A 57,671-nucleotide genomic window follows, 5' to 3' on the forward strand; every position below is an offset into this window, starting at 1 on the left:
AATCCCAAATTCATTTTTTTGAACATCACATAGCAGTTAACTTAATTACTCAATACCACCCGCATCGAACCGATAATCAAGGCGAAGTCGTAGGAGCCTATATTTTAGATTGCGAGCATAATCGCATCGATACTTTTTTAGCCAATTGCGTGGTTTTGGCCACTGGAGGCGCGGGTAAAACCTATCGCTATACCACCAATCCTATGGTTGCAACTGGTGATGGGGTTGCTATGGCATACAGGGCTGGAGCACGCGTTGGCAATATGGAGTTCTATCAATTTCACCCTACCCTATTGCATCATCACTCCCTGAATAATTTTTTGATTTCTGAAGCCGTCCGAGGTGAAGGGGCTCTCCTCAGAATCCCTGAAACAGGTGAGCGCTTCATGCAACACTATGCCCCTGAGCAATTGGAGCTCGCAACACGAGACATTGTGGCGAGGGCTATTTTTAGTGAAATAGAACGCAGTCAAACAGGCTATGTACACCTTGATATTACCCACCAATCCAAAAATTTCCTGAAAAAGCGTTTCCCTCAAATTTATAATACTCTGTTATCTATTGGCATCGATATGAGCCAGGATATGATACCCGTTGTCCCCGCCGCACATTATCAATGTGGTGGTGTACTCACTGACATTGATGGACGGACAGACTTAAAACGTTTATATGCCATAGGGGAAGTTGCTTTTACTGGTTTGCATGGCGCCAATCGACTGGCGAGTAACTCCTTGCTTGAAGCATTAGTTATGGGAGCCAACGCCGCTCGCTGTACCCTAAAAGACATTGCTACCCCGATAAAATCGAGCGATAAGATATCTAACTGGAGTTCACCTGGAGAAGTTAATGCCCGGCGTGCCAGCCAGATTAATGCTCAATGGCGAGGCTTAAGGGGAGAAATGACCTCTTATGCAGGAATCGTCCGGACTGAAGCAGGGCTTCAGGATCTACTACAATTAATAATGAAACGTAAAAAAATAATTGATGAGTATTACTGGAAACATTGTATTACTAGAGACTTTATTGAGCTAAGAAACATTATTCTTAATGCGGAGTTAATCGTCAGAGCCGCATTATCAAGAAGGGAATCACGCGGGGGACATTTTCGTGAGGACTTCCCCAAAAAAAATGCCAAGGCACAAGAGAGTATTGCTAAACTAGGACCAGTGGATAATTCATTAGGATAAAAGTTATTTAAACCAAGTTAACCACATACCCAATTGACACATAGAGGTACACGTGATGTTTGAAGATTCTACCGCTTACCAGCCAGAAACCACTTTAATGCATATTCACAATGATATGAGCATCTGTCAAAGTGATTATCCTATTGACTGGTATCAAGAAGATTTTATTCCTTACGCACAGGAATATCAGGCTTTGCCTGATCGTAAACTCACTACGGTGTTGGCATGGATGAAACCCTATCTTAAAAAAGCACAAGATCATTTTGGCGATCAATTATTATTACTGGCTCATTACTATATGGGTGGTGACATTGTAAGATTGGTTGAACAATTTGGGGGTAAAATTGGCGACTCCTATCAATTAGCTTTAATGGCAGCAAATCATCCGGAAAAATCAGTGATTATTGAATCAGCGGTGCATTTTATGGCTGAATCGATCAGTATATTGGCTAATTCCAATCAACAAGTTTATATCACTAATCCAAAGTCGGGATGCACCATGGAAATGCTTGCCAAAGATTTTATGGTTGAGCCTGCCTTTCTGGATTTAAACGAACGATATGGTGCTGAAAATATTTTACCTGTTTGCTACATGAATACCTCGGGACGAGTTAAAGCAATGACAGGAGCACAAGGAGGAGCGGTCTGCACCAGTTCTAACGTAAAGAAAATCTTCCAGTGGGCTCAAAAGCAAAATAAAAAAATTCTATTCATTCCCGATCAGCATATGGGTGAAAATGTAGCCTATTGGTTAGGTATAAAAAATCTCGCCTATTGGCCAGGTGGAACTGCTGGAGCTCACTACTCTCTTCCAGCCCAAGAACAGAAAACCCTAGACCAATTTGATAAAGCGGAGTTAATTCTATTTGCCAGTCAATGTGCCGTACATACAGTGTACCAGCCTGAAATGTGTGAATACTGGCATAGCCAAAATTACACTACCATAGTCCATCCAGAATGCCGCAATGAGGTCATCAAAGTGGCTCAACATTCAGGCTCTACTGCATTTATCTGGGATTATGTCGTTCATGATCGGGCGGGGACGAAACAATACGCCATTGGTACTGAAAATCATATGGTTGAAAATCTAAAACAATATTGTAAAAACTTAGGGATAAAGGTGGTTAATTTGGCCGAGGCTCCAAAAAGTAACGAGGAAAAAGGGGTAGGTTGTGGCTGTGCCACCATGTCACGTAATGATCCGCCTCATCTCGTCGCTCTGGTTGATTTATTGCGCCAAGGTAAAAGCATGCCTTATAACGAAGTAAAAGCTGGGGACGTGGTCAATGAATTCACTGGAACCAGAAACAGACTTCCTTTAAATGATCAGCAATGGGTTATTGAGAACGCTAAAAAATCTCTTGAAATGATGATTAACATTACCGAAGATAGAATATAAGACATGTTCACGGCTTAGGTCATTCTTTGATAACCAGAAAAAAACATCGTTATAGCGAATAAAGTGAAGCAATCCAGATCAGATTTTCAACGAAGCATCGTTCTGGATTGCTTCGCCAAGGCTCGCAACGACGTAATAGACATACTCCGTGAACGTTTATTTTAAAACTTAATTAATTTTTTGCCTCGCAATTAATTTCTAATTGGGGGAATTTTTAATCACTTTGCATTTCGGGCATATTTTTAACGTCGTTAATTGTTTTTGTTGCAAGAGGATATTCCCTTTCAAGTGAATTAACAAAGTCTAGAGGATTATCACCAGACTTGTATTCATCTTTAATTTTCAACATTAACGCATATAAAAAATTCGCTCTTTGAAGGTATTCATTGCGTTCGGGACGAACCTTATCATATAAAAGAGGCTGTATCCCCTCTCTCATCATCGATAACTTATTTATTATATTTTTCTTAAAGGCTTTAGCTTGTTGAGTATCATTATCCATTTCATCTGATGCTGAATGAAGGGGAGAATTATCTACTTGTTTCATAATGGATAATCCTTATGATGAGTCAATTAGCATGATGAGTCAATTAGCTTATAATGAGGGGCCAAAAACTTATAGACTATTTATAAATTATAGACTCTATGCTGAAAAATACAAAAGTAGAAAACCAATGATGCAGTGCACTTACTTCACCGTATAAAACTGACATTCCGTCAAACCCTGGGTACATACAAAGCCACCAAGCGTATCTATCCAATTATAATCTACGCGAGCCGGTATTTTGGTACGGACCTGCCACCAAATAGAGTAATCCCCTGCTGAGTTTCTATAAGTACACATAACTCCTTGCCCATATCCTGCAACCAAAATATTAGCTCGGATAAATTGGGTATTTTCATCGCCCTGAGGGCTATTAGGAGAAAAAGGATTTTCTACCCATGGCGATGGAGGTACCCCCCACCGTAAAGAAGTTGTCAGAGGATCTGGACAGTTAGTAGCAAGCGCTATGGAATTGAATTGTGCTAAAAACAATCCAATTAAGAGAGCTTTATTTTGTATCATAAATACCTCATTAACCTCAAAAACAATGACATTTTCTATCTCATTATTTGATAAGCAGGGACAAAATGTCAAATCAAAAGAACGACATGCCCCCTAACCGAATCTTTTTTAAATAATAATTCGCTTAGACCATTGTTAGATTTCATATCTTTGTTATAATGTCCGCGCGTGCCGGGGTGGCGGAATTGGTAGACGCGCCGGATTCAAAATCCGGTGATGGTGACATCGTGTCGGTTCGAGTCCGACCCTCGGTACCAATGAGAATTTTTTCATGGTCACATCACTCGAGTAAATTAAGTATTTTGGTTCATCCCCAAATCCAGGGGAACATCAATCCTCTGCGTAGATTTCATTTTGCGATACCGTAGGTTGGCGCTGAGCACAGCGAAGCCCAACTCCATAACCTGTAACACTCACATACTACGAAAATGCCATAATTCTAACTCCCTTATAGTCCTAAAGAAGGGAAATTTAATCTTTTTGACTCAGTTAGCATGCATTAAAGCAGATACTATAATTAGTATAATAATTTTTCTTATCGCACAATTAAATAATGATTAAGGATTATCATATGGTTACTATCACTACATTCATTTTAGGCATTATTTCAGGATATATTTTAAATATTACCGCTATGAAAATTAGTTTCAAACAAAGAACCATAGATTATAAAATTAAGGTTTATGATTCTCTTATTATTAATTGGATTCAAATACGCAATCACTTAATCCACTTTGAACAAAACGGACAAAGTAGCGGTGTTAATAAATGGTCAGAATTAGATAGAATGTATGGTCAATCACAGACATATATTGGAGAAGCATTTTTAGTTAGTGATAACCAACAACTCCTTATGGATATAAATGATTTCAATGAGAGATTTATTAGAAATAACTTGTCTAATTTATCTGAGAGTGAAATTAATACTCATCTCGACAAACATAAGGAAGAGGGTTTAAGACTTATATCTCGCATGAAAGATGATGTTCATCAAAGCACAAGGTTTATACCTTTTAGAGTGTCGGTCACCTGGTAATATAGATTTCACTTACCCAGCCGTCTACACCATCAGCTATAATGGAAAAAACACTAGAAAATAATTGATATACAATGAGTTTATCTACTTTGTATTGACTTACTTACAAATCTATCCATTTATCCTCTTTTATATTTACATACATTATAGGAAAAAATTGATTACCCTCATCTGTCTCTCTAAAAATAAGCCAAGAGTTAACATGAGTTGGATGTTTTGTAACTGCATTTTTTATATCCTCTACGGTTTCCTTTTGTAAAATCCGACCATTACCTGAAATGCCATAAGGACGGCAATCAACTTGTTGAGCAAAAAATTTAGCCATGATATTCCTCACTATTCTAAATGACATCATTGAAGTATAGTTGAAAAATTGTCGTCAAATCTTTAACCATAATACTAAACAATTATTTCTTTTCTGCTCGCATCTTTTCGCAATCATTCACATCAGCTATCATACTCAACGTTGGGTACGATCTTGGGTAAGTTATTATTCTAAACCAATAAAATCAAAGGGTTATAACGAAGTTCGAGTCCGCCCCCCCGTACCAATGAGATTTTTTTCATGGTCACATCACTCGAGTAAATTAAGTATTTTGGTTCATCCCCAAATCCAGGGGAACATCAATCCTCTGCGTAGATTTCATTTTGCGATACCGTAGGTTGGCGCTGAGCACAGCGAAGCCCAACTCCATAGCCTGTAACACTCACATACTACGAAAATGCCATAATTCTAACTCTCTTGTTGGGCTTCGCTGCGCTCAGCACCAACCTACAATGTATTCGCTTTATGCGCTGATTCTCATTTGCTATATTCATGCATTAATGATATCAAAGCGGTATAATAATTGGTTGGTTAATGGAGGAAACTATGGCAGATGGAAAAAGTGTACTGGTGATTGGTTTGGATCCAATATTGATTGATTTTTCACGTCCCGATTTTGCGGCTACTGGCATGGATGCAACAAAGGTGCTAGCAGGTCTCAGGTCCTCAGAAGAGGAATTAACCCGTCTTGGCTACCACGTGCAAATGTGTCTTACTGACTTTGGTGAAACTGCATTGGAAGTGGTCCGAAATCACCTGGAGAAAAAGCGATTTGATTGTGTCCTCATAGCAGCCGGTATAAGAGCCGTTCCAAGTAGCTTTATTTTGTTTGAAAAGTTAATCAACGTAGTTCATCAATATGCTCCTCAAGCAAAACTGTGCTTCAACACAAAACCCAGCGATACAGCTGAGGCAGTACAACGTTGGATCTGATGGACTCCAGCGTATTTTAAATTATCACCAACAGAGGTAACCCTTACCTATAAAATACAATTGGGGGAAGTCATGATACGTGTCAACAGGATTTTTCCTATTTTTCTACAGGCTATAGCCCTTTCTGCTTATAGGCCAGGAGTATTTTTAATGAGTCCTGCTAAAAAAATGCTTTCCTTTAAGACACCAATGAGACCACTTAGATATTAAGCTTTGCATGTCCGATTGAAGGGCTTTCACAAAATAGAGCAGTCGATAATTTCCTGTGTAGTATTTTTTTTCAAATTTGAAGAGAGATTTAGTGATAATAATGGAGAGGACTCCACAAACAATCCCAGCAGGAAGATCAACGGCATAGTGTTGGAAAGTATAAAGTGTAGAAAGTATATTAAGTACTAACCAAGGGATGAAAATGAATCCTAGTGGCCACCAAAGCCTGATTGCAAAGTAAACAATAATAGTACCCCAAGTGACATGCATACTTGGATTAGTGGTTACAAGCGGATGTTTACGAGTGGAGTTTTCCACAGACTTTTCAAGCCCGTGCAAATAAGCTATTAAAGTGGTGCTTTTATTTGTCTTTTCATATTCTTGTTGAGTTGCCAAGACTGACGGCAAAGAATACAAGTTGTTGCGGTACATTTCATTTGGGGTTACGGCGGGAAATGCAAACCAAAAAGGCATTGCAATAAATGGTGCAATAAAAATCGCAACCAGAAATTGTCTAAAATAATCTATTTTGAATAAAATCAATCCAATAAATACAGTAATGAAAAATAAATACAGTCTGACGTAAGATTGAATAAATAAATAATCTAAAATAGAACTATTGGAAAATCGCTGTATCCAAAGCTGAGGATCAAAACCAAATATGTATCTATCCATTGACATGAATAATTGGCTCGCAGCAATCACGCTTTCTCGTGAAGCGGCTTGAGACAAATGTTGTATGGAAATAACCATAAAAAAATTCCCAAAACCGATCGCAAACATAATATAGGAAAAGCTCAAAAAAAATGGTTTTAAGCGAATATTAGGAGGCTGTTGTCCATTAAACATATTCACGCTTACCCATTGCGACAGCCAAAGAGCAATTTTGAAATAGATATAAATATAGAAAAAAAGAAATCCTATTTTGATGAGTTGACCACCATAAAAGAAACTCCAAGCAAAAGTTTCTTTGCTGATCCCCGATAGGATAGAAAAAGGTGGATTTTCAAAAAGACTGATAAACAAAAGACCGGTGATTGGCAGGATGTATAACAGATAAGTTTCAAGTTGAAAGCTTGTTAAGATTTTTTTTATGCCGTCAAACATATAAACCTTAGATGATATTCCCTTAATAGTATAGTATATGAAAAATAAACGCGCTATTTTCTCATTTCCAATTTTAAAGCTTCCTTAAACTATAAGTTCCATTCAATGATAAAATGACATTAATACAAACTAAAAGCCAAAGACCAGTTTTTTTCTGTCCTTATTGGGAAATTATTTGGTTCGTCTCGGAATTTAAACTCTCTTTTTCTAACTGTACTTCCTGTGGCGAGTTCCCTTTAGTTTGATCTTTAATCATTATTAGAAAAGGAATAAACGCCAAAGCAAACAGGATAGATAATTCATACAAACCAACCCAGCCTATACTCATCTGAATGGTGGCAGCTACAGGCCCAGAAAGAATCCGTGGTAATGTTGATAAGGCGACTAACATAGAAAATTGCGTTCCGGTAAACTGTTTATTAACCAAACGCATAAATAAAGCAACCAAAGCAGTAGAAGCCAAACCGGCAGCAAAATTATCCGAGAATACTGCGACGGCTAATAAGGTGACACTTTTTCCGTGTATTGCTAAGGCTACAAAAAATATATTAGTGAGTGCCTGTAACAATCCAAAGAGAAACAAAGCTCGGTATAAACTATAGCGCAGCAATAAAAACCCGGCAGTCAGTCCTCCCAATAAGATAGAGGCTATACCCAGCATTTTATTAATATAGCCAATAGTATCTAATGAAAAGCCCAGTCCCTGGATCAAAAAAGGCATCACAATACCACTGGTTGTAGTAGTAAAGGCCTCACCTAATTTATAACAAAAAACAAATAAAAGAAGTGGAATAATTGCAGGGCGAGTTAATAACTCTTTAATCGGGGCAATGAACGAAAAAGCAAAACTGTTTTTTTCTTTAATTTCTACCGAAGGCTCCTGACTAAACAAGACGGCAAACATGCCAATGATCATGACAAAGCCCATGAAGCGATAGGTAAAGGCCCATCCCAATTGCTCAGCCATTATTAAAGCCAATCCACCAGATAACAATAACGCCAATCTGTAGCCAAATACTGCTAAAGAGGCGCCTAAAGCATGTTCCGTTGTCGGAAGGTATTCCGCTCTGTGGGCATCAATTGCCACGTCTTGAGTGGCTGAAAAACAGGCCAGGATTAAAGCTAAGAAAGCTAAAAGCTTGGGATATTGCTCAGGGGTAAACCAAGCCATTAAATTAAACCCTACGAGCAAGAGTACTTGCATGGTTAGGATCCAACTGCGTCTTTTACCCATATCAAACAAAGAATAACGATCTAAAATAGGGCCCCAAAAAATACGGTAGGCGTAAGGCAAACTGACTAAACTTAACGCACCGGTGGCAAGAACGGACATGCCACTATAGGCAAACCATGCCTGTAAGGTGCTGCTGATTAATGCCATGGGCAAACCAGAAGAAAAACCTAAAATGAAAACGATAAATAAACGTTTATTCATTTTTTAAAACACTCAAAGTGAATTAGCCTATAAAAGACTTCACCCTGAAAAACAGGATCCAGGGTGAATAAAGGATACATTAAGCTGCGGATTTTTTTACAGAGATCAAATGAATTTTGAAAATTAAAGTTTCATTTGGACCTATTGGGCCACCTACACTGCGTGGACCATACGCAAGATTTGAAGGAACATAAATTTCCCAAGTAGAACCAGCTGGCATTAATTGTAATGCTTCAGTCCAACCAGGAATAACTTGTGATACTTGAAATGTTGCTGGTTTTCCAGTCTTTTCTGTACTATCAAATACAGTACCATCAATTAAATGACCTGTGTATTCAACAGTTACGGTGTCTGTTTTACCTGGTTTTGCGCCAGTACCGGCATCAATAATTTTATATTGCAAACCGCTTGGTAATACAACGACACCGGTTTTAGTTTTATTTTCTTTCAAAAACGCTTCGCCTTTTGATTTGTTTTCATCAGATTTTTTGTTGAATTCAGCAGAACGTTTTGCCATTAAATCTTTCTGAAATTTATTCAGAACATCTTTCATTTGTTGTTCAGTCAAAATCAATTGAGTACCACTCATACCATCTTGCATTCCTTTGGCTAATGCTTCTGGATTGATATCAATACCTTGAGTTTTGAAGTTTTTACCTAAATCAGCACCAATACTGTAAGACAATTTATCTTTGTCCGTAGTTAGCGATGCTGCATCGGTTGCAGCCATTGCTGTTGACATTGCCAGCCCCATGACGGCCGCAGTGACCAATTTCATCTTCATAAACAATCCCCTTTTAGTCTTTCTTTAATTACATATCTTCCTTATATACAAATCAGAAAGATATAGAACATTGTAAAAATGCCCGTTCATTCTGCCTAAATTCCTATAAAATTACCAGTCATAACCCACTATTTAATTACAAATAGACAAATACAGGTTATCCTTCTAAACTTGCCTTTAAATAGAACAAGAGACTTGAGCGTATGAACATTAGTGTATTTGACTTATTTTCTATTGGTATTGGCCCTTCGAGTTCACATACGGTGGGTCCCATGTTATCTGCTAATGCTTTTTTACAGTTACTCGAAGAAAGACATCTTTTTGATAAAACGCAGCGCGTAAAAGTAGAGCTCTATGGTTCACTAGCCCTAACCGGTAAAGGGCATGGTACTGATAAAGCAATTTTAAACGGGCTGGAAAATAAAGCGCCTGAAACCGTAGTACCTGAAACCATGGTGCCACGCATGCATGAAATACTCAGTACCCATACCCTTAACCTGGCAGGCAAAAAAAATATTACCTTTAATGAAGCAACAGACTTTTTATTTTTGCAAAAAGAGCTCTTGCCCAAGCATACCAACGGAATGCGTTTTTCCGCTTTTGACGCTCAAGGAACTCTATTAATTAACCAGGTTTATTATTCAATCGGCGGCGGCTTTATTACGACTGAAGAAGAATTTAATAAAACTGCTGAAGATTCTAATCCACCGCCCTACCCCTTCTCAACGGGAGATCAGCTATTAAAGCTATGTAGTGAAAATAACCTGAGTATTGCTGAATTAATGATGATTAATGAAAAAACCTGGCGTAGCACAGAAGAAATTCAGCGTGGAATTTTAGCGATAGCTAAAGTAATGGATGACTGTATTGCCAGTGGGTGCAAGCACGATGGAATCTTACCGGGAGGCCTCAATCTAAAAAGACGTGCCCCGGATCTCTATAAAAAATTAGTAGAGCACAAAGGGATTAAAAGTATATTCGAACAATCAGACATCATGAACCATTTAAATCTTTATGCCATGGCCGTAAATGAAGAAAATGCCGCTGGTGGCCGTATTGTAACTGCACCAACCAATGGCGCTGCCGGAATTATTCCAGCCGTACTAAAATATTGTCAAATGGCTCATGATAAAATGAATAATGAGGACATCTACACTTATTTTCTCACCGCAGCTGCTATTGGTATCCTCTATAAGAAAGGGGCTTCCATTTCAGGTGCCGAGGTAGGTTGTCAAGGTGAAGTAGGTGTTGCCTCTTCGATGGCAGCAGCAGGTCTCACCGCGGTACTTGGTGGTACTGTTGCGCAGGTTGAAAATGCAGCTGAAATTGCTATGGAGCATCATCTAGGAATGACCTGCGATCCGGTTTTAGGACTAGTACAAATACCTTGTATTGAACGTAATGCTATGGGTTCCGTAAAAGCAGTTAACGCTACAAGAATGGCACTTATAGGCGATGGCCAACATCATATTTCTTTGGATAAGGTCATTAAAACGATGAAACAGACTGGTATAGACATGCAAAGCATCTATAAAGAAACATCCATGGGAGGTCTGGCTGTTAATTTACCTGAATGTTAGAGCCTAATTAGTCACTATTCCCGGAGATGCCGTCATTGTGTGCCTTGGCGAAGCATAACAATGTTTCGTTAAGTTCTGTACAATTGCTTCACTTCATTCGCAATGACGGCTATTGGAGTATGTTATAAATTATAGTTTGGAAGGGTCGGTATCCTTGATTTGTGCCCAATTGGCATTTGCTTTTTTAATATTCCCTGGAATGTCTTTAACCCAAATTTTCGCAACCCGCTCATTAAGATTCAAATAGAGTTTTCCATCCACAATTTTCCAGGCTAAAGGATCACTGGCTATTTTTTTGCCCAGGGAAAGGCCCATAGCACACCATCCACCATACTGAGGTAAGTACTTCTCTGGATTTTCCTGAAACATTTTTTTATGTTCGCCACTGACAAATAAATAATTAATCCCATTTTGCATCACTACATGGTCACCATTACCCTTAACTGGTTTGTGATCCGTGAAATAACTCACGACATCATAACCTTGATTACCTACGGCAAAATAAGTGGTATCAGCAGCAAAAACTGAGGACTGGCAGAGGACTAAAACTAAAAGTGCCAGCATACAACGTTTAATTGTCTTCATAATCAATTCCTTTTGTAAAATACCAACAGAAAAGAAACAAGCATCTTTATCATTCTAGCATACCAATTAAATATCTTAAGTTGCTATATTTAGTAGGCTTAACTAGACTTTTATAAAGGAGTCGTTATTAATTAGGGGGGACCGGATGAGTAACAAATCACATATTCTTAGCGCACAATCCTCTGCAAAAGACGCGCGTACTGCTGTAAGAGAATTTCACGCAGCGGTATCTCAACCCCATATGTCCCTCGTTGTTTTTTTCTGCTCCAGTCATTATGCTCTTGATGAACTCGCTGAAGAAATGAATTCTCTTTTTCCTGACGTGCTGGTCGTAGGATGCACCACTGCCGGTGAAATCGGACCTGGTGGATACATTCAAAATAGTCTTACAGGGGCAAGCTTTCCTTCTGATGGCTTTACGGTTGTGGCCAAGAGTTATGACAACATACAGCAATTCGATGACGCCAAAGGGCAAGCTTTTGTTAATGATTTACTGCAGGAATTAGAAGCCCGCGCACCTGACACTGACTCCAGAAATACTTTTGCTTTATCACTGATCGATGGCTTATCCCTTCGCGAAGAACCCATAGCACGAGCCTTTCAGCATGCTTTAGGCAATATTTTATTACTTGGAGGTTCTGCAGGTGATGATTTACAGTTTAAATCAACCTGGATATTTTATGGAGGTTCCTTTCAGACCGACAGAGCGGTACTTACTTTGGTGAATACCATTTATCAATTTAAAGTATTTAAATCACAACATTTTATCTGCGGGCATGAAAGACTGGTAGTAACCAAAGCGGCCCCTTCCCAACGCCTTGTTAGTGAAATTAATGGGTATCCAGCAAATATCGAATACGCACGCGTTATAGGTGTCCCTGTTGATGAACTTGATTCAAATCATTTCTCGGCTTTTCCAATGGTGGTACGTATCAATCAGGTAGATTACGTGCGCTCCATTCAAAAGTGTAATCCGGATGGAAGCTTAACTTTTTATTGCGCCATCGACAGTGGTTTGGTATTTATGGCTGCCCATGGAGTTAATCTCGTCAATAACCTCGAGCAAACATTTCATAATATTCATGATGAAATTGGTAAACCACAATTGGTACTAGCTTGCGACTGCATACTTCGTAAGCTAGAGGTAGGGCGGGAAGGCCTGGAGAATCGAGTGGAAGACATTTTAAAGAATAATAACGTTATTGGTTTTAATTCCTATGGTGAACAATTCATGGGCGTCCATATCAATCAAACCATTACCGGCATTGCTATCGGTTTATCGCGAGAAAAAAATCATGGCTGATTTACCTCAACCCAATGATGAACAAGGATTACGAGCGGAAATCGAGCGTCTTAATAAAATTATCAAGGCATTGATTGATCGTGCCGAACAAGATATGAATGCACCCAATTCAGATTTTGGGGTATTTCAAACAACGGTTATGCTGGAAGACAAGGTAAGAATGCGAACCAGAGAGCTGGAAGAGGCACTCCACAAAAATGCCAAGATAACCCGCGCATTACAACAGGCAAATATATTAATTGAAGAAAGTGAACAACGATTACGTGACATCACTGCAGCACTGGGTGAAGGGCTACTTGTCATGGATAAAGACGGTCTAATTAAGTTTATGAATGTTGCAGCCTGTAGAATTCTCGGTATTAGTGAACACGAAGTTCTCGGTAAAAATTCCCATGAGTTATTTCACCATTCCTATCCCGATGGAAGTCCCTATCCTATTGACGACTGTATGATCTTGGGGGTATTAAAAACAGGTCAACCTTACTCTAGTGAGGACGAATATTTTTGGCGTCAGGATGGAGCTGGTTTCCCAGTATCAGTTACTGTAACGCCTATCAAATTTAAGGAAAATACCAACGGTATCGTCATCGCTTTCCATGATATTACCCAATCAATACTGGAAAGAAACCAATTGCGTGAAATGAAAGCCGCAATCGAACAAAGTCCAGCATCCGTACTGATTGTTGATAAAGACAAGAATATTATCTACGCTAATCCAGAGTTAATCAGTGCAACGGGATATACCGAAGCAGAATTGAAAAATAAAAAAGCCAGTATTTTTCATGGAGACCAAACTCCAGGAGATAACTATATTGAATTATGGAAGACCGTGTTGAGCGGCCGCCCATGGAGTGGCGAAATACTCTACAAACGCAAGGATGGGAGCATGTTCTGGCAATCGTGGAAAGTTGCTCCGGTGACTAATAATCATGGAGAAATCCAAAATTTTGTTGCGGTAGGTGAAGATATTACTGAAAAAAAGAAATTTCATGCTTTACTTGAGGAAATGTCCTATCAAGATGGATTGACCGGGATAGCCAATCGTCGCAAGTTCGACGAATATTTTGCTCAGGAATGGAATAGAGCCCTACGCAATAATGAACCAATAGCCATTATTATGGCGGATCTGGATTTCTTTAAGCATTACAATGATACTCTGGGACATCAAGCGGGAGACGAATGTTTAAAACAGATTGCTCTTGCATTAAAGAACAAGGCTCACCGTGCCACTGACTTGATCGCAAGATATGGTGGGGAAGAATTCGTATGTGTTTTGCCAGACACCGATATGGCCGGTGCAAAAGTATTTGCAGAAGAGCTGCGACAAGCGGTTTATGACCTAAAGCTCTCTCATCCCAATTCGACTGTTTCTCCCTACGTCACAATCAGCCTGGGAATAGCTTGCTGCACTCCCCGTCCGGGGATGCCAAATACTTTGCTAGAAACAGCGGATGCAACTCTTTATCAGGCTAAAACAAAGGGGCGTAATCGCTTTGAAGTTGCCCCCGAAGGTTAAGCCTTTTTTTCCTAATTCCATACCCAATTAAACGTCCATACATCGGTTATTATAAACAAATTCTAATCCTCTTTGGACACCCAATATAATAAAAATAAGTATCCAAAAACTCGCCAGTACTGCGATAAATGCAAACAAAGGCAAGCTACTTATATAACCCATAGAAATCACCGCAAGGGTCGCACTGGTCATATTGATAAAACTCATCATGGCGGCACCGCTGGCTTTATCATTAACTGCATTGGAAGCAATATAAGAACCTCCAGCAAACAATAGACCGCTAAACAAATACAAAAATAACGTGCTTGTAAAAAACCACAAGACGGAGCCATTCCCTGAATAAACCATCACAATCATACTGACTAAACCTAATGCAGTACCAATCAAACCAAAGAAAACTACGTTATTAGCCTTATATCTTTGTAATAACTCCTTAGCTAATAATCCCCCAGCCAACATTCCTGTCATATTCAAAAGATTCCAATAACTGTACTCAGCCGGTGATAAATGAAATAGCTCCATAACAATTTGTGGTCCCGCGGCCGAAAAACAATATCCTATTGCAGAACAAAGACCAACCACCAAAGAATAGATCAATAAGGTACCAGACGATAAAACGCTCCTGTACCCGCTGAGAATAGAGCCCAGGTCAATTGCTTGCGGTGTGGTTAATGTTTCACTAAATAACCTTGTGCCATAAAGCATCAGCAAGCCATGGCCTAATAAAAAGATAAAGCAATTTTCCCAGTGACTGTATTCAGTAATCATTCCCCCCAAAATGACCGCCAATCCTATCCCTAAGGTAAAAGATAATATGGTATAAGCCATCGCTGTTCTTCTTTGTTCTGCGGGTAACCATTCATTAATTAACATGAAGGTACATGCTAAACCACTTGCCGCACCCAAGGCATTAATAAAGCGGCCCATAATTAATATCGAATATACGTGAAGAAAAAGGCCAGTAAAACAAACTAAAATCCCGAGAAGATTAATCAATAAACCGATGCGCAAAGCCGTGATTCGTCCAAATCGATTTGCCAAAGGGCCATAAATAAGTTGGCCGAAAACATAGCCAACTAAAAAAACAGAGACTATCCACTCAACCTGACCTTGGAGTAGAGCATACTGTTGCTGAATTTCCGGTAAGGCAGGGGTAATAATTGCTGCAGAAAAAGAAGCGATAGAAATATAACTTAACAGGCAGAATATATTAAAAAACGCCATTACGATTCTCCATTAACCTGATCACTTGTTACTATTTAACTTATTATAATAGTTAACAACTAATTAATTAATGGCGTTAATAATTATAAATAATTAACTATTAGTTAATAATAACCAGGAGTCCGAGGAATTATGAGTAAAAAATAAATCGCTAACCGCATAGCCAACTACTGCTGCAAACTGATCATTAATATAAATCAAAGGAATTGTGTCTCTAAGCCAGGGAGGAACTCCCCATTCTTGAAATAATTTTTTTAACTGTTTGGTTTGACCATGCCAATAGAATTGTTCCCCTCCCCTCCTAAACTTAATCTCTACTTTAGCATTTTGTGGAACTATTAAGCCTTGATTTACTTTCTTAGCCATTAAAGAGAAATTATATTCTGTTAAAACTAAAGGTAAGGGAAACTCTGTCCATTCAATACAATGGGGTAAACTAATGACTTTTTTTTTATCTAAATAAAGATACTGTTGATAACGACGTACTTGAATTTCATTCCAACTCACTACGGGAGCTGCGTCTGAACTGGCAAATAAGACTTCATGGATCAATCGTTGGAAAGTAAGGGTAGAAGGCAATTGAACTTGGTTTTTTTTCAACCAAACCCGTAATACATTCGTTATGCGCTCTATACTTAGTTTTTTCAAAGGTTCAATAAATAAAGAGTTAGTGGCCGTAAGCAATTCCTGATCATCATGGATTGCCAGCTCATCCAAATTAGCCTTGGCTTGCTGACAATGAAGTGCGGTTCGGGCTATATTTCCTACTACCCCAGGCCATTTTTTTAATAGAAGCGGCATTATTTGATGACGCAAATAGTTACGAGAATAACTAATTTCCTGATTACTTTCATCCTCAATCCATTTTAATTGGTGACTCGCTGCATAATGCTCAAGTTGCTCGCGGGAATAAGATAACAAAGGCCGGGCTAATGTTCCCACGCCCCAAGTGCTCAAGTCACTCATAGCTGCTAAACCATCTACTCCCGCACCTCTAAAAAGTTGCAAAAGTACCGTTTCAGCCTGATCATCACGATGATGGGCTAAAATCAAACAGTCTTGTGTCGTTAAGAGGGAAGAAAAAACCGTATAACGGGCTATTCGTGCCCCTTCTTCTATATTGGCTGAGCGATCAAATTCCACGGCGTGCGAAATAAAATCGATGCCTGAATTCAGACAAAATTGTTCACAATGCTTTTGCCAATATTCTGCATTTGAGCTAATACCGTGATTGATATGTACCGCAATTAATTTAGGGCATAAAGACGAGTGAGAAGCGAGCAGGTGCAGTAATACTGTAGAGTCTAGTCCACCGCTAAACCCTACAATTAATTTCGTGAACCCACCCAGACGAGCTATCCACTCTGAACTTAGTAACGATTTAGTCACATGCCCCCATGGCCATAAATTTCTGATACCGAAGCTCTATTAATTTATCTAATGGCAGCTTTTTCAAACTCTGCAATTCTGTAGTTAATACTTTTTTTAATCGCTTCGCCATATCATCAACATTACGATGAGCACCACCCAAAGGCTCAGGTATTACCATATCCACTAATTTATTTTCCGCTATTCTATCTGCTGTAATCCCCATAGCACGTGCAGCCTCACTGGCCTTGGCAGCATCTTTCCATAATATGGACGCACAACCTTCTGGAGAGATTACCGAGTAAATACCAAATTGCAGCATTAATACCCTGTCTCCTACTCCAATCGCTAATGCCCCCCCAGAACCAGCCTCACCAGTTACAGTACAAATAATAGGTGTTTTTAAGCGTGACATGGCAAAAAGATTACGTGCAATGGCCTCGGATTGATTTCTTTCTTCAGCTCCAATGCCGGGATAAGCCCCCGCTGTATCAATAAAAGTAAAGATGGGAAGGTTGAATTTCTCAGCCATTCTCATTAGACGCAATGCTTTTCTATACTCTTCAGGACGAGCCATACCAAAATTGCGGTATACTTTTTCTTTGGTACGTTTTCCTTTCTGATGGCCAAGAACCATAACAGGCTCATCATTTAAGCGAGCCAGTCCGCCAATAATAGCTGGGGCAGAAGAATGACTTCTATCGCCATGCAGCTCCTGAAAATCGGTAAAAATACGTTCAATATAATCAGTAGTCTGAGGCCTGAGTGGATGTCGGGCCATTTGTGCGACTTGCCAAGGCTCTAAATTAGAAAAAACATGGGAGGTTAAATCAGAACATTTAGCTTCAAGTTTCGCTATTTCATCACTTAAATTTACTTCGTTATCCGTACCTATCATGCGAAGTGCTTCAATTTTCTGATTCAACTCTTCAATAGGTTGCTCAAAATCCAAAAATTGTCGGCTCATTGATTACTCTTTGGTAAATTAAATATCAATGGTATATGATACTCTTAACCGTTAATTGACGCCAGATTCAAAGTACATCATATGACAATTACAGGATTTACCCCTTTAAACATACAAAATTGTATTTTAAATGAATCACGCATTGATCTATGGCAATTTTCCCTGGAGCATGAGTTAAACGTTGCCTATCAATTATTGAATGCTGATGAAAAAGCGCGTGGCGACCGATTTTACTTTAGCCGACATAAGAGACGTTTTATTACCGCTAGAGCTGCTTTGAGAATTATCCTCGGCCGCTATTTGAATACCGCTCCAGAACGCCTGGAGTTCACTTACGGTTCTCACGGTAAACCAGCAGTGGTTAATTCGCAAAGGCTGCAATTTAATATAAGCCATACCGGAGACCTTGCCTTGCTCGCCGTAGGCAAAGGCCATCCTATGGGGGTGGATGTGGAACATTACTCTGCACGCCCCTATGAGGGCATAGCAAAAGGTTTATTTTCGGATCAGGAATTTGAAGAATTTACAAAAGTGCCGGCGAAATTGAAAGCGGCTGTTTTTTTTCATGTGTGGGCACAAAAAGAAGCCTTTATTAAAGCGTGCGGACTAGGCCTTTCTTATCCGACAAAAGAGTTTAATGTTCCTACCTCCATACCAACAAAACAATTAGTAAAAGATCCGCTTCATAATGTCACATGGCAACTACGCTCGTTCATGCCAGGAGTAGCCTGCAGTGGCGCCTTATGCTACCACCCTACTGTAAGGGAACTGCGCCATGGATTGCTTCAACTCCACCCCTCTTTCAGTCTGAGATACTAGGGGCTGATTTATATGATGCAATTTAATCACTCTCAGCTCACGTTACTCCACATCCTTGGTGACGGTTCCTGTCATAGCGGCAACGAGTTAGGAGAAGCATTAGGCATTACTCGTTCTGCAATTTGGAAACAAATAAATCAATTGATCGATTTAGGGATTCCAATTACTCGATTGCCTCACCAAGGCTATAAATTACCCAGTAAACTGATCTTATTAAATGAGCAGGAAATATCCAAACATATAAAAACGCTTGTCCCTTCATCATCTTTTAACCTTCATGTATTTACTTCAATAGATTCCACAAATCGCTATTTAAAAGATTTACCCATCAGTACCACAGTTGATGTATGTTGTGCTGAAATACAAACTCAGGGCAGAGGCCGCTTCGGCCGACTCTGGCACTCCCCTTTTGGAGAGAATATCTATTGTTCCAGTCGGTGGAGTCTAAACTGTGACCTTAGCAGGTTATCAGGATTGAGCCTCATAACCAGTTTAGCCGTATTGGCGACCATCAATCAGCTCAATCCCTCACCTGACGTTAAGATAAAATGGCCTAATGACATCTTATGGGGTGATAAAAAACTGTGCGGCAGCCTGATTGAGATTCAGGCTGAATCAAATGGTAATGCCCAGGTAATCATTGGCATAGGGTTAAATGTGAATACCGATACTCAAAATCACCCTCTTCCGGAAAAGCCCTGGTGCTCGTTGTATGAAATATTTCAGCAAAAATATGATCGCAATCTATTAATAGCCAATCTTATGATTAACTTGGAACGCTATTTGACTAAATTTATAATGCACGGTCTTGAGGTCTTTATTGATGAATGGAATCAATTTGATTATCTAAAAGAAAAATACATTACCGTAACTCAATCCTCAGGTATTATTTCCGGAGTTGCCAAGGGTATAAATCAGACAGGAATGTTAATTCTAGAAAATGAACAAGGTGTAAAACATTATCTTTCCTCGGGAGATACTTCTTTACAATCACGTCTGGGGTAAAAACCATAGGTTTCTCCAATAAAATCTATAGTGAGTAACCCTTTCAAGCTAACTACCGATAGTAAGAATGATAGGAACCATCGCCCCAAATATAAGGCATTAATAAAATCCTACTTGTAGATAAGCGGAAATACTTCTAAATTGAAATTAGAGACCAAGGTTTTTCCAAGGAAAAAGGACGTAAAACCATCATGTTCAAAGGCTTTAAGATTAGCATTCGACTGAGTATTATTACTTTATTTGTCCTTTTACTAAGTGTAATTGGCTTTACAATCATTACTATTAATTATGTAGCATTAAATAAAATCTTGAGCTCAAGTGCCAAGACATTGATTGAGCAAACTTCATTATTGGTCAAAGAACGAGTTCACATGTATTTGCGTCCTCTAAGTCATGATTTAGTCGAAATAAGCACCACTCTTAATCGAGGCATCGTTGATCCCAATAACGGCCAACGATTTGATCGCTTTCTTACTGAGAGAATTCGTTATAAACCAGAAATATTTATGATTTATTACGGAACAGTAAAAGGAGACTTTTATGGGGTAGATCATGAAACACCTAATGTAATTGGTTTAACTCACGTTTTGAATTCTGTAACGCCCTCCCAAAAAATGCGCTATGAACTGGATCAAGCAGGCAACATCATTAATACGAACTACCTTAGCAAACCTTATGATCCACGAGTTAGGCCTTGGTATCAGCAAGCTGTAAAAGCAGGAAAGCCGATATGGACCGATATATATCTGTTCTATGTATTTGGCAAGAGTGATTATCTGGTTCCAGGCATCACGGCGGCAGCGCCCATTTATGATGGAAACAAGAAATTAACAGGAATTCTGGCCTTGGATCTGACCGTTGATGGAATACAACATTTTATTCAAGAATTGCAAGTTACAGAAAATGCAATGATTTATATAACCAATGAAAAACAACAGGTTATCGCTTATAAGAATCCGTTTCAAACCCAAGATATTCGGGGAGAGAAATTAACTCCGGAACTGATTAAAAAATTTAATATCCCGCTTGTCAGTTTTATAAGGCAAAACACCAAACCGCTGGTAAGCTCTTATCAATATCAGGGAAAACAATTTTTTTTAGCCTATCAACCCATCACAGAAACGATTACGGATCCATGGAATATCACTATTATTGTCCCTGCTGAAGATGTCCTGGCACCGTTAGAGATCTTAAGCATTCGCGCCTTACTCTTAACCTTTATTGTTCTCTTTATTGGAGCACTGATCGCCCGCTATATCTCCAAAAAGATATCTCATCCTATTATCGAACTGGCCCAGGAAGCTGAAGAAATTACTAAATTAAATCTCAGACCCCGTCCTTTACTAAAGACGATGATCAAAGAAATCAGTTATATGGATAAAAGCTTATCTAATATGCGCACCAGCCTTGCCTCTTTTCAGCGCTATATTCCCAGCTCTCTAGTAAAAAAACTAATCAGCAGCGGCAAAATAGCTCAGGTGGGCGGTCAGAATCAAACGATTACTGTTTTATTTTCCGACATTAAAGACTTTACAAAATTAGCTGAAGAAACTGATCCTCAGCAATTAATGACGTATTTATCAGACTACTTTCAATCGATGACAGAAGCGGTGATATCTCATCATGGCACGGTGGACAAATACATAGGTGACGCAGTAATGGCTTTTTGGAATGCACCATTTCCGGACAAGAAGCATGCTTTCCATGCCTGCCAAACAGCAGTTAATATGCTGGAACGAATAGAACAATTAAATAGTAATAATCGCCAATATGGATTGCCGGAATATGCAATACGGATAGGGATTAATTCGGGTGAAGCGGTTGTAGGAAACGTGGGGTCAGAAGACAGGCTGAATTTTACAGCACTTGGTGATACTGTAAATTTAGCCAGCCGCCTTGAAGTGATTAACAAAACATATCATTCTCAAATTATTGTCAGTGAAGCCACTTACCAAAAAGTTGAAAATAAATTTTCCTTCCGTTTGCTGGATGAAGTTGCTGTTCGAGGCAAACGAAAAAGCACCGCAATCTACGAATTATTGGTTTCACCCAATGTAGGGAATCTCGAACAATATAAAAAAGAATTTAAAATGGCATTTACTTCTTATCAAAGGGGGGAATGGGAGAACAGTTTACTGTTGTTTAAAAAACTAACCCCAGCTTTTCCTGGGGATCAGTTAGCGAATATTTATATCAATCGTTGCCAACAATTAATAATTTCCCCCCCTGTGGCCTGGGATGGTATATGGCGTGTAGAGGAAGGGCTAATTTAGTAGGGTTATGGTTGTATTATTAAATGAGCTCTTAATACAACCTATGATGAACGTAGTGGCGACACTAGAACTCCAAAACCATCCTAACCGATTCTAATGTTTCTTTATTAATATCGTTATCAACATACACCTGTTGATACTCTTCATTACAAATTTGCTTTATGGGATCTTCTGATTGGTGAATAGCCTTAAAAAATCTCATTTTAGCAAGAGAACTGAGGCTGGGAAATGTCCCATTTCCATAGCTGTAAGGTAGGTTTGTCGCCAACTGATATTCAATTTTAACAGCCTCTTTATGATTTGCTTGATCGATATAGAGCTGGCGCTTAAATTCCAAATTTATGCGATTTTTTGGTTGCAACTGTTCTGCCTTATCAAAATCCTGCAATGCCGATCTATACAGCCGCTGCTGGCGATAAAGCTCTCCACGATGAGCGAAAGCGAAATCATCGGAGGGATTAATTTGCAGTGCCGCATTAAAATCCTGTAATGCTAATTCAAACTGCCCCTGCTCACGGTAAATCTCCCCCCGAAAGGTTAAAGCAACGCTATTGTTGGGGTTAATATGTAATGTTGCATTAAAATCCTGTAGTGCCGCTGCCCATTGTTTCCTATAACTATAAACCTGGCCACGATACGTTAAAGCAAAACCATTATCGGGATAAATATTTAATGCGGCACTGAAATCCTCTAGCGCCGAGTCTAATTGACCTAACTGGTAATATAACAAACCGCGATTAACCAGAGTAACATCACTTTCAGGATGGCTTTGCAAAGCAGCATGAAAATCCATCAGCGCTAATTGATGTTGTCTCCGTGCCAGATAGATCAACCCGCGATGAGTTAAAGAAAAATCATCATGCGGATTAACTTGCAACGCAGTATTAAAGTCTTGTAATGCCAATTCTGGCTGTCCTTGCAGATAATAAACTTCCCCCCGACGCGATAAAGTAAAACCATCATCGGGATTAACTTGCAGTGCCCTATTGAAATCCTGTAGTGCCTCCAGCCATTGTTTCTTAAAGCCATAAATAAGACCGCGGTAAGCTAAAGCAAATCCATCATGGGGATTAATGTGCAACGCCGCATTAAAATCCGCAAATGCTAGCTCTATTTGTTTCCGCCGGTAATAGACTACTCCTCGATGTCCTAACGCAATACCATCTTCAGGCTTAGTCCGTAACACAGTATTGAGATCCTCCAGAGCCAATTCTAATTCCCCTTGTTGGCTATAAATCGCGCCTCGCTGAGTTAAGACAAACCCATCATTAGGATCAATTTGCAGCGCAGCATTGAAATCGGCTAGTGCCAATTTTAATTGACCACGGGCGCTATAAATTAGCCCTCGCTTATATAAAGCGAAGCTATAATAGGTATTAATTTGTAATACCGCATTGAAATCGGCTAAGGCCAAGTCATAGTGTCCCTGCCCCATATAAATATCACCTCGAAAAGCTAAGGCAACTTCATCATTCGGATTAATATATAATGCAGTGTCAAAATCCTGGGAAGCTGCCATCATCTTTCCTAGCTGATGAAAAACCAGGCCGCGGTGGGTTAAAACAAAACTATCCCTTGAATTAATAAGCAATGCCATATTGAAATCCACCAGCGCTAACTCTAATTGTCCCTGTTGATAATAAATCTCGCCACGACAGGCCAAAGCAAAGGAATCTTTGCGATTAATATCTAACACCGTATTAAAATCCTTCAAGGCAAGTTCTAAATCTCCCTGTAGCCGGTAAGTTAAACCTCTCTGAGTTAACATAGCCTCACTGAGATTCATCTCAGGGTTTTGATTTGATTCAGGATTAGTGTTTTCCCCTCGTGGTTTTTTTTGCAAATTATCCTCGTTATTCATCAAATCAGATACATCATATTTTCTTTTGGACATTACCTCTCCCGGTATTTAAGAATAGACTTTAGATAAGAGATAAGGAGAGAGTAATGTGTGTAAATAAAGGTTATTTTTACCGAATTAAAGCTCAATGACAGTTCTTGGAACTACTCATCTCTTCTCTATCTCGGCAACAAACCCGTTTAGTGATTAAAACTAGGGAAGATCCAGTTCTCCAATGATCCTTTAGGAGAAGATAAGCGGCCTTATCAAGCTCTTTGTTATTAAAAAGCTGATAATGTGCAATATTATATCATAGATATCTATATCTTATTCTATCGATTGATAATTAGTACGATTTTGCCAACTTATTGTTGTTTAGATGTTAAACCCATCTACGCTCTGGCGGGCATTCATACTATGCAGCACGCCAGTCTCGTTGTTCTCGATTGAATGCCGGAGTAATCCGAACTGATGTTGTTGTGCCGGATTGCAGTATTCACTTTCACCCGGCTGCAAAATAACAGAATTAAAAAACTCTAGGTTAGTGTTTGGTTTTTCTTTGATGATTACCTACCAGCCAATCGATACTTACATCCAGCTCCTTAGCGATTTTTTTCATGGTTTCGGAGTCGAAAGCAATCACTCCATGTAACAAAGCTTCAATTTTAAATTTTGGTACTTTAAAGAGTTTGGTACACGCTTGAACTCGCTCAGTCATTAAGGCAGGAACACCAAGTTCGTCAAGTTCATTGTTCAAACGTTCAGTTAGTTTCTTGTTTGTCATGATAATCTCCTCTATGCTTTTTATCAGTGTAAAACACTTAAACTTAAGGCTTGATTAACAAATAAGTCTGGATTGAAAATTACTTGTAAAGAAATATAACACTAGTGCATGGAATAATTTATTATCATAAACTGAACATAATTTCTGGATATTGTGCATGTCCCAACTACCCCATTTTTAGCCCCAAGCGAGAGTAAAGATTAACTTCAAAAAAAATGATATAGTCTAAATTATTCTCAGAAACCTTAAAAGAACATGCAAAAAATTACTATTTATCATAATCCGCAATGCTCTAAATCAAGAAAAACTCTGGAAATTCTGCAAAACAAAGGCCTTGATCCCGTTATTATTGAATATCTTAAGACACCGCTTAATATGGAGCAGTTAAATGCTTTGCGGTCTCATTTTGCTCTCGAAGACTTTGTTCGAACAAATGAGCCCATTTTTCAAGAATTAGGATTATCTTTGGATAATGAAGCGCAAGTGCTGCAAGCCATGCTAAAAGAACCCAGATTAATGCAACGCCCCATTGTCACATTGAAAGATAAAGCAATCATAGGGCGCCCGCCAGAGAACGTATTGGCCCTTATTGTTGAATAAATCAGATAAAATACATTTGATTTATTCAACAATAAAGTGAATATTAAAAGAGCCGATCATATTATCGATTAAAAATCACCTCAATCGATTCTAATAGCTCTTTATTAATATGATTATCATCAATTTGTTGCTGATAATCTTCTTTTTTAAGTTGTTCTCTTTGCTCCTGAGAATCGCGAAGAACCTTAAAAAGACCTACTTTAGCCAGAGAAGTAAGGGTAGGAAATGCACCATTTCCATAGGAGTAAGGTGTCATTTTAACCAGCTGAAATTCAAGTTGAGCTGCCCCCATATTATTTTCTTGATCAAGATAGAGCTGTTTTTTAAACTCCAAATTGGTTCGATTGTTTGGTGTTAATTCTTCTGCCCGATTAAAATCCTGTAATGCTAATTCATATTGGCCACACACACGATAGGCCTCGCCGCGATAAGCTAAAGCCAAGCCACAATTAGGATGGCGTGCTAATACCGTATTAAAGTCCCTCAGTGCCTGCTCTAATTGTCCCTGTTTCATATAAACCTCACCCCGTTTAATTAAGGCAAAATCATCATTGGGAGTAATTTCCAATGCAGCATTGAAGTCCGCTAGGGCCAAATTTAATTTCCCCTGTTTAATATAAACTTCACCGCGCTCCCCCAGAGAAAAACCATCATTAGGATTAATCTTTAACGCCGCATTTAAATGCTCTAATGCTAATTCCAGTTGCCCTTGTTTGTTATAAACCTCACCTCGACGAGCCAGAGCAATACTATCTTGAGGATTATTCTGCAATGCCAAATTAAAATCGTTTAATGCTAAATCTAGTTGCCCTTGTTGAAGGAAAACTCTACCACGTGCGACTAATGCCATATTATCCTTGGGGAAAATTCGCAATACAGCAGAGAAATCATCTAGTGCGAGTTCTAACGACCCCTGCTGAAAATAAAACTCCCCTCGATGCATTAAAACAAAGCGATCCTCAGGATTAATTTGCAACGCGGCATTGAAGTCCTCCAAGCACATCGCTATGTGTCCCAATAAGCAATAAACCGCTCCTCGACGCCCTAAAGCAGCCCCATTATTAGGATTAACTTGTAACGCATTATCAAAGTCTTGCAGCGCTAAATCGTATTGTTGCTGCCTCCTATAAACATCTCCTCGAGACACTAAAGCGAGGCCATCATTGGGGGTAATTTGCAGCGCCGCACTAAAATCCTCTAATGCCTTATCTAACAACTCTTGTTGGGCATAAACCAGGCCTCGCTGAATTAAAATACCGTCATCATCAGGATTGATTTGCAATGCTGTATTGAAATCCGCTAGGGCTAAGTCCCATTGACCACAGCGATAATAAGCAGTCCCTCGACAATATAAAGCAAACGGATCATTCAAATTAATATGCAATGCCAGATTGAGATCTGCTAATGCCAATTCATATTGCGCCTGCGAAACATAAATATCACCGCGCTGAACTAAAGCAACGTGATTATTGGGATTATGTTGTAATGCCGCATTAAGATCCATCAAGGCCTGCTTTAATTGTCCCCTTGTAATATAAACATCAGCCCGAGAGGTCAATGCAAGATCATTATCAGGGTTAATTTTCAATGCAGTATTGAAGTCCGCTAGAGCCAAATCTAATTGTCTCTGTTTACTATAAATCCCACCGCGCCGAACGATAGTCCAATCATCATTGGGATTAATCTGCAATGCCGCATTGAAATCCGCGAGTGCCGGCGCCAATTCCCCTTGCTGATAATAAATATCACCACGACAAGCTAATGAATCAGCATCTTTAGGATTAATTAACAACACCATGTTGAAATCCGCCAGTGCCGACTCCAATTCTCCTTGATGGTAATAAATATCGGCACGACGAGTCAAAAAAGCAGCATTATGAGGATTAGTGCGCAACGCTTCATTGAAATCCTGTAAGGCCAAGTCCCAATACCCAAGCAGATAATGAATCTCACCGCGACGAGCTAAAAAAACGCTTTTATTGGGGATAATTTGTAAGGCCGTATTAAAATCCTGTAGTGCTAATTCATATTGTTTCTTCATACGATAAACATCACCGCGGTAAGCTAAAACAGTGCCATTATCAGGAGTAGCTTGTAAGACGGTACTGAAATCTTGTATGGCTGACTCCCAATCTTCACACAAACCATAAACCATCCCGCGCTGAATTAAAGAAAACTCATCAGAGGAATGAATTTGCAACACCGCATTGAAATCTTGTACGGCCGACTCCAAATCACCCAACAAACGATGAACCTCGCCGCGACGAGCCAAAACAAAGTCATTCTCGGGATTAATTCTCAGCACCGCATTGAAGTCATCCAGGGCTAATTTTAATTGTCCCTCTCGGCGATAAACCAAGCCGCGTTGAACTAAATCAACACCATCCTTGGGATTAAATTCAGAACTTGAATTAGCTTCTGGAATGTTTTTTTCTTCTATTCTTTGCTCTTTTTTCCGTTGCTCCTCGTTATGACTCCATTCAAACTCATCAAACTTTCTCTTCATAACATGACTACTCCTGCTGCTTAAGAATAAACCTGTAAGTAAAAAGAGGTTGTAAATAATACAAATGAGAAGGAGTAAACGGATAAACACAGGTTACTTTTTACCGAACTAAAGCTCAATGACAGTCCTTGGACTATTCACCTTCTCTACCTCGGCAACAAACCCGTTTATTGATTAAAACTAGGAAATATCCAGTTCTCCAATGATCCTTTAGGAGAAGATAAGCTGCCTTATCAAACTTCTTTATTAATGGAAGAAACCTGATAATGGGTGATATTATATCATAAAGATCATCTTTTCTTATCCTTAAGCATTTCGCATAAAGTAAATGGAGTACCGCGAGAATAGTTCAGACTATGGATTCAAAATCGTCCTAATCGATTCTATCGTGTCCTCATTAATATTATTATCAGCCAATACAACTTGATGCTCTTTATTATTAAGATGTTTAGTCTGCTCTTCTGCTTTGAGAACAGTTTTGAAAAAGCTTACTTTAGCAAGCGAACTAAGGGTAGGGAATGCACCATTTCCATAAGAGTAAGGTATCTTTTCCACTAGCGTATATTCACATTTAACAGCCTCTATATCATTTCCTTGCTCAAGATAAACCTGTTTTTTAAACTCTAAATTTACTCGATTGTTTGGTTGGAGTGCTTCTATCCGATTAAAATCCTGTAGTGCCAACTCATATTGGTCACGCACACGATAGATCTCACCGCGACAAGCTAAAGCATAGACATCATTAGGATTCCGTTGCAGCGTCAGATTGAAATCAGTCAGAGCCAAGTCCAGTAGTCCCTGCCTGAAATAAACCCCACCTCGGGCGGCTAATACAAAGGTATCATTGGGGGCAATTTTCAACGCCGCATTGAAATCTGTCAGAGCCAAGTCAAATCGTTCTTGTTTGGTATAAATCTCACCACGTCTGGCTAATGTAAAGACATCATCAGGATGCATTTGCAATGCCGCATTGAAGTCCGCCAGAGCCAAGTCCAGTTGTCCCAGCTGATGATATGCCACACCGCGCTGAGCTAAAGTAAAACCTTCCTTAGGGTTAATTTGCAACACCGCATTGAAGTCAGCCAGAGCTTCGTCCGATTGTCTCAGCATACGATAAACCACACCACGATGAGCTAAAGCAAAACCATCTTTAGGGTTCATTTGCAACACTGCATTGAAATCCACAAGAGCTTCGTCCAGTTGTCCCAGCACTCGATAAGCCACACCACGATGAACTAAAGCAAAACTATTATTAGGATTAATTTGTAATGCGGCGTTCAAATTCTGTAGTGCCAACCTTAAATGTCTCTGCAAGATATGAACCAAGCCACGGCGAGTTAAAGTAAAGTCATCATTAGAATTAATGTGCAAAGCCGCATTGAAGTCTTGTAGAGCCAATTCTAATCGCCCCTGGAGACGGTAAACCTCACCTCGACGAGCTAAAGCAAAGCCATCATTAGAATCAATGTGCAACGCCGCATTGAAATCTTGTAGAGCCAGCCCTAGTTGCCCTTGAATACGGTAAACTTCTGCTCTACGAGCCAAAGCAAAACTTGAGGGAGCAATTAGCAAGGCCGCATTGAAATTCTGTAGTGCTAAATCCAATTGTTTCTGCTGGCCATAAACTGCCCCACGATAGGCCAAAGCAACGTCATCATTAAGATTAATCTGCAATGCTGCATTTAAATCAGATAGTGCTAAATCAAATTGCCCCTGTAGGGTATAAGTGATGCCTCGATGAACTAAAGCTATGCCATCATTAGGATTCATTTTCAACACTGCATTGAAATCCGCCAAGGCCAAATCTAATTGGCTCTCTATAAGATAAGCCCGTCCTCGCCGCGCTAATACAAGATAATCATTGAGATTACCTTCGTCAGGTCCTTTGGTGTTTTCTTCTGTTCTTTGCTCTTTTTTCCGTTGCTCCTCGTTATGACTCAATTCAGACTCAAACTTTCTCTTCATAACATGACTACTCCTGCTGCTTAAGAATAAACCTGTAAGTAAAAGAGGTTGTAAATAATACAAATGAGAAGGAGTAAACGGATAAACACAGGTTACTTTTACCGAACTAAAGCTCAATGACAGTCCTTAGACTTCATCTCTTCTCTACCTCGGCAACAAACCCGTTTATTGATTAAAACTAGGAAAGGTCCAGTTCTCCAATGATCCTTTGAGGAGAAGATAAGCTGCCTTATCAAACTTCTTCATCGATGGAAGAAACCTGATAATGGGTGATATTATATCATAAAGATCATCTTTTATTATCCTTAAGCATTTCGCATAAAGTAAATGGAGTACCGCGAGAATAGTTCAGGCTATGGATTCAAAACCGTCCTAATCGATTCTAATGTATCCTTATTAATATTATTATCAGCCAATACAACTTGATGCTCTTTATTATTAAGATGTTTATCTTGCTCCTCTGCTTTGAGAACAGTTTTGAAAAAGCTTACTTTAGCAAGCGAACTAAGGGTAGGAAATGGACCATTTCCATAAGAGTAAGGTATCTTTTCCACTAGCGTATATTCACACTTAACAGCCTCTATATCATTTCCTTGAGTAAGATAAACCTGTTTTTTAGATTCTAAATTCACTCGATTGTTTGGTTGGAGTGCTTCTATCCGATTAAAATCCTGTAGTGCCAACTCATATTGGTCACGCACACGATAGATCTCACCGCGACAAGTTAAAGCATAAACATCATTAGGATTCCGTTGCAACGTCAGATTGAAATCAGTCAGCGCCAAGTCTAGTAGTCCCTGCCTGAAATAAACCCCACCTCGGGTGACTAATGCAAAGGTATCATTGGGGGCAATTTTCAACGCCGCATTGAAATCTGCCAGAGCCAATTCTAATCGCTCCTGTTTGATATAAATTTCACCGCGACTGGCTAATGTAAAGACATCATCAGGACGAATTTTCAATGCCGCATCGAAGTCCGCCAAAGCCAAGTCCAGTTGTCCCAGCCGATGATAAGCCACACCGCGGTGAGTTAAAGCAAAACCCTCATTAGGGTTCATTTGCAACACCGCATTAAAATCCACAACGGCCTCTTCCGATTGTCCCAGCAGTTGATAAACCACACCACGATTAACTAAAGCAAAACTATTATTAGGAGTAATTTGTAATACGGCGTTGAAATCCTGTAGTGCCAACCTTAAGTCTCCTTGCAAAGTATAAACCAGGCCACGATAAACTAAAGCAAAAGAGTCTTTAGGATTAATGTGCAAGGCCGCATTGAAGTCTTGTAGCGCCAATCCTAATTGCCCCTGAAGACGGTAAACTTCGCCTCGATGAGCTAAAGAAAAAGAGTCTTTAGGATTAATGTGTAAGGCCGCATTGAAGTCTTGTAGCGCCAATCCTAATTGCCCCTGAAGACGATAAACATCGCCTCGACGAGCTAAAGCAAAACCATCATTAGGACTAATGTGCAAGGCCGCATTGAAGTCTTGTAGCGCCAATCCTAATTGCCCCTGAAGACGGTACACATCGCCTCGACGAGCTAAAGCAAAACCATCATTAGGATTAATTTGCAACACCGCATTGAAATCTTGTAGCGCTAATTCTAATTGCCCTTGAAGACGGTAAACTTCAGCTCGACGAACCAAAGCAAAACTTGAGGAAGCAATTCGCAGGGAGGCATTTAAATTCTGTAATGCTAAATCAAATTGTTTCTGATGAGCATAAACTGCTCCACGATAGGCTAAGGCAAAATTATTATTAGGGTTAATTTGTAACGCTGCATTTAAATCAGATAGTGCTAAATCAAATTGCCCTTGCAGATTATAAATTATGCCACGACGAACTAAAGCAAAGTCATCATTAGAATCAATGTGCAAGGCCCTATTAAAGTCTTGTAGCGCCAATTCTTTTTGCCCCTGAAGACGGTAAACATCTCCTCGGCGAGCTAAAGCAAAACCATCATTAGAATCAATGTGCAAGGCCGCATTAAAGTCTTGTAGCGCCAATTCTTTTTGCCCCTGAAGACGGTAAACATCGCCTCGGCGAGCTAAAGCAAAGCCATCATTAGAATCAATGCGCAAGGCCGCATTAAAGTCTTGTAGTGCCAATTCTTTTTGCCCCTGAAGACGGTAAACATCGCCTCGGCGAGCCAAAGCAAAGCCATTATTAGAATCAATGCGCAAGGCCGCATTAAAGTCTTGTAGCGCCAATTCTTTTTGTCCCTGAAGACGGTAAACATCGCCTCGACGAGCTAAAGCAAAACCATCATTAGGATCAATGCGCAAGGCCGCATTAAAGTCTTGTAGCGCCAACTCTTTTTGCCCCTGACGAAGGTAATCATCGCCTCGTTGAACTAAAGCAAAACCATCATGAGGATTCTTTTCCAACACTGCATTGAAATTAACTTCAAGTCCTTTAGTATTTTCTTCTGTTCTTTGCTCTTTTTTCCGTTGTTCCTCGTTATGACTCAATTCAAAGTCATCAAACTTTCTCTTCATAACACGACTACTCCTGCTGTTTAAGAATAAACCTGTAAGTAAAAGAGGTTGTAAGTAATACAATGAGAAGGAGTAAACGGATAAACACAGGTTACTTTTACCGAACTAAAGCTCAATGACAGTCCTTAGACTATTCACCCTCTCTACCTCGGCAACAAACCCGTTTATTGATTAAAACTAGGAAAGGTCCAGTTCTCCAATGATCCTTCAGGAGAAGATAAGCTGCCTTATCAAACCTCTTCATCGATGGAAGAAACCTGATAATGGGTGACTTTATATCATAAAACGCATCTACTGTTCAATACTTAAGCACCTTTCAAGATCCCCCTAAATCTCTTAATTTAGTCAGCGCAAAATAGAATATTTTTCGTCTATTATGTAAATAATATAATTACCTATATCACAATGAATTCAGGAAGGAATACTATGAAAATCCAAATAGTGTCTGTATTTATTTTTTGCTTTGCAGCAACGGTAACGTTTGCAAACAACGCTTCTTATACCGGTCCTGATGATCCAATTATTCCTGCAGATAGCAACACCATCAGGCTTAAACTGGAGCAGTGTATGGAGGATATTAATGAAGTGACCAGTGACACTGACGCGCATGACTCCGCTAAGGCACTTTGTCAATTACGCGAACAACATTTGAGTGCACGCCAACAAACCTTGAAAGGATTGGCCGAATTAGTCGCTCAATACAAAGGAATGACTAACCATGATCACGATCAGAGATTAGCCCAGACCATTTCATTGATCCAAGAAGGTGTAAAAACGTGTATGAAAGCTCTGGCATCTCAAGAATACTGTCATAATTTAGGATGCGCCGAAGAGCCAGAAAATGACGCTATTTTTTGTGATAATCAGGCTACGCGCATCATTAACAGGATTTTAGGACGGGAATAGTCATACTCAGATAGAGTAGACTGGGTGGAAGGAAGTAAAACCCGGGTTTCAGTCCTGCAGCCCACCCAGACTGGCTGTTGAACTCATCAAAAATCCCGTCATCTCGAGCACAGCGAGAGATCTCCAAAATGTGGCACTTAGTCCCTAATCATGAGATCTCTCGCTGTGCTCGAGATGACGTAATTCGCCCAAAGAATAAGTAAGCTCAAAGGATAAATAAATGATAGTAGGGATTTGGGCTCAGAAACCCTATGGCCCGGCCATAGGTCCCCCTACTGTTACTATTTATGCCATACATTCCTATTAATATAATCAACGTAACTGAGCACGATGCGAAGCACCTGTTTTGATACCACAGGACCCGTTTGATAATCCGGTACTATGGGTATAACGCGTTGAGCGTTATTATGTTGCGAAGTAACTACTTTTACCGATTCCAATATTCTCTCTTTCTGTAAACCACTCATGATCAACGTTCCTTCATCCATACCTTCAGGACGCTCATGAGCATTTCTAATTGTAATTGCAGGAAGATTCAGTAATGAGGCTTCTTCTGTAATGGTTCCACTATCCGATAAGATGCAGAAAGCCGAAAGTTGCAGCTTAATATAATCAAACAAACCGAGAGGTTTTTCAAATCGAATCAAGGGATTTACTCTTCCCCCAATATAGTTCTCTATGTTTTTTCTTGTTCGTGGATGAGTTGAGAAAAAAATAGGATATTCGTACTCTTCCGCTAAAGCTTCCAGACTTGCTACTAAATGATGTAAATTTTTCGCAGAATCAACATTTTCTTCACGATGAGCACTGACAACAAAATACTTTCCTGGCTCAAAGTTATATCGTTCTAAAACCGTAGAGGCATGAATTTTTGGCATATAATAATCCAAAACTTCTTGCATGTGCGATCCCGTTTTAATAATAGTCTCTTGCTTAATTCCCTCGGCAATTAGGTAACGTCTGGCATGTTCGGTGAGCACCATATTAATATCACTTAAGTGATCCACCACTTTACGGTTCAATTCTTCTGGTACACGTTGATCAAAGCATCGATTACCTGCTTCCATATGAAAAACGGGTATTTTTCTTCGCTTCGCGGCTATAATAGCCAAGCAGGTGTTAGTATCACCATACAATAATAATGCGTCAGGTTTTACTTCCTCAAATAAAAGATCAGCGCTGGTAATTACATCGCCAATAGCTTTTGCTACGTTATCTCTTGAAATATTAAGAAAATAATCCGGTTTTCTTATTTCCAAATCATCAAAAAAAACTTGATTTAACTCATAATCATAATTTTGACCAGAATGAACCAGAATATGATTTACCTGATTATCAAATTCAGCAATGACACGACTCATCTTAATTAGTTCTGGCCGTGTCCCTACTATTGTCATTACTTTAAGCATCAAGTGCCTCCTGAATAAAATCAAGTCTAAGAAGCAAATCTTTGATTTCAGCCACTTTTAATTGTTGGGTATTATGAGAGGTGTAATCAGCAAAATTAGAAATAACCTCCTCTCCCTCTATATAATATTTTTTATAATTCAGATCTCGATTATCTGAAGGAATACGATAATACTTGCCCAGATCAACTGCTTTTGCCATTTCTTCTCTAGAGACAAGCGACTCATATAGTTTTTCACCATGACGAGTGCCAATAATGCGCGGAGTATTTTTTGCTTTAAACAGTTCAACAAGTGCCTGTGCCAAATCTGCAACAGTAGATGCTGGAGATTTTTGTACAAAGATATCCCCCGGTATGGCGTGTTGAAATGCATATAACACCAAATCTACTGAATCATCCAAAGACATCAGAAAACGGGTCATGGAAGGATCCGTAATTGTTATCTCTTGATTCTTTTTAATTTGATCGACAAAAAGCGGAATTACGGAACCTCTTGAGGCCATCACATTTCCGTAACGAGTAGCGCATATTATGGGTTCGTTTGGAGAAACCATCCGTGAATTAGCCACAACAATTTTCTCAGCCATAGCCTTTGAAATCCCCATGGCGTTGATGGGGTAAACCGCTTTATCCGTACTTAGTACGACGATTCGTTTAACCGAATTAGCTCTACCGGCGCGAAGCACATTCTCCGTTCCCAAGATGTTGGTACGAACAGCCTCCATAGGATAAAATTCGCATGAAGGAACTTGTTTCAACGCAGCAGCATGAAAAACATAATCTACTCCATTCATTGCATCCGCAAGCGAGTTATAATCACGTACATCGCCAATGTAGTACTTTACTTTTTCATTATCTATCTCATTGCGCATGTCCTCTTGCTTTTTTTCATCCCGGCTAAAAATTCGTATTTCGCGAATGCTTGAATTCAAAAAGCGTTTTAAAATCGCATGACCAAATGAGCCTGTTCCCCCAGTAATCATTAAAACTTTGTCATTAAACATTTAACTCGCCTCTAGACTGATATAACATCTCAATAAGATAAGGCCATTCTGGGGCGACATATCCGGTTGCCTCTCTAAATCGCTCCGCATTTAAGGATCGATCAATGAAGAACTGCTCCTCCGGGATAATGCTTATCTTTTTGCCATAGGTTTCTGCAACCAAATTTAACAAGTCGTATTTACTAATTGGTTTGGCAGCTACATGATAGAGGCCAAATAAATGAGGACGGGGAATCACAAAATCCATGATTACCCGTGTCAACTCAACAGTCGGTAACCCTGAAAAAATAGCATGTACGTATCCCTTCACTTGTTCTTTTTGCGAAAGGAACCAATCGATCAAAGCATAATGACTATTTAATTCATGACCAATAATTGAAGTTCTTAACGTGATCACGTGCGGCAAGTCTGACAGTTCACCAATAAATTTGGATTTACCATATAAGTCTTCAGCATCAGAAAGATCGGACTCTTTATACATTCCCTTACGCCCGGAGAAAACACAGTCTGTACTTATATGGATTAATCTTGCTTCAAAAAGCCCACACAGCTTAGCTAAACGATGGGGAAATATAGAATTGATAGGCAAAACTATAAGCGGATCATTAGCGCTGGAAAGCTGTTTTATCAAGCCCACACAATTAATTACCAGATTGGGTTTGACTCGCTCAAACACATCATGAAGCGCGTGTTCATCAAGAACATCCACATTATAAATCAACTTTGAATGAGTCTGTTCAGGAAAATAGGCAAGGCCATTTTCACTTCGCAAAGTACCCCACGCCTCATATCGTTCATTTTTTTGAAGTGTATGCAATATGGCACTTCCTAACATGCCTGTTGCTCCCAACACTAAAATCTTCAATTAATTTCTCCACTTTTACTAATTCGTTCCTCAAAAACTTCTATGAGGCGTTGACTCTGACTAATCATTTCAAAATGTTCAAGAAAATAGGCTCTTCCATTTTGGCCAAGTTTATCTCGGTTTAGGTCTGACATATAGTAAAGTCGCTCAATATTTTTAGCTAAAGCCACTCCATCTTCTGCAGGAGAGGAAAAACCAGCTCCTGATTCCTCGATTACTCGTCCCCCCTCCCCATCAAGTGCAGCTAATACGGGTCGACCTGCTGCCAAATAAGCTTGTATTTTACTTGGGATGGTATAAGTAAAAATTTCATTTTTTTTAAGTGTAACAAGTAATCCTGTTGCGCGCGAAAAGATAAATGGCATTAATGAAGAAGGAAAACGACCCGCCAAAATCAAATTATCCAAGCCCTTGTTCGTTTTTTGTTGTTCAATCCATCCCAACATACTGCCACTACCGACTAAAACCAACTTGCAATCTGGCAAATGCTTTAACTGTTCAGCTGCCTGTACCAAGGTTTCCACCGACTGTGCCGTTCCAAGATTACCGGCAAAAACAAAACAGCGATTGGTTTCCAACATCAATTGCAATTCACTGGGAATGGACTCAGGTTCATGACGTTCAGGGGAAATTTCAAGATATGAGTTGGGGTAATAAACTATTTTCTCATCAGCAGCGTATTGTGAAACCGGTTTGCGAAATGCTTGTGATTGTACCAATAACAGATCCACGGCGGTATAAATTCTACGCACTAATCTGCCAATTAACTTAAGGATGAAGTTATTTCGTATGAATCCGGTAGCACTTAAGCTTTCGGGCCAAAGATCCTGAACCCATAATGCCAGAGGTATTTTCAGCCGTTTTTTTAAATAAATGGCCGGGATTACGGAGGTTATTGGGGAGGGCGCAAAAACAAAAATCACATCAAATTGCTTTGTTTTAATTAAGCGATGAAAATAAAACAAGCCACTGAACACAAAGGAAAAATAATTAAGCATTAACCTCATACCCCCACCCTTTCCTCGAGGAAATAGAGGTACACGATGGACAGGTATCTTGTCATCAAAATAATCCATAGCGCATCCCGCGGCCGAATATCCATTATAAATGGCGCCATCTGGATAATTAGGTTTCCCTGTGAGGACTTCAATGGTATGTCCCTGCGCAACAATACATTTAGCTAAATCACTGATAATAAATGATTCAGGCCAAAAGTATTGAGATATTAAGAGAATTTTCATTAATAAATTCTAAACTCTGATAGTTAAATATAAACGACTTAAACTTACTTACCATTAAGTAAATGGGCTATCTTAATCCCCGTTCGGCTGAGGAGTATTGACCTAAGCCTCCCTCCGTCATCCCGCGAGGGAATCTCCTGAAATAGACATTGAGCCACATTTTGGAGATCCTTCGCTTCGCTTAGGATCACGTTTCTTAACGTCAATGGCAGCGCCACGAAGTCAAGGGATGTCGAATAGTACTTCAATAATTAAAATATCAACACACCATGGTATTATTTTTAGACATATGTTCAACCATCTCGGTAATCACATTATCCCAGGTTTTTAAATTCACAGGAGAAATTTCTTCTCTTTTTAAACGCAACAATGGCCTATTCAGATTGGGGATTGATACTTCTTCAAAATGCAAACCAGCCACCAGCTCTCTATGAGGAGCAATATCAGAAATATAGGATTCTTTTGCGAAAAATATTCCTTCTGATGCCGCATTATATGAGTTTTCTATATAAGTTGTCGAAATATAAAACTCGGCTTGACGCAAATAATCAACTACCTTATCTCTTGGAAGACTCCCCTTCAAAATAATATTAGGATTCATGCGCAGGCTTTTGGGGACTTTTTTATCATCACCAATAATCATCAACTTCAGTTGATTGTCCTTAGCATGAAGCATTTCAAATACTGCATAGGAATCCGCCAATGCTTTGTAACGATAAGTGCCCAGAACCACTGCAATTTTTTCTTTCTTTTCCTGCTTTGCATCATTGTAAAATAATATCTCGTCATCACTGCCATTCACCGATACAAAAAATCTCAAAGGATGTTTTGATTTAATCAAGCTCAATGAATAAGACGATTCTGCAGAAACGATATCTGCATTTTTAAAATTATTTTCTATTCTTCGGCCCAGATAACTCAGTTTCAACTTATCAAATAAAGGTAAAGGGATGCCCTGAGAACCAAGAGGCAAAACATTACTTAAATGAAACCAGTTTAACCTCCCCAATTTATAGTAAATGGGAATTCCATAAGAATAATAAACATTAGGGACTCCTATCTCGGCTTCCAATTCTTTCAAATAATCACAATCACGAAACAATCGCTGTAACTTGGATTGACTGACTACAAAAAAATGATTATTGGGAAATTCGGTAATTAATGACTTGCACATGGGATGTATTATGAACCAAGCCCCACCATTTTGATTAAACCATTTTGCATAGGCATAAAGACGCTTAAAGCCGCCGCCTGAATATGAAACCGCAAAATTAAAAAGAAATTTGTTATTTATCACTGATTAAATTCCCTGTTGCATTTTTTTCCAAAAAGCGTTTACCGAATTGATTCACCGCATTATCCAATGAATCAACTGGAGTAAAATTCGTAGAAAAAAGTTTTTTAGAGTCATAAGTTCGTCCCAAATTAAATCCTGATCGCCCCTTTAATTTTAAGAGTATGGATAAAACGGATAGCGGAATGGGCAATAATGGTATTTTTCTTCTCCCAAGCCCCAGCGTTTCCCGTAAAATAGATTCAATGCTAATAAAGTTATTTTGGGGATCGTCGTCCGAAGAAATAAAATAAATGCCTCTGTTGGATAAAGAGGCTTGTGACAAATGAAGTATCGCTGCAGCTACGTTATGAACAGAAACCAAATGCATTTTTCGATTTCTGAAAAGTGAAGCCCGCAAATAGTTAACAAACTGACTGCCTTTCATTAAGGCATCAGCCAATTTTAATAAATTTTTTCCTTCAGGACCAACAATCGCCGTAGGTCGCAAAACAATCACATCAAGACCATCTAAACTACTCTTTAATACCCTCTCTTCTATGGCGAATTTGACTTGTTCGTATTGGGTCAGTGGCTCGCAGACAACAGACTCATCAATACGACAGTTTTTAACTGCTCCCACCACATTAGCGGTAGAGCAATGGATTAATCTTTGTATCTTGTTCCGAATACATGAATCAATAACATTATTAATCAGCTGAAGGTTATCAGAATCATTATCACCAGGAATATAAGCCGTATTAACGATTATGTCATCTTTTTCAAGAACTTCGTCCAATGCGCCGGGGATTAAAAGATCCAATTCAAACCAGGTTATTTTATCTGAATGTTGGGTATCCGATTTTTTTTTACGTACTACTGCTTTTATCGGAAATAGGCTCGCTCCTTGCTCAATAATGGCCTTACCTAAAAAACCTCCTGCACCTAAAATGACTAAAGAAGGCATTTATGAACCTCTTGAAAATAAATCAATATACGCATTGGCAACCTCAGGTAACTGATATTGTGCCATAATCTTGTTTACTGTGCTCTTGGCTACTTGGCTAGAGTTATTTATAAACGTACAAATCTCATCAAGAGTAGTATCTGATATTCCTGCATTTTGAAATAGGGAAAAAGCGCAGGGATAATCTTCCAGCATTGAAACCGATGAATCTCTGTCTACAGATGCAATATTTAATATCGGCAGCCCGGTAGACATATACTCAATCACTTTGCTTGGGACTTGATAAGCCGTAGTGTTACCGATATTGACCAATATATCAGCGTTTTTATAAACATTGAGCATGTCGTCTTTGTTCACGATGCCATGAAGAAATATCCAATCATTAATTGCATCGATGTAAGGATCAAATTCGCTCTGACAATCACCAATGCGTCCATAAAAATGGAGCTTTAATTGACGAGGCACCAGTTTGGCGCGTAACTTTGATACTAACTCCAATAAATATTTTGGATTACGAATTTTGGTATATAAGGTACCAGCAAATATTAAATTAATGGATTCTTTACCCAAAGAATTGCTGTTGGTATATATACTCTCATCAATATAGTTGTTTCCTACTACCGGAGGGATAACATGCAACCATTTCTTGGGAACACCTAAATAAGACACATATTCATTTAGGGTCTCTGGGGTGGTTACGGAAATCTTTTGTGATGCATTGATTAATTTATTTTCAATAAATTTATTAATTCTTTTATACAACCTGGTATTATTCATGGGTAACTCTTTCAAAAAAGAGAAGGGATCCCCATAATCACAAACCCACTCAATCCCCTTTCGTTTGCGCCCAAGCAGCATTGCTACAATATGAGAACTAAAGGGAACCGCTACAGAAAAAATCCCATCATAGTGATGAGTCTCAAGTAAGTGAGCTGTACGTTTATATGCTTTAGGTATCCATAACCAAGCGTGATCGGGCCAACGCACCATAACAATAGTTTTCTTCACCAGTGAATGAATGAGTTGCTTTGTTTTGATGCGCCAGGAAAGAGGGTTTGATTTTTTTTCATCATTACTGCCCCCTTCATTAGAACGAAAGCGTTGCGAAGGATCGGACACCCTATAAACATTGACCCTATTTAGTTGCTCAAATTGAGGTAAAGTTGCATTGGCTGCGGAACACACCACATCGACAATAATGCCACTTTGAGCCCAATACTCACAAATTGCGCCCCATCTAAATGCCCGCGGATCATTTACAGGGCTGTAAGAATGGGTAATAACTAAAACACGCATTATTTTATTTCCATTGTTAACCAGTTTTTTATCGTGCGTATATCAAACGCGACAACAGTTTTTTTCTTTCTGGCTTCATCACCGAGACTAAACCATACTCTTTCCTGACTCCTAACCACATAGACAAACCAAGAAAACAATAGACTGCTTGGTAGGCATCTTCTCTAGGGTACCCAAAGAAGGAATGGTATAAAGTAAATAAAATTGCCAACGTCAGGTAAAGAGGAATCATTTTATTTTTTTTATTCTGAAGGGAGTTTCGTAATCCAGCAATAGAAAACAAGGCTCGTACAAAGGGATAAAAGCCGAATAACATGCCTAGAATACCTATACGCTGTAACCATCTGATGTAATCGTTGTGGGGGCCTGAGTTAATGACACTGGACAAACCCGCTCCGGTTAAATATTCCTGTGGCTGAAGCAAAGACAAACCGTGCTTCATGATTTCCCAGCGCGGGGTTCTTAACGTGCGGTATTTATCAAATGCATAATCAATCTGATTAGCACCGTCAATCTGATTAAAGCGCTCTATATTGGAATTATCCGTATAATCAGAACCATCCACCTTGGCACTTATCGAATGAGCGGCACTGAATGAAGTGAGGCTCTCCCAAGAGAAATCAGTGGTGATTAATTTAAAAATAGTCCAAATACATAATAAAAAAACAGGCAACAGGATCAACTTTTTTTTCAAAGTGAGTGCATCATTTTTAACAAAAAAAACAAAACCAGAAAGTAGAATAAACAGAATGGACTGACGGCTGGTTGATAAATAGGTATAGATAATGAGGAATACCAACACCGCTAAAGCAATATATTTTTCTAACTTATTAGAGGTCGGGGCATTACACAGATAAACCGCAGATAAAGCGGCAAAAGTTAAATAGGGAATATAGGTATTATACTGAAATCCAGTGCCCTTCAATTTCACCATTGCCCCAAATGTAGTAAGTGTTCCGAGATGGAAAAAATAAATAAATGCAAAAATACTGAATGGTGCTATCAAAACGGTTAGTAACGCAATTTTTCGTATTTCACTACTCTTCAGTCCTCTTAAAGCAAAATAAACAACCATAGGAACATATAAAAGAGCATTTCTTAATACATACAGATCAGGGTTCAGATACCTTAAATGCAATGATGTCTCTGTAATATCGTTATCGTACAAGTTCTTGCCTGTATCGAGCACAGCAAATACTAACAGGATTAAAGGAAAAAAAATAACCAGTCCTATATCGATTCCTGCATCATAGTGTTGATCTAAAGTCTCTTTTCCCTTAGAAAGGTATTTCATACCGCATAATATTAAAAACATGCCTGAAATTATTTCACGATAAAACACTATCTTGTCGAAGAGAAAAAAATGGAAGGGGTTCAATGTGAGTAATAACAACAGCAGATACAAGCCTAAAAGGTCCCAAAAGCTGTCCTTACTTGATAGATTTTTAATTGTAGATTTAAAATTTGAAAAATAATTAATCATTACCTATCCGTCCCTATTCTATCTCTAATTCCATACCCTGACGAAAACGCGAGCTGTTTTTTATGTCTGCTCTTCTGAGGCCCATCGCATCCATGATAAATCACTACCGATTTATTTCCCAGAGAAATTAACAGCTGATGCGTCTCTTTTATTAAAGTTGTTGTGGCAACAAAACCTTCTGCCCCCCAATAAACCACATGAGCTTTTTCTAATTGAAGAGTACTAAATACATGAGCGGTCTGGGTATCTGATTTATTAAAACTCGAAAAAGGGGAGAAATGACTGTCACTTTCTCTATATTTACCTCGCTCAGCAGGTAAGGATGTGTATAAATAAGTGCCTGGATCACAAATCAGGTTCTTCCCATCAATTGATAATTCCACAGACAGTTGATCCTGATGCCGGTGAGAAGAATGAACAAGTTTATTACCAATCCAACACCTTATAGCTAAATACAAACGAGGTGATCTGAAAAGAAACAAGCCAAAATCAGGATATGCAAGAAGTTTTAGGCCCTCTAATAAACCATCTTCTTTAACGGTAAATTCAGTTTTCTGGAGCCGTCCTTCGGGTAAGCCCTGCACATACAATAATTGTTCATGAAATGCTTCAACAGTAGCTATTGTTCCATATTGGGTCGCTGAATTTAAAATCAGGCCAGGCGATATCTGGTGATGTGCAGCAAGAGCCCTGAGCATGATAGCATCGACCTTATGCCGAGCGACTTGTTGTCCGCCTAACCAATCAGCAAAATCATTTCGACCAAACATCGCATAGCCATCAACAACAATATGACTGCAATCCAAATGATCTTCCATATAGTAGTTTGCGTGATTGGACAAAGCATCATAATTATCTAAATTAGTATAACGCTCCCGGGCATCCTTAACCGTCATCACCTGATATACCGGATCCAACTTGAAAAAACGCCCACTGTCATTATCACCAATTTGAGGGATACTACCATCAGGCTTGGTTATATCCCTTATAAACTCAGCCATACGCTCCATACGCTGCAAGTAGGTTCTTGGAAATGGACTGTATTGAATCTGGCCGGTCGGATAAAACGTCAATGGAGCCGGCTGTAACCCTGGCTTGCCACGTCTTTTTTTAAAGTGTTGATGATTATAAGATTTTAATTTGGCGAGCCTTTCTTCCGTTAACCCCAGTACTACGGCAGTAGCATAATAAACCATTTCAGCTGAAAGACGATGATAGGAAGTTGAGCCCTCAAAATTTCCTCCATCTTCATCAAATTGTCTTTCCACTTCAACAATGAGCTCTTGTACGGCAAAAGCCAGCCAAAGATCGGTTTCCTCTGTCGAAGGAAGAGAGGCTGCAATAAAAACAAGACCGCTAACATTAGCAAGATAATGGTTTGCCCGATCGGGCATCCATTCCAAATTTTCGATAATATAGAGCCCATGCTCATAAATGCTCTGAGCGAAAAACTCTTCAAAAGATTTGGAACAATTAAACTCAGCAACGTGCAACAAATTCCAGGCTAAGAGCCAATTGGCCGCACGAATGGCGACATCCATAGGACAAATCCAATTGACCCCATATCCAGGAGGATTAGTCGCAATAAAATCAAGTATCTGATTTTGAAATTCACTTTTAATACGCGACCGCAACTTGCTTTTTTCATTCGGAGTACTGGAAAAACAAGCCAGAGCGAGTTGAGGCAAGTGCTGCATACGAGCCAATTCCCAGGGAACTTTCACATCAACGCCTAATTCATGGCCAAATTTAATTTTTTTAGACCAGGTTTTTTCAGACCAGCGATAGCCTGATTTAAAGTCTATCTGCCAATCAATAGGAATGTAATCAGGATCGACTTGTTGCCAGATTTTTTGGGCCGAGAGTAAATTCGACTTATTAATTCGCTTCCTAAGCCAATGCCCTTGATTATCCGGTTGAATAGAAGGGGCTGATGCAAAACGGTATTGTTCCAATCCCCTACAATTCATACCGTAAAAAATTTTTACCCACCCCGAGCCAAGCAAATCAAATCGATGCTCCAGATAATGATGAATGACCTCTTGTGGAATGCGGCTTGTATCGCGCCACAAATCAGCCTCTTCCCTCTTTAGTAAGCTATTTAAAACAAAGGGCTGATCTTGTTTTTTATAACTGCCAAAACAAGTATCTCTCGCTAAAAACAACATCATATTTCGTTCACGAAGAACTCGAGCGGACAAGCGTTTAACTAATCCGGAATAACCCGATTCAGAAATAATTTGTTTTAAGCGCCCCATCATTCTTTATGTGCACCATCATTACCAATTTGTTTTTCTACCATTAAGCCTATTCTTGCAGATTGGAGCTGCTGCCACCATGGGATAGGCCAATCAGCACCATTAATTGCATCGGCAAAAGCCATTAATTCTTCGCGCAGGCCTTTTTCCTGCATTGATGTTTTGAATGACTTGCCTTTAATCCCATGAGCCTCAAGAGATTTATAGTCAGAGAGAGTGATGAGTTTTCCGTCAACATAGAGATCTCCTATTTCCTTTGGATATTCTTTAAAGCCTAAAGCCGTATAGGTCAAGCTTGCTACCGAACCATCACTAAAAGTCATGGTGGCAATGAAATTATCATTACGTCCATAATGATGCGACTTTGGAATAATAGAATGAGCACTGACTTCTGCTACTTCGGCATTGGCAAAAAAAGTAAACAAATCATAAATATGACATGCTTCACCCAAATTACGCCCCCCACCTTCTGCTCCATGTACCCAGTGATCTAAAGGGATATAACCTGCGTTCATGCGATAGTTGAGGATAAAAGGCGCACTTCGTTGCTCCAGTAATTCAGCCATGCGCTTTGCATAAGGTGAAAAACGACGGTTATAACCGGTTAATAATACCGGCAAAGGCTTATCAGTATTTGATGTGACAAATTCATCAAGCGCTGCAAGTTCTGCTGCGGTTAAGGCAAGAGGTTTTTCTACCAATACATGTTTTCCGGCCTGCATGGCTGCCAAAGCCATAGCTCCATGTTGTTGATGACGAGTCGCAATAATTACCGCATCGACATCGGGATCACCAAGAACCTCTTCAAAATCAGTCGTACAATAACTCGCGCCAAATTGTTTAGCCACAGCTGCAGCACTATGCCCCGTCCGTGTTGCTACTGCTTGCAAAGTAAAACGGTCACTCATGTTTTTTAAATTAGGTAAATGGGCAGAACGTGCAAAAGCACCCGCGCCTAATACGGCAATACGGATTTTTCCTGCAGTAGAAGCTACTGCAGGCTTTAACCGGATAGTATGAGCTGGTTTCTCCTCACTCTCAGGATAGGTCAAAAGAACCATCATCGGCTTAACAGCAGCTTCAGTGAGCGAAGCATAAGCTTGTGTCGCTTGAGCAATGGGATATCGAGCAGAGATTAATTGTTCAACCTGTATACGATTCTCAGCTAATAATCGTAAGTATTCGCCCATATTACGATTTTCTGTCCAACGTACGTAGGCTACCGGATAATCCAGTCCTTGTTCTTCATAGCGATGATCATAACGACCTGGACCATAAGAACTGGAAATTAAAAAATCAATTTCCTTCACATAAAAATCGGCACGGTTAAGATTTAAACCTACATCACCCACAAGAACTACCCGACCTTTTTTACGACACACTTTAAATGCTGTAGAAACTACCGCGTCAGATGGAGTAGCGGCGGTAATAATCACCCCATCCGCACCCAATCCATCAGTCAACCGTGCAACCTGATCAATGCTGTCCCCATCATCAGGACAAAGCCCCATGTCCATGCCGAGACTTAAGGCCAAAGCAATTCGCTCTCTATCCACGTCTATCCCGATAGTACGACATCCATTTGCCTTTAATAACTGAGCAGTCAGTTGCCCAAGAATACCCAAACCAATAATTACAAAGGTTTCACCCAAAGTAGGTTGAGTACGTCGCACGCCTTGCATGGCAATAGCACCTAAAGTAACTGTAGAAGCACTTTCCCAACTCAATGTCTCGGGCAGGTTCACACATAGGTTTCTTGGCACGCGAATAAATTCTGCATGATGAGCACATTGAGCTCCCGCACAGGCAACTCGGTCTCCGACTGCAATATCATGAATATCCGTACCCACTGCGATCACAGTTCCGGTTGCAGAATATCCAGTAGGATGAGCCGCATCAATTTTCTCTTCCAAAAGACTCCAGGTGCGGCTAAAACCCATGGTCGAAACCATCTTCAGGGTGGTTGCCACTTTTTCTGGTTGCTTTAGTGCTTTCTTCCATAAAGGAACAGCGCTCGAACGCACACCACTCATCTCAGTACCAACGGACAGACATGAAGTGTGCACGCGTACCAAAACTTCGCCAGCTCCAACACCCGGTGCAGGAACCTCACCCACAATAGCCTTACCTTTACTGATTAAAACCTGTTTCATCATTAAACCCTTTTAACGTAGGACTTCCACCACTGAGCTGCATTAAGAAGTGGCCAAATCCGATCTCGTTTTTTACTTTTGAGCATTTTCTCAACTTCACTCCAATCCAGAAGATCGGTCTCCGCACAAAACGCTTTTAACTCTTCTGCAGCGACTTGGCCTAAACGATCATCAAACCAATCTTTCATGGGCGCTGCAAATCCCTGTTTTTTTCGATCGATGATTTCATCAGGTATAACACCACGCACTGCCTTTTTGAGAATGTGCTTAAGGGTGCCATTACGAGTCTTAACTTCTGTGGGGATACTCATCGCCAATTCAACCACTTTATGATCCAAAAAGGGAACTCTTCCTTCCAATGAGACGCCCATACTCATTTTGTCTACCCTCATCAATAATAATTCTGGCAACCGCATGTTTAAATCAATATAACTCATCCATTCAAGATGGCATTTTGTTTTTGATTTTTCTTCAAAACGTTTACGAATTGGGGCTATTGCTTCCCATGAGGTCCGGTTTTTAAATTTTTTTCTCATCCGCGGTGATAGCAATGACATTTTCTCAGTTTGTGTATATGACTCCGCACCGCCCCAAAATATGGGCTGGCTACGACTTCCTCTTCTTAAATATTCGTAACGCCAATCATATCTAAAATTAAAAAGCCCTAAAGCTTTAACCAGCAGTTTTTTTAAAACTCGGGGGACAGGGATATCATCCACACGTTGTAATTGCAGTTTCGCTTTCCATTTTGAGTATCCCCAAAACAGTTCATCTGCACCCTCACCCACTTGACAAACAATAACGCCATTATCACGAGCCAGCTTTGCCACATAATAGCAGGGGATACAAACAGAATCGCCTATTGGTTCATCCTGTAAATGAACCATATGCGGCATAAAATCGATTAAATCTTTTACATTCAACAATTTTTCATGATATTCGGCACCTACTTTATCCGCAACTAATTTAGCATGGTGCAATTCATTCTGATAACTTTCATATTGTCCATCATAACCTATGGAAAAGGTTTTTACCGAGCCTGTATCCCCTTCCGAAAAAAGGGCGGCATTAGTGCTCGAGTCTATACCTCCTGATAAAAAGATACCTACCGGAACATCACTTTCCTTTAATAATTTTACTGCCGTTTTTAATTCACCTAGCAGCTGCTCGGCTATTTCATTATCTGAACGCTCATGCATGGGCTCAAGATGATCCAAAACATCCCAATAGCGATTTTCGCTAATCTGGCCATCTGCTTTGATACACATCCATGAGGCACAAGGTAATTTATGAATACCTTTAAAAAGAGTGTCAGGTGCTGGAACAGTCAGAAAAGACATATAATGAAAAAAGCCCTCTTCATTTATTTCTCGAACCTGTCCCTCATCCTCCAGTAGTGCTTTTATTTCCGATGCGAAAACGATTCGGCCATTATGAATACTGTAATACAGCGGTTTAATGCCCAATCGATCACGAATCAACCACAGTTCCTGCTTTCTGCTATCCCAAATAGCAATGGCAAACATCCCTCGAAATTTTTGTAAGCAGTCAATTCCCCACTGCTCAAAGGCGTGCAAAACGACCTCTGTATCTGAATGGTCTGTTTTCCAGACATGACCGCCAATTTCTTCTAACTCTTTACGGATTTCAGCATGGTTATAAATTTCACCATTATAGGTAAGCCAAATGGTTCCATCCTCATTACTCATCGGCTGATTAGCCTTCTCGGACAAATCAATAATTGATAAACGACGATGACCTAGCCCGACCTTATGATCCGAGGAGATCCAAACTCCTCCGCCATCAGGTCCCCGGTGGATCATAGTGTCACGTAATTTCACAATGTATGATTCATTTATTTCAAAGGATGAATCATTAAAAGATAATGCTCCTACAATTCCACACATAAATTTGATTTCCAATTCTAATGTTCAATTATCAATAGATAACAACTTATTGTTCTAAAACACATCCTGGATGTTCGTGACTAAATTTTTCTAATAAATGAGTTATATACTGCAGGTCATTACCGGTTAGGCGACTATGGCAGGGTAAATTTACTACCTGTTTTGCTATCTGCTCAGCAATAGGATAACTGCCTGCCTGATAATTAAAAACAACATTTTCCGGAACAGGCGATAATGGCCCATCAAACCACATGCCTAACTCAATGCCTCTGTCTCTAAAGTAGCTAATAGCAAGCTCTCTATCGGTAACCAATATAGAAACACGGGGAGCCACGGAAAATTCATTACTCTCAGGAGAGCCTGGGGCTAAAAATCGGAGACGAGATAAAGCATCCCTAAGGGTACGTGCATTTTGTTCACACGCCGATACAATTTTAAAAAAATCACGCCATTGCAACACGGCTAATCCAGCTTGAATTCCGCCCATTTTTACCAAAAAGTCAGAAGAAACAATCCCCTCAAACTCTGGTTTAGGAGTAGATGGTCGAAAGAAACGACTTTTAAAGCCGGCATAAAAGACATATTTTTCAAGCAAAGGAGGAAATGAAGGATGATGACACCAGGTAGAGATTACCGTTTGCCATAAATCGCGTGTCGATGACCACCATGAGGGTTCATTTAAAGTTGAGTAAAGCTGCTCCACATCCTTGGTCAGTTGCTGATTATTTACTATTAAAATTCCACCCCAGCCAGCAGAGAGCGTTTTTGATAGCTCCATGGATAATATGGCTGCGTCAGCAAATGTGCCAACATATTGTTCATTTGCTTTTGATCCCAAGGATAGGGCGCAATCTTCAATGACCAGAATCCCTCGCTCTCTGGCTTGCTCAACAATGGCATTAACTTGAGCAGGCTTACCCAAAGTATGTTGTATCACTATTGCTTTAACCCGTGGCGATAAACTGGTAAAAATAGCCTGGCTTTCTGCATTTAAGGTATTGGGATTTATGTCAATGTAAACAGGTTTTGCTCCAGCAGCAATAACGCCAGTCGGTACGGCCAGACAAGTGTAGGCTGATAATAAGACTTCGTCGCCAGGTCCAATCCCTGCTGCTTTAAGGCAAGCCGTTAATGAAGATCGGCCGCTGCCAAATGAAAATACCCCTGCACTGTTTGGACAATAGACCTCTTTGATTAACTGGTGTAATTCATTACGTTGAGAAGTTGAGCTTTTTAAAAAAGCCGTTAACCAAACCCCAATTGCCTGAAAGGAACGACGTAGCGTTATGGAGCCAAAATAAAGAGATATTTTTCTTTTATGCATTAAATCTGCCTCAATCTCACCTTTTCTTGAACAGACATGAAAATATCAGCAATTTGATTCATGGTGGTTTCTACGGAAAAAATGACCTCAGCCCGTTTACGCCCAGCCATTCCCATTTGCAGACGTAACTCCTTATTATTGATTAGCGCACTGAGATATTCTTTAAATTGAGAAGTATCGGCAGCCTGCGTTTTAGGATCGAGGGGAACAAGAAATCCTGTTTCATTATGGACTACAGCTTCTGGAATTCCCCCGCTCAGGGTAGCTACCACAGGAAGTTTTGCGGCCATAGCCTCCTTGATCGAAAGTCCCATACAGGCTCTTTGGCAAAATGAAGGCGCAACTACTATATCCGCAGCACTATACAAAGACTGTTGAATAGAGAATGGAAAATTTTGAAAAATGGTTATTTGATCAGGGAATCTTTTCATCAGCTCAGATGCATCGGTTGATAAATCTCCTGTAGCTCCGGCTAAAATCAATTTTATATGGGGTGCATCGTTCAATAATTCCGGCATGATCTGCAACAAAACATCTAATCCCATATCTTTTACAAATCGGCCCATAAAAAGAATGACTACATCGTCTTGTTTTATTTTATGTTCAGCACGAAATTTGTCCCGCAGAGCACTGTGATCCTCATTAGCCAAATCAACACCCAGATAAACGGTTTTAACTGACCTGTCTATGCCCATCGTTTTGAAGCTTCTGGCACAATGATCGCTAGAGGCCCAAACAACCGCGGGAAGATCCATTGATTTTTTAACTAAGGCTTGTCGAGATTTCATAAACTCTGGTGAACTGTACATCTCCCCAAAAATAGTAAGGGCAATGCCACGTTTACGTCTCCAGTGATGGGCCAGGGGTACCATTTCAAAATGAGCGTTGCTCTCATAAAAATTAACGACCTGACTGTTATGTCGTTCGGCAACTCGATGAACAAGAATAGCTTTCAGAGATTCTCCTATTAAACTCCGAGCCCCCACCCCTGCTGGCATCATATCGCGAATAACCCTGGATATCAGTCTCCAGTTAAGTGGATTTAAAAGTCTAAAAAGATGACGCTTGATATTATGACGGTAAACAGTTGCCCCGGAGATTTTTTCTACTTCGTCAACATTACTAAAGGTGATGACCGCAACGTCCTCAGCCCCCCGTTCTTTTAAACCAGGAACTAAAGAAGCCAGATGTGTTGCTATCCCACCGAAAGGAGGAGGATACCCACCAACCAAAAGAACGCGTAGTTGATTACAGCTCTGTGATTTCATTAAATGACCTTAACTATTAGTGATTTCCTTGAACCAGACTTCCCAATACTTTTTCGGGGCCAGAGCCAATACCATAACCCACTGCTACTTCTGAGCCCAATTCAAAGGCGACATACTTTAAAGGCAAATCAACTGCCAGTTGGGAAGGTTTTATGCCAAGCGCACACATTGTCAGACTTTCTGGTTGACGCAATCCGATCAAATCAAGCACATAACGTGGCGTTCGACCGCTAACCACAATGCCTTCAATTATCAAAACATGGCGATCAAACAAGGGTTCATTGATATCTTGTGTTATGCGAACTTCTCCAGAAGGAGTGCCCTTTGAATAACTGCTAAATCCTAAAAAGTGCAGCCGAGTTGGAATAGTCAGTTTTCTCACAAGATCGGCACAAAATAAACTGGCGCTATTAATCAGACAGATCACATCAAGGGTTTTACCTTCGTAATCGGCACTGATTTGTTTGGCCAGCTCATCAACTCGTTGCTGTATCTGCTCTGCGGGAATAAGTACGCTCATGCACTATACTCCCTGGTTTTGTAGCCATGAAGTTTCACAAGGCTATCTCTTTGAGCTGATTTATAATCCTCGGCCACCATTTCAGCGACTAATTCTTTAAAAGAAATTTTTGGAGACCATCCGAGTTTTTCTTTAGCTTTAGAGGAATCACCTAATAAAGTATCCACTTCGGTGGGTCTAAAATACCGAGAATCTACAGCTACAATACACTGGCCTTTTTCATCAAAACCGCGCTCATTTTCCCCAGCGCCAGACCAAGAGATTTTCATATCTAATTCAACTGCAGCAGCATTCACAAAATCGCGAACACTATATTGATGGCCAGTCGCTATAACAAAATCCTCTGGCTCATTTTGCTGCAACATTAACCACTGCATTTCCACATAGTCTCGCGCATGTCCCCAATCACGTTTGGCATCTAAATTTCCTAGATACAGACACTTTTTCATCCCTAATTTAATACGCGCCAATGCTCGAGTAATTTTACGGGTAACAAAGGTTTCCCCGCGAATAGGCGATTCATGGTTGAACAAAATACCATTGCACGCGTAAATTCCATAGGCTTCCCGATAATTCACAGTAATCCAATAAGCATATAATTTTGAGACCGCGTAAGGGCTGCGTGGATAAAAAGGGGTATGTTCCGTTTGCGGCATTTCCTGAACCAGGCCATACAATTCGGAGCTGGAGGCTTGATAAAAACGACAGGTTTTTTCAAGTCCTAAAATACGAATCGCCTCAAGAATACGTAATGCTCCGAGAGCATCAGAATTTGCTGTATATTCTGGCTCCTCAAAAGATACGGCTACGTGAGATTGTGCGGCCAGATTATATATTTCATCTGGTCTCACTTTTTGAATCACATGCATAAGACTCATGGAATCCGTCATATCTCCGAAATGGGAAAAAAAGCGGCAATTAGGATCACGTTCATCGGTAATTAAATGATCGATGCGACTGGTATTAAATGACGAACTTCGCCGTTTTAAACCATGAACGATATAACCTTTTTTGAGTAAAAGCTCTGCAAGATAAGCTCCATCTTGTCCAGTGATACCAGTAATAAGTGCTATTTTTGGTGACGCGTTCATACTTTCTTACTTCCTTAAACTAAAATGTGCTTTGCTGCTTCTAAAAGAGTTTCTGAAACATGCTGAATCTGTTCATCAGTAAGTTCCGGAAAAGTAGGCAGATTAAATCCTCGAGCCGATAACTCAGAAGATACCGGATTATTTCCACCTTCATAAATAGGCATAGCAGACAGTGGGTAAAAAAAGGTTCTTGTTTCCACTCCATGCGCCTTCAATTCCGCTAATAGTTTATCACGATCCTCGCGAGTACCAGAAGGTAATAACACAGAAGTTAGCCAATTGACTGGTCGTGTCCCCTCCAGGTACGGGTTCATTAAAAAACCATGGGGGAATAAGAAATGTTTGTAGGTGTCAAGAATACGCTGTCTCTCGGTCATAAAATAATGGGCTCGTTCCATCTGTGCCACGCCGACGGCAGCCTGCAGATTGGTCATCCGATAATTATATCCGACCTCAGTATGCCAATATCGCCGCTCTTTACTCATGCCATGATCGCGAAGCAGGCGAGCACGCTCAGCGATAGAATCGGAGTCTGTAGTAATACAACCGCCCTCGCCTGTGGTAATAATTTTGTTTCCATAAAAACTAAATGTGGCACAATCACCCAAACCGCCCACACGCCTGTTATGATATTCTGCACCGTGTGCTTCTGCCGCATCTTCAATTATTTTTAAATGATGCTCCTTGGCAATGGTCTGCAAAGCATTCATCTCGGATGGATGCCCATACAGATGAACCGGGATAATTGCTTTGGTTCTTGGAGTAATTGCACGACGAACTGCCTCTGGATCAATACACCAGTCACTGCGTCGAACATCAACTAATATCGGTTTGGCTCCGGCAAGTATCACCGCATTAGCCGTCGCTGCAAAAGTAAGATCGGGAATAATGACTTCATCACCAGCACCAATCCCAAGAGCCACAAGAGCAAGGTGAATGGCCACAGTGCCATTAGATGTAGAAATACAATGCTTCACCCCGCAATACTGAGCGAACTCTCTCTCAAAACGTTCAAGATATTGCCCCATGGATGAGACCCACCCGGAAGACACTGCTTCGGTAACAAATTGAATTTCTAGTTCAGAAATATTGGGTTTAGATATTGGTATCATTTTATTTTTACTAACCTTAATGTTCTTAAAAATTACGTCCATATGACCAAATGCATGGAATCAATTATGCCAACCAAGATTCAGGAGTATATGGCCAATTTAGTTTTTTGCAAACACTAGCCCATCTCATATTCATTTCAGGTAAGTACAACAGCGGCACCCATCCCATTTTAAGGTAGATGGCAATGGCAGGTAAACGATGATCGTGGGTTTCCAGATAAATACGCTTATACCCCGCTGAAATTAATCGTGCAGTCACCGCAGCAGCAACTGCTTGTCCTAATTTTCGACCTCTGTGTTTAGGATCTACAGCAAGCCAACCAAAATTACCTGCCTGGGCATGTTTCGCGGTTGGATGATGCGATGCGAAACATGCTGCTACGAGAGCACCGCTTTCCTGATGTTCAATGACAAAAAAACCATTAGGAAGCAAATGTTTTTCCCAATACTCCAACGGGGGTTTTTCCATATCAGCAGCAACAAACAAATCGAAATAATTTTGTCGATCTTTAGACTCAAATTGACGTAATAAGTAACCTTCAGGAATATGAACCGGTGGTGGCGCTGTCAGTTTGTCTTCAGGCCAAACCATTTCTAATAAATTGGGCGCGACAGGTCGTCCTTTAACTGCCCATACAACACGACGTGCTACTTTTTTAATAAATACATCTGGCCTCATATATTATCCCTGATTTTTGCTCTCTACATCACATACTGACTTCTTTCTTTTAACCTGCGTGCCAACTGGTTCGCTAGACATCGAAAAAGCACTCAACATCCCTGGTAACTCTGTCTTTTTTAAATAAGCATTTTGCAACCATTATCTGCTTTAATGGCTGTCTTTTGCAAGGCATTACTTGCTTATGCTATTACTGAATATTGCTGCCTGCACCATATCAACTTCTTTGTTTTCCCAAAGAAAATGCTTGGGACGAACCGCTTCAATATGCATTCCGGATCGTTTCATCAAGCGCAGCATCGGTTCATTGACAGACATGGTACCAGCGGTGAGCTTACGGATCCCTTGATTTTTTAACATCTCCGTCATTACCCCTATCCAGGCAATAGATGCAAATCCCCTGCCCCAAGCTTGTTTCTCCCCAATCATAACTGACATATCAGCAATCTGATTGTGAGGATCTATTGAAACACCAATGTTACCAATATGACCTAAATCGTCAATTAAGGTTTCTATGGCAAGAAAATGACCACTTCCCTGTTGCATGGAATTAAAATATTGCTCACAACTTGCCATCGTATGGCTATAATGGCGTTGTTCGGAAAACTGAACCACTTCAGGATCATTGAGCCAGGAAATATATCGAGAGGTCAGGTGCTGGCGTTGAAAAGGTACCACACGAATACCTTCAATATTTAAAACAGGAAACTGATTCACCAAAAACTATCCTTATCTAATTACTGGAATGCCAACCGAGCTTGGCATTTTATCATTTAATTTCAGATTTTGTTAATTATCCGCCTAGATGTTTTGAAACATAACTTTCCGAATAATCAGCCTTTCAGTGGACTCTAACTTCAGTAACTTATCTATTAGTTCAATCTCATTAATAATAATATTATTAATGCCTGTCTTAATTTCAAAATTAAAACTTTTGTACTTTAAAGTCACTGGAGCAGCGGTAGCAGGCTCTATTTCCAGATGAACAGACTTTATATTAGAAAGTTCAGTATAAAGAGCAAAATGAGTTGCATCAGTTAATATACCCAGAAGTTTATCCTTGTAGTTAAGGTAATTATAATGGTCAAAGCCCTGATAAAAATAAGGGAGATTTTCAGCGATGCTTGCATCTAAAATGGTCTTGGGCTCCAAAGTCAGACGAGTTCCTATTTTTCGAGCAGGGACACCGGCATAAATGCTGTAAGGTTCTGTCGTGCGAGTAACAATTGCTCCGGCACCAATCACACATCCTCTTCTAATACGAACCCCAGGCATCAAACAGACATTCATCCCCACCCAACAATCATCTTCTATATAACATTCGCCCATGAGTCCATCATACATTTGATCCTGTAGATTCATTAAAAGATGCGGCGATTTGTTAAAAACATGGACGCCAGATGAAGCATAGAAATTAGGAGCAATTATGACGTCTTCACCAATAGTAATCTCACCAGATAATCGCCCAAAATCCTGGATGCGAGAGCGTTTTCCAATTTTTATCCCGGATTTTTCAGGAGCAAGTCTGCAATTGTTATGAACACCAACCCCGTCTGCTAAACGCAGTTTACTGGTACCAATATCCAGTTTGACATAATCACCGAGGCAAATATTTTTTCCGTAGTAAAAATTATTTTTATCATGGCAATTAATAACTACCGTTTTACCACGCGCTAACTTAGGGAATCGTAAAGAATTAAACAGGTAATTTGAAAGCGTATTATAGCGAATGAAGCGGTAGCCCCTAAGCGTTCTAATGTAGCGAAGAATCTCACGAAGCTGTAAGACCTTGGCCGATTTAAGTATTTGTCTAACATATGAATCTGCAAGACTTGTCTGCATGATGACTTGAATGGTATCGATAAATTCTTTTTTGGACGGATAATGTTTATCTTTTAAAGAGAGTAATGAATCAAGGGCTGAATCAGACAAACCTGCACAGCGAAGTTCATCAAACGCACCTTGACCTAATCGATAACCTCGGGCTCGCTGAATAATCTTGAACACTCTATCATCCTCACTATTTAATGGTATCTTACAACCCAGTAGCCATCAGGCTAAGACCATTTAGGTCGTTGTCCTAATCAATATCCCCTGATTACTGTTTCCATAGCAACTGTCTGATGTCTGGCCTCTTTGCCATAAACAGCAGTACGTAACAGCTCTTGTGAATCTACTGGTTTATAATCCCATGACGCGACAATCTGTTCAGCCAGTTGCTTTGTTGCTTTATCATCCTTTAAAAGAACTTCAACTAATGAAATAAGTTCTGGAAGTGTATGAACTACCGGAAGATCGGGAGCAAAATCCAGTGTACCATTTTCTAAAAACCGAAGATGAGTTTCTCTTCGCGCTAATATGCCGGTCTCATCAGAAAAATTGGCAATAACTCCGCAACCCAAATAAGCTGCATCCAAACCAAGAGAAGTGGTATGAGACATAATTAAAACATCGGCTTGTACGAGATTCTGAATGTACTCCAATAACTGAGTCGAGATCAATCCACCTGAAAAAGCATATAAACCTGCGCATGCCTCTTCGGGCCATTGCAATTGAATTAGCTCCTCATTTCCATAGCGCTTAACGATTTCAGCCCGCTCG

The 57,671-nt window shown here is 39.9% G+C and carries 47 protein-coding genes and 1 tRNA gene (2 of these 48 only partly in view); 13 read left to right on the forward strand and 35 right to left on the reverse strand.

Features of this window, described 5'->3' with window-relative positions; translation table 11 throughout:
- Together nadB and nadA are read left to right on the forward strand one after the other, a co-directional pair.
- Positions 1-1,187, forward strand: partial view of an L-aspartate oxidase gene (gene nadB / locus LOX96_RS05390; RefSeq protein ID WP_250421022.1) — the 3' portion only. Its footprint begins 463 nt before the window's first position; 1,187 of the gene's 1,650 nt are visible here — the last part of the coding sequence; its start codon lies beyond the left edge, outside the window; the stop codon is at positions 1,185-1,187.
- 55 nt (positions 1,188-1,242) lie between these two features.
- Positions 1,243-2,586, forward strand: coding sequence for a quinolinate synthase NadA (gene nadA, locus LOX96_RS05395; RefSeq protein WP_250421023.1), 1,344 nt, complete (start codon positions 1,243-1,245; stop codon positions 2,584-2,586).
- A 214-nt stretch (positions 2,587-2,800) separates the two neighbouring features.
- Here the strand turns inward: nadA and LOX96_RS05400 are convergent, their stop codons facing one another.
- Entirely contained in the window at positions 2,801-3,133 is a 333-nt protein-coding gene (locus LOX96_RS05400) for a hypothetical protein (protein ID WP_250421024.1), read from the reverse strand.
- 141 nt (positions 3,134-3,274) lie between these two features.
- Complete coding sequence (locus LOX96_RS05405) at positions 3,275-3,652, reverse strand: DUF3757 domain-containing protein (protein WP_250421025.1); 378 nt, start codon at positions 3,650-3,652, stop codon at positions 3,275-3,277.
- A 170-nt stretch (positions 3,653-3,822) separates the two neighbouring features.
- Between LOX96_RS05405 and LOX96_RS05410 the strand changes: the two genes are divergently transcribed.
- Together LOX96_RS05410 and LOX96_RS05415 are read left to right on the forward strand one after the other, a co-directional pair.
- A tRNA-Leu gene (locus LOX96_RS05410) sits at positions 3,823-3,909 on the forward strand.
- A gap of 314 nt (positions 3,910-4,223) precedes the next feature.
- Complete coding sequence (locus tag LOX96_RS05415; protein ID WP_250421026.1) at positions 4,224-4,688, forward strand: hypothetical protein; 465 nt, start codon at positions 4,224-4,226, stop codon at positions 4,686-4,688.
- A 103-nt stretch (positions 4,689-4,791) separates the two neighbouring features.
- On the opposite strand, the gene LOX96_RS05420 is transcribed toward LOX96_RS05415, so the two are convergent.
- The gene (locus tag LOX96_RS05420; protein ID WP_250421027.1) at positions 4,792-5,013 is read right to left on the reverse strand and encodes a hypothetical protein; all 222 of its coding nucleotides are present in this window, start codon (positions 5,011-5,013) and stop codon (positions 4,792-4,794) included.
- A 546-nt stretch (positions 5,014-5,559) separates the two neighbouring features.
- Between LOX96_RS05420 and LOX96_RS05425 the strand changes: the two genes are divergently transcribed.
- Positions 5,560-5,946, forward strand: a complete 387-nt coding sequence (locus LOX96_RS05425; RefSeq protein WP_250421028.1) for a hypothetical protein — start codon at positions 5,560-5,562, stop codon at positions 5,944-5,946.
- 147 nt (positions 5,947-6,093) lie between these two features.
- Here LOX96_RS05425 and LOX96_RS05430 read toward each other — a convergent pair whose 3' ends face one another.
- The 3 genes from LOX96_RS05430 to bamJ form a co-directional block, all read right to left on the reverse strand.
- Positions 6,094-7,263, reverse strand: coding sequence for a phosphatase PAP2 family protein (locus LOX96_RS05430; RefSeq protein ID WP_250421029.1), 1,170 nt, complete (start codon positions 7,261-7,263; stop codon positions 6,094-6,096).
- Positions 7,264-7,423: 160 nt separating this feature from the next.
- Complete coding sequence (locus tag LOX96_RS05435) at positions 7,424-8,698, reverse strand: AmpG family muropeptide MFS transporter (protein WP_250421030.1); 1,275 nt, start codon at positions 8,696-8,698, stop codon at positions 7,424-7,426.
- Positions 8,699-8,777: 79 nt separating this feature from the next.
- Positions 8,778-9,482 (reverse strand): BamJ family beta-barrel-assembly machinery protein, encoded by a 705-nt coding sequence (gene bamJ, locus LOX96_RS05440; protein ID WP_250421031.1) that lies wholly within the window; start codon positions 9,480-9,482, stop codon positions 8,778-8,780.
- A gap of 203 nt (positions 9,483-9,685) precedes the next feature.
- Here bamJ and LOX96_RS05445 point away from each other — a divergent pair, with 203 nt between their 5' ends.
- Positions 9,686-11,062: an L-serine ammonia-lyase gene (locus tag LOX96_RS05445; protein ID WP_250421032.1), complete on the forward strand. Its 1,377-nt coding sequence runs from the start codon at positions 9,686-9,688 to the stop codon at positions 11,060-11,062.
- Between the two features lie 129 nt (positions 11,063-11,191).
- Here the strand turns inward: LOX96_RS05445 and LOX96_RS05450 are convergent, their stop codons facing one another.
- The gene (locus LOX96_RS05450) at positions 11,192-11,647 is read right to left on the reverse strand and encodes a YHS domain-containing (seleno)protein (protein WP_250421033.1); all 456 of its coding nucleotides are present in this window, start codon (positions 11,645-11,647) and stop codon (positions 11,192-11,194) included.
- A 145-nt stretch (positions 11,648-11,792) separates the two neighbouring features.
- Here LOX96_RS05450 and nosP point away from each other — a divergent pair, with 145 nt between their 5' ends.
- Both nosP and LOX96_RS05460 read left to right on the forward strand, forming a co-directional pair.
- Positions 11,793-12,950, forward strand: coding sequence for a nitric oxide-sensing protein NosP (gene nosP, locus LOX96_RS05455; RefSeq protein WP_250421034.1), 1,158 nt, complete (start codon positions 11,793-11,795; stop codon positions 12,948-12,950).
- On the forward strand, positions 12,943-14,466 hold the full coding sequence (locus LOX96_RS05460; protein ID WP_250421035.1) for a sensor domain-containing diguanylate cyclase: 1,524 nt from the start codon (positions 12,943-12,945) through the stop codon (positions 14,464-14,466). Before nosP ends, LOX96_RS05460 begins: the two co-directional genes overlap by 8 nt.
- Positions 14,467-14,493: 27 nt before the next feature.
- Here the strand turns inward: LOX96_RS05460 and LOX96_RS05465 are convergent, their stop codons facing one another.
- The 3 genes from LOX96_RS05465 to LOX96_RS05475 form a co-directional block, all read right to left on the reverse strand.
- Complete coding sequence (locus LOX96_RS05465) at positions 14,494-15,690, reverse strand: MFS transporter (protein WP_250421036.1); 1,197 nt, start codon at positions 15,688-15,690, stop codon at positions 14,494-14,496.
- Between the two features lie 93 nt (positions 15,691-15,783).
- Positions 15,784-17,079: a tRNA lysidine(34) synthetase TilS gene (gene tilS, locus LOX96_RS05470; RefSeq protein ID WP_250421037.1), complete on the reverse strand. Its 1,296-nt coding sequence runs from the start codon at positions 17,077-17,079 to the stop codon at positions 15,784-15,786.
- Positions 17,072-18,025, reverse strand: a complete 954-nt coding sequence (locus tag LOX96_RS05475; RefSeq protein ID WP_250421038.1) for an acetyl-CoA carboxylase carboxyltransferase subunit alpha — start codon at positions 18,023-18,025, stop codon at positions 17,072-17,074. The genes tilS and LOX96_RS05475 overlap by 8 nt, the downstream gene beginning before the upstream one ends.
- Positions 18,026-18,106: 81 nt before the next feature.
- Between LOX96_RS05475 and LOX96_RS05480 the strand changes: the two genes are divergently transcribed.
- The 3 genes from LOX96_RS05480 (at position 18,107) to LOX96_RS05490 (ending at position 22,122) form a co-directional block, all read left to right on the forward strand.
- Positions 18,107-18,844: a 4'-phosphopantetheinyl transferase family protein gene (locus LOX96_RS05480; RefSeq protein ID WP_250421039.1), complete on the forward strand. Its 738-nt coding sequence runs from the start codon at positions 18,107-18,109 to the stop codon at positions 18,842-18,844.
- A 12-nt stretch (positions 18,845-18,856) separates the two neighbouring features.
- Positions 18,857-19,849, forward strand: a complete 993-nt coding sequence (locus tag LOX96_RS05485) for a biotin--[acetyl-CoA-carboxylase] ligase (protein WP_250421040.1) — start codon at positions 18,857-18,859, stop codon at positions 19,847-19,849.
- A 191-nt stretch (positions 19,850-20,040) separates the two neighbouring features.
- Positions 20,041-22,122 (forward strand): adenylate/guanylate cyclase domain-containing protein, encoded by a 2,082-nt coding sequence (locus tag LOX96_RS05490; RefSeq protein WP_250421041.1) that lies wholly within the window; start codon positions 20,041-20,043, stop codon positions 22,120-22,122.
- A 64-nt stretch (positions 22,123-22,186) separates the two neighbouring features.
- On the opposite strand, the gene LOX96_RS05495 is transcribed toward LOX96_RS05490, so the two are convergent.
- Both LOX96_RS05495 and LOX96_RS05500 read right to left on the reverse strand, forming a co-directional pair.
- Positions 22,187-24,016 (reverse strand): tetratricopeptide repeat protein, encoded by a 1,830-nt coding sequence (locus tag LOX96_RS05495; RefSeq protein ID WP_250421042.1) that lies wholly within the window; start codon positions 24,014-24,016, stop codon positions 22,187-22,189.
- 487 nt (positions 24,017-24,503) lie between these two features.
- The gene (locus tag LOX96_RS05500; RefSeq protein WP_250421043.1) at positions 24,504-24,746 is read right to left on the reverse strand and encodes a hypothetical protein; all 243 of its coding nucleotides are present in this window, start codon (positions 24,744-24,746) and stop codon (positions 24,504-24,506) included.
- Between the two features lie 255 nt (positions 24,747-25,001).
- Between LOX96_RS05500 and arsC the strand changes: the two genes are divergently transcribed.
- Positions 25,002-25,346: an arsenate reductase (glutaredoxin) gene (gene arsC / locus LOX96_RS05505; RefSeq protein ID WP_250421044.1), complete on the forward strand. Its 345-nt coding sequence runs from the start codon at positions 25,002-25,004 to the stop codon at positions 25,344-25,346.
- 61 nt (positions 25,347-25,407) lie between these two features.
- On the opposite strand, the gene LOX96_RS05510 is transcribed toward arsC, so the two are convergent.
- The 3 genes from LOX96_RS05510 to LOX96_RS05520 form a co-directional block, all read right to left on the reverse strand.
- On the reverse strand, positions 25,408-27,852 hold the full coding sequence (locus tag LOX96_RS05510; protein WP_250421045.1) for a tetratricopeptide repeat protein: 2,445 nt from the start codon (positions 27,850-27,852) through the stop codon (positions 25,408-25,410).
- A 354-nt stretch (positions 27,853-28,206) separates the two neighbouring features.
- Positions 28,207-29,817, reverse strand: a complete 1,611-nt coding sequence (locus LOX96_RS05515; protein WP_250421046.1) for a tetratricopeptide repeat protein — start codon at positions 29,815-29,817, stop codon at positions 28,207-28,209.
- 353 nt (positions 29,818-30,170) lie between these two features.
- Positions 30,171-32,315, reverse strand: a complete 2,145-nt coding sequence (locus LOX96_RS05520) for a tetratricopeptide repeat protein (RefSeq protein WP_250421047.1) — start codon at positions 32,313-32,315, stop codon at positions 30,171-30,173.
- Positions 32,316-32,741: 426 nt separating this feature from the next.
- Between LOX96_RS05520 and LOX96_RS05525 the strand changes: the two genes are divergently transcribed.
- Positions 32,742-33,221, forward strand: coding sequence for a hypothetical protein (locus LOX96_RS05525; RefSeq protein WP_250421048.1), 480 nt, complete (start codon positions 32,742-32,744; stop codon positions 33,219-33,221).
- Positions 33,222-33,502: 281 nt separating this feature from the next.
- On the opposite strand, the gene wecB is transcribed toward LOX96_RS05525, so the two are convergent.
- The 20 genes from wecB to LOX96_RS05625 form a co-directional block, all read right to left on the reverse strand.
- Entirely contained in the window at positions 33,503-34,630 is a 1,128-nt protein-coding gene (wecB, locus tag LOX96_RS05530) for a non-hydrolyzing UDP-N-acetylglucosamine 2-epimerase (RefSeq protein WP_250421049.1), read from the reverse strand.
- Positions 34,623-35,633: a polysaccharide biosynthesis protein gene (locus LOX96_RS05535; protein WP_250421050.1), complete on the reverse strand. Its 1,011-nt coding sequence runs from the start codon at positions 35,631-35,633 to the stop codon at positions 34,623-34,625. The genes wecB and LOX96_RS05535 overlap by 8 nt, the downstream gene beginning before the upstream one ends.
- Complete coding sequence (locus tag LOX96_RS05540) at positions 35,626-36,498, reverse strand: dTDP-4-dehydrorhamnose reductase family protein (protein WP_250421051.1); 873 nt, start codon at positions 36,496-36,498, stop codon at positions 35,626-35,628. Before LOX96_RS05540 ends, LOX96_RS05535 begins: the two co-directional genes overlap by 8 nt.
- Complete coding sequence (locus LOX96_RS05545; RefSeq protein ID WP_250421052.1) at positions 36,495-37,739, reverse strand: glycosyltransferase family 4 protein; 1,245 nt, start codon at positions 37,737-37,739, stop codon at positions 36,495-36,497. Before LOX96_RS05545 ends, LOX96_RS05540 begins: the two co-directional genes overlap by 4 nt.
- A 259-nt stretch (positions 37,740-37,998) precedes the next feature.
- Positions 37,999-39,036 (reverse strand): glycosyltransferase family protein, encoded by a 1,038-nt coding sequence (locus tag LOX96_RS05550; RefSeq protein ID WP_250421053.1) that lies wholly within the window; start codon positions 39,034-39,036, stop codon positions 37,999-38,001.
- Positions 39,026-39,979: an NAD-dependent epimerase/dehydratase family protein gene (locus LOX96_RS05555; RefSeq protein WP_250421054.1), complete on the reverse strand. Its 954-nt coding sequence runs from the start codon at positions 39,977-39,979 to the stop codon at positions 39,026-39,028. Before LOX96_RS05555 ends, LOX96_RS05550 begins: the two co-directional genes overlap by 11 nt.
- Positions 39,980-41,275: a glycosyltransferase gene (locus LOX96_RS05560; RefSeq protein WP_250421055.1), complete on the reverse strand. Its 1,296-nt coding sequence runs from the start codon at positions 41,273-41,275 to the stop codon at positions 39,980-39,982.
- Positions 41,276-41,303: 28 nt separating this feature from the next.
- Complete coding sequence (locus LOX96_RS05565) at positions 41,304-42,590, reverse strand: O-antigen ligase family protein (RefSeq protein ID WP_250421056.1); 1,287 nt, start codon at positions 42,588-42,590, stop codon at positions 41,304-41,306.
- Positions 42,591-42,757: 167 nt separating this feature from the next.
- Positions 42,758-45,019 carry a heparinase II/III family protein gene (locus LOX96_RS05570; RefSeq protein WP_250421057.1) on the reverse strand — a complete coding sequence of 754 codons (2,262 nt, stop codon included), beginning with the start codon at positions 45,017-45,019 and terminating at the stop codon, positions 42,758-42,760.
- On the reverse strand, positions 45,016-47,172 hold the full coding sequence (locus LOX96_RS05575; RefSeq protein WP_250421058.1) for a bi-domain-containing oxidoreductase: 2,157 nt from the start codon (positions 47,170-47,172) through the stop codon (positions 45,016-45,018). Before LOX96_RS05575 ends, LOX96_RS05570 begins: the two co-directional genes overlap by 4 nt.
- The gene (gene asnB, locus LOX96_RS05580; protein WP_250421059.1) at positions 47,172-49,076 is read right to left on the reverse strand and encodes an asparagine synthase (glutamine-hydrolyzing); all 1,905 of its coding nucleotides are present in this window, start codon (positions 49,074-49,076) and stop codon (positions 47,172-47,174) included. Before asnB ends, LOX96_RS05575 begins: the two co-directional genes overlap by 1 nt.
- A 46-nt stretch (positions 49,077-49,122) precedes the next feature.
- Positions 49,123-50,400 carry a DegT/DnrJ/EryC1/StrS family aminotransferase gene (locus LOX96_RS05585; RefSeq protein WP_250421060.1) on the reverse strand — a complete coding sequence of 426 codons (1,278 nt, stop codon included), beginning with the start codon at positions 50,398-50,400 and terminating at the stop codon, positions 49,123-49,125.
- A complete protein-coding gene (locus LOX96_RS05590; RefSeq protein WP_250421061.1) occupies positions 50,400-51,668 on the reverse strand; it encodes a glycosyltransferase family 4 protein in 1,269 nt (422 codons plus the stop codon). Before LOX96_RS05590 ends, LOX96_RS05585 begins: the two co-directional genes overlap by 1 nt.
- Before the next feature lie 16 nt (positions 51,669-51,684).
- Positions 51,685-52,188 (reverse strand): phosphoribosyltransferase, encoded by a 504-nt coding sequence (locus LOX96_RS05595; protein WP_250421062.1) that lies wholly within the window; start codon positions 52,186-52,188, stop codon positions 51,685-51,687.
- Positions 52,185-53,279: a GDP-mannose 4,6-dehydratase gene (gene gmd, locus LOX96_RS05600; RefSeq protein ID WP_250421063.1), complete on the reverse strand. Its 1,095-nt coding sequence runs from the start codon at positions 53,277-53,279 to the stop codon at positions 52,185-52,187. Before gmd ends, LOX96_RS05595 begins: the two co-directional genes overlap by 4 nt.
- Positions 53,280-53,293: 14 nt before the next feature.
- Positions 53,294-54,391: a DegT/DnrJ/EryC1/StrS family aminotransferase gene (locus LOX96_RS05605; RefSeq protein ID WP_250421064.1), complete on the reverse strand. Its 1,098-nt coding sequence runs from the start codon at positions 54,389-54,391 to the stop codon at positions 53,294-53,296.
- Between the two features lie 64 nt (positions 54,392-54,455).
- Complete coding sequence (locus LOX96_RS05610) at positions 54,456-55,070, reverse strand: GNAT family N-acetyltransferase (protein ID WP_250421065.1); 615 nt, start codon at positions 55,068-55,070, stop codon at positions 54,456-54,458.
- A gap of 174 nt (positions 55,071-55,244) precedes the next feature.
- Complete coding sequence (locus LOX96_RS05615) at positions 55,245-55,787, reverse strand: GNAT family N-acetyltransferase (RefSeq protein WP_250421066.1); 543 nt, start codon at positions 55,785-55,787, stop codon at positions 55,245-55,247.
- 84 nt (positions 55,788-55,871) lie between these two features.
- Positions 55,872-57,077, reverse strand: coding sequence for an acyltransferase (locus LOX96_RS17620; RefSeq protein WP_250421067.1), 1,206 nt, complete (start codon positions 57,075-57,077; stop codon positions 55,872-55,874).
- A gap of 77 nt (positions 57,078-57,154) precedes the next feature.
- A protein-coding gene (locus LOX96_RS05625) for a hypothetical protein (protein WP_250421068.1) crosses the window boundary here: on the reverse strand, positions 57,155-57,671 show its 3' end. 935 nt of this gene lie beyond the right edge of the window; only the last 517 of its 1,452 coding nucleotides appear in the window; the start codon falls outside the window, past its right edge — the gene reads right to left on this strand; its stop codon occupies positions 57,155-57,157.

Source organism: Legionella maioricensis, from assembly GCF_023618015.1.
In the GTDB taxonomy this organism is placed as follows: Bacteria; Pseudomonadota; Gammaproteobacteria; order Legionellales; family Legionellaceae; genus Legionella; species Legionella maioricensis.

What these genes read in the sequence shown, in the direction of transcription:
- LOX96_RS05445 (WP_250421032.1), top strand. Translation starts at nt 9,686, where the DNA reads ATGAACATTAGTGTATTTGACTTATTTTCTATTGGTATTGGCCCTTCG.
- LOX96_RS05485 (WP_250421040.1), top strand. Translation starts at nt 18,857, where the DNA reads ATGATGCAATTTAATCACTCTCAGCTCACGTTACTCCACATCCTTGGT.
- LOX96_RS05420 (WP_250421027.1), bottom strand. Translation starts at nt 5,013, where the DNA reads ATGGCTAAATTTTTTGCTCAACAAGTTGATTGCCGTCCTTATGGCATT.
- LOX96_RS05495 (WP_250421042.1), bottom strand. Translation starts at nt 24,016, where the DNA reads ATGTCCAAAAGAAAATATGATGTATCTGATTTGATGAATAACGAGGAT.
- LOX96_RS05500 (WP_250421043.1), bottom strand. Translation starts at nt 24,746, where the DNA reads ATGACAAACAAGAAACTAACTGAACGTTTGAACAATGAACTTGACGAA.
- LOX96_RS05475 (WP_250421038.1), bottom strand. Translation starts at nt 18,025, where the DNA reads ATGAGCCGACAATTTTTGGATTTTGAGCAACCTATTGAAGAGTTGAAT.
- nadA (WP_250421023.1), top strand. Translation starts at nt 1,243, where the DNA reads ATGTTTGAAGATTCTACCGCTTACCAGCCAGAAACCACTTTAATGCAT.
- LOX96_RS05435 (WP_250421030.1), bottom strand. Translation starts at nt 8,698, where the DNA reads ATGAATAAACGTTTATTTATCGTTTTCATTTTAGGTTTTTCTTCTGGT.
- LOX96_RS05595 (WP_250421062.1), bottom strand. Translation starts at nt 52,188, where the DNA reads ATGAGCGTACTTATTCCCGCAGAGCAGATACAGCAACGAGTTGATGAG.
- LOX96_RS05610 (WP_250421065.1), bottom strand. Translation starts at nt 55,070, where the DNA reads ATGAGGCCAGATGTATTTATTAAAAAAGTAGCACGTCGTGTTGTATGG.
- LOX96_RS05525 (WP_250421048.1), top strand. Translation starts at nt 32,742, where the DNA reads ATGAAAATCCAAATAGTGTCTGTATTTATTTTTTGCTTTGCAGCAACG.
- LOX96_RS05400 (WP_250421024.1), bottom strand. Translation starts at nt 3,133, where the DNA reads ATGAAACAAGTAGATAATTCTCCCCTTCATTCAGCATCAGATGAAATG.
- LOX96_RS05430 (WP_250421029.1), bottom strand. Translation starts at nt 7,263, where the DNA reads ATGTTTGACGGCATAAAAAAAATCTTAACAAGCTTTCAACTTGAAACT.
- arsC (WP_250421044.1), top strand. Translation starts at nt 25,002, where the DNA reads ATGCAAAAAATTACTATTTATCATAATCCGCAATGCTCTAAATCAAGA.
- LOX96_RS05605 (WP_250421064.1), bottom strand. Translation starts at nt 54,391, where the DNA reads ATGATACCAATATCTAAACCCAATATTTCTGAACTAGAAATTCAATTT.
- LOX96_RS05575 (WP_250421058.1), bottom strand. Translation starts at nt 47,172, where the DNA reads ATGATGAAACAGGTTTTAATCAGTAAAGGTAAGGCTATTGTGGGTGAG.
- LOX96_RS05460 (WP_250421035.1), top strand. Translation starts at nt 12,943, where the DNA reads ATGGCTGATTTACCTCAACCCAATGATGAACAAGGATTACGAGCGGAA.
- bamJ (WP_250421031.1), bottom strand. Translation starts at nt 9,482, where the DNA reads ATGAAGATGAAATTGGTCACTGCGGCCGTCATGGGGCTGGCAATGTCA.
- LOX96_RS05545 (WP_250421052.1), bottom strand. Translation starts at nt 37,739, where the DNA reads ATGAAAATTCTCTTAATATCTCAATACTTTTGGCCTGAATCATTTATT.
- nosP (WP_250421034.1), top strand. Translation starts at nt 11,793, where the DNA reads ATGAGTAACAAATCACATATTCTTAGCGCACAATCCTCTGCAAAAGAC.
- LOX96_RS05555 (WP_250421054.1), bottom strand. Translation starts at nt 39,979, where the DNA reads ATGCCTTCTTTAGTCATTTTAGGTGCAGGAGGTTTTTTAGGTAAGGCC.
- LOX96_RS05490 (WP_250421041.1), top strand. Translation starts at nt 20,041, where the DNA reads ATGTTCAAAGGCTTTAAGATTAGCATTCGACTGAGTATTATTACTTTA.
- LOX96_RS05585 (WP_250421060.1), bottom strand. Translation starts at nt 50,400, where the DNA reads ATGCATAAAAGAAAAATATCTCTTTATTTTGGCTCCATAACGCTACGT.
- LOX96_RS05520 (WP_250421047.1), bottom strand. Translation starts at nt 32,315, where the DNA reads ATGAAGAGAAAGTTTGATGACTTTGAATTGAGTCATAACGAGGAACAA.
- LOX96_RS05510 (WP_250421045.1), bottom strand. Translation starts at nt 27,852, where the DNA reads ATGAAGAGAAAGTTTGATGAGTTTGAATGGAGTCATAACGAGGAGCAA.
- LOX96_RS05415 (WP_250421026.1), top strand. Translation starts at nt 4,224, where the DNA reads ATGGTTACTATCACTACATTCATTTTAGGCATTATTTCAGGATATATT.
- LOX96_RS05450 (WP_250421033.1), bottom strand. Translation starts at nt 11,647, where the DNA reads ATGAAGACAATTAAACGTTGTATGCTGGCACTTTTAGTTTTAGTCCTC.
- asnB (WP_250421059.1), bottom strand. Translation starts at nt 49,076, where the DNA reads ATGTGTGGAATTGTAGGAGCATTATCTTTTAATGATTCATCCTTTGAA.
- LOX96_RS05425 (WP_250421028.1), top strand. Translation starts at nt 5,560, where the DNA reads ATGGCAGATGGAAAAAGTGTACTGGTGATTGGTTTGGATCCAATATTG.
- LOX96_RS05515 (WP_250421046.1), bottom strand. Translation starts at nt 29,817, where the DNA reads ATGAAGAGAAAGTTTGAGTCTGAATTGAGTCATAACGAGGAGCAACGG.
- LOX96_RS05480 (WP_250421039.1), top strand. Translation starts at nt 18,107, where the DNA reads ATGACAATTACAGGATTTACCCCTTTAAACATACAAAATTGTATTTTA.
- LOX96_RS05570 (WP_250421057.1), bottom strand. Translation starts at nt 45,019, where the DNA reads ATGATGGGGCGCTTAAAACAAATTATTTCTGAATCGGGTTATTCCGGA.
- LOX96_RS05560 (WP_250421055.1), bottom strand. Translation starts at nt 41,275, where the DNA reads ATGCGTGTTTTAGTTATTACCCATTCTTACAGCCCTGTAAATGATCCG.
- LOX96_RS05465 (WP_250421036.1), bottom strand. Translation starts at nt 15,690, where the DNA reads ATGGCGTTTTTTAATATATTCTGCCTGTTAAGTTATATTTCTATCGCT.
- LOX96_RS05565 (WP_250421056.1), bottom strand. Translation starts at nt 42,590, where the DNA reads ATGTTTTTAATATTATGCGGTATGAAATACCTTTCTAAGGGAAAAGAG.
- wecB (WP_250421049.1), bottom strand. Translation starts at nt 34,630, where the DNA reads ATGCTTAAAGTAATGACAATAGTAGGGACACGGCCAGAACTAATTAAG.
- gmd (WP_250421063.1), bottom strand. Translation starts at nt 53,279, where the DNA reads ATGAACGCGTCACCAAAAATAGCACTTATTACTGGTATCACTGGACAA.
- LOX96_RS05590 (WP_250421061.1), bottom strand. Translation starts at nt 51,668, where the DNA reads ATGAAATCACAGAGCTGTAATCAACTACGCGTTCTTTTGGTTGGTGGG.
- LOX96_RS05405 (WP_250421025.1), bottom strand. Translation starts at nt 3,652, where the DNA reads ATGATACAAAATAAAGCTCTCTTAATTGGATTGTTTTTAGCACAATTC.
- LOX96_RS05535 (WP_250421050.1), bottom strand. Translation starts at nt 35,633, where the DNA reads ATGTTTAATGACAAAGTTTTAATGATTACTGGGGGAACAGGCTCATTT.